55 protein-coding genes, 2 tRNA genes and 1 pseudogene (1 of these 58 running past the window's edge) are annotated in these 57,671 nt (G+C 51.5%); 26 read left to right on the top strand and 32 right to left on the bottom strand.

Translation table 11 applies throughout. The features are described 5' to 3' along the window. Window positions 1-714: the 3' portion of a hypothetical protein gene (locus C5S61_RS06540; protein ID WP_110514255.1), read on the top strand. It extends 174 nt beyond the left edge of the window; the window shows 714 of its 888 coding nt (coding positions 175-888); its start codon lies beyond the left edge, outside the window; it ends in the stop codon at window positions 712-714. A gap of 1 nt (window position 715) precedes the next feature. Here the strand turns inward: C5S61_RS06540 and C5S61_RS06535 are convergent, their stop codons facing one another. Beyond that, window positions 716-1,291: a metal-binding protein gene (locus C5S61_RS06535; protein ID WP_110514254.1), complete on the bottom strand. Its 576-nt coding sequence runs from the start codon at window positions 1,289-1,291 to the stop codon at window positions 716-718. Window positions 1,292-1,371: 80 nt separating this feature from the next. Next, window positions 1,372-1,791, bottom strand: a complete 420-nt coding sequence (locus C5S61_RS06530; protein WP_110514253.1) for a DoxX family protein — start codon at window positions 1,789-1,791, stop codon at window positions 1,372-1,374. A gap of 223 nt (window positions 1,792-2,014) precedes the next feature. Between C5S61_RS06530 and ffh the strand changes: the two genes are divergently transcribed. From ffh to C5S61_RS06500, 7 genes and pseudogenes are all read left to right on the top strand, one after another. Then, window positions 2,015-3,364 (top strand): signal recognition particle protein, encoded by a 1,350-nt coding sequence (gene ffh, locus C5S61_RS06525; RefSeq protein WP_110514252.1) that lies wholly within the window; start codon window positions 2,015-2,017, stop codon window positions 3,362-3,364. Between the two features lie 116 nt (window positions 3,365-3,480). Further along, window positions 3,481-3,747, top strand: a pseudogene (rpsP, locus tag C5S61_RS27560) (30S ribosomal protein S16); the annotation flags it as partial. A 42-nt stretch (window positions 3,748-3,789) separates the two neighbouring features. Further along, on the top strand, window positions 3,790-4,062 hold the full coding sequence (locus C5S61_RS27675; RefSeq protein WP_439109049.1) for a sunset domain-containing protein: 273 nt from the start codon (window positions 3,790-3,792) through the stop codon (window positions 4,060-4,062). Between the two features lie 61 nt (window positions 4,063-4,123). Next, entirely contained in the window at window positions 4,124-4,351 is a 228-nt protein-coding gene (locus C5S61_RS06515; RefSeq protein WP_110514250.1) for a KH domain-containing protein, read from the top strand. Beyond that, window positions 4,348-4,872, top strand: a complete 525-nt coding sequence (gene rimM / locus C5S61_RS06510) for a ribosome maturation factor RimM (protein ID WP_110514249.1) — start codon at window positions 4,348-4,350, stop codon at window positions 4,870-4,872. The genes C5S61_RS06515 and rimM overlap by 4 nt, the downstream gene beginning before the upstream one ends. Before the next feature lie 106 nt (window positions 4,873-4,978). Continuing rightward, window positions 4,979-6,091, top strand: a complete 1,113-nt coding sequence (locus C5S61_RS06505) for a L,D-transpeptidase family protein (RefSeq protein WP_110514248.1) — start codon at window positions 4,979-4,981, stop codon at window positions 6,089-6,091. A gap of 48 nt (window positions 6,092-6,139) precedes the next feature. Then, window positions 6,140-7,648, top strand: a complete 1,509-nt coding sequence (locus C5S61_RS06500; RefSeq protein WP_110514247.1) for a Ppx/GppA phosphatase family protein — start codon at window positions 6,140-6,142, stop codon at window positions 7,646-7,648. A 34-nt stretch (window positions 7,649-7,682) separates the two neighbouring features. Here the strand turns inward: C5S61_RS06500 and C5S61_RS06495 are convergent, their stop codons facing one another. The 13 genes from C5S61_RS06495 to C5S61_RS06435 all read right to left on the bottom strand — a co-directional run bounded on the left by C5S61_RS06495 (window position 7,683) and on the right by C5S61_RS06435 (window position 19,617). Beyond that, on the bottom strand, window positions 7,683-8,045 hold the full coding sequence (locus C5S61_RS06495) for a DUF192 domain-containing protein (RefSeq protein WP_054535579.1): 363 nt from the start codon (window positions 8,043-8,045) through the stop codon (window positions 7,683-7,685). Next, complete coding sequence (locus C5S61_RS06490) at window positions 8,045-8,950, bottom strand: type II secretion system F family protein (protein WP_110514246.1); 906 nt, start codon at window positions 8,948-8,950, stop codon at window positions 8,045-8,047. Before C5S61_RS06490 ends, C5S61_RS06495 begins: the two co-directional genes overlap by 1 nt. A gap of 14 nt (window positions 8,951-8,964) precedes the next feature. After that, window positions 8,965-9,954: a type II secretion system F family protein gene (locus C5S61_RS06485; RefSeq protein ID WP_110514245.1), complete on the bottom strand. Its 990-nt coding sequence runs from the start codon at window positions 9,952-9,954 to the stop codon at window positions 8,965-8,967. Window positions 9,955-9,986: 32 nt separating this feature from the next. Beyond that, window positions 9,987-11,390, bottom strand: a complete 1,404-nt coding sequence (locus C5S61_RS06480) for a TadA family conjugal transfer-associated ATPase (RefSeq protein ID WP_110514244.1) — start codon at window positions 11,388-11,390, stop codon at window positions 9,987-9,989. A gap of 18 nt (window positions 11,391-11,408) precedes the next feature. Next, window positions 11,409-12,662 (bottom strand): CpaE/TadZ family protein, encoded by a 1,254-nt coding sequence (locus C5S61_RS06475; RefSeq protein WP_110514243.1) that lies wholly within the window; start codon window positions 12,660-12,662, stop codon window positions 11,409-11,411. A 19-nt stretch (window positions 12,663-12,681) separates the two neighbouring features. Next, window positions 12,682-13,764 carry a CpaB family protein gene (locus C5S61_RS06470; protein ID WP_110514242.1) on the bottom strand — a complete coding sequence of 361 codons (1,083 nt, stop codon included), beginning with the start codon at window positions 13,762-13,764 and terminating at the stop codon, window positions 12,682-12,684. Window positions 13,765-13,958: 194 nt separating this feature from the next. Continuing rightward, a complete protein-coding gene (locus tag C5S61_RS06465) occupies window positions 13,959-15,098 on the bottom strand; it encodes an acyl-CoA dehydrogenase family protein (protein WP_110514241.1) in 1,140 nt (379 codons plus the stop codon). Between the two features lie 35 nt (window positions 15,099-15,133). Further along, entirely contained in the window at window positions 15,134-16,528 is a 1,395-nt protein-coding gene (locus tag C5S61_RS06460; protein ID WP_110514240.1) for an acyl-CoA reductase, read from the bottom strand. Further along, on the bottom strand, window positions 16,518-17,084 hold the full coding sequence (locus tag C5S61_RS06455) for a hypothetical protein (protein ID WP_110514239.1): 567 nt from the start codon (window positions 17,082-17,084) through the stop codon (window positions 16,518-16,520). The genes C5S61_RS06460 and C5S61_RS06455 overlap by 11 nt, the downstream gene beginning before the upstream one ends. Next, complete coding sequence (locus tag C5S61_RS06450; RefSeq protein ID WP_110514238.1) at window positions 17,081-17,617, bottom strand: methylated-DNA--[protein]-cysteine S-methyltransferase; 537 nt, start codon at window positions 17,615-17,617, stop codon at window positions 17,081-17,083. Before C5S61_RS06450 ends, C5S61_RS06455 begins: the two co-directional genes overlap by 4 nt. A gap of 5 nt (window positions 17,618-17,622) precedes the next feature. Further along, the gene (locus tag C5S61_RS06445; protein WP_124033394.1) at window positions 17,623-19,377 is read right to left on the bottom strand and encodes a hypothetical protein; all 1,755 of its coding nucleotides are present in this window, start codon (window positions 19,375-19,377) and stop codon (window positions 17,623-17,625) included. Window positions 19,378-19,436: 59 nt separating this feature from the next. Continuing rightward, a tRNA-Leu gene (locus C5S61_RS06440) sits at window positions 19,437-19,522 on the bottom strand. A gap of 18 nt (window positions 19,523-19,540) precedes the next feature. After that, a tRNA-Pro gene (locus C5S61_RS06435) sits at window positions 19,541-19,617 on the bottom strand. A 1,155-nt stretch (window positions 19,618-20,772) separates the two neighbouring features. Between C5S61_RS06435 and queD the strand changes: the two genes are divergently transcribed. Genes queD through C5S61_RS06415 form a run of 3 tightly spaced genes read left to right on the top strand, consistent with a single transcriptional unit; the run spans window position 20,773 to window position 23,513 of the window. Then, window positions 20,773-21,174: a 6-carboxytetrahydropterin synthase QueD gene (gene queD, locus C5S61_RS06425; protein WP_110514301.1), complete on the top strand. Its 402-nt coding sequence runs from the start codon at window positions 20,773-20,775 to the stop codon at window positions 21,172-21,174. Beyond that, a complete protein-coding gene (locus tag C5S61_RS06420; protein ID WP_110514235.1) occupies window positions 21,171-21,863 on the top strand; it encodes a 7-carboxy-7-deazaguanine synthase QueE in 693 nt (230 codons plus the stop codon). Before queD ends, C5S61_RS06420 begins: the two co-directional genes overlap by 4 nt. A 21-nt stretch (window positions 21,864-21,884) precedes the next feature. Next, the gene (locus tag C5S61_RS06415) at window positions 21,885-23,513 is read left to right on the top strand and encodes a flippase (RefSeq protein ID WP_110514234.1); all 1,629 of its coding nucleotides are present in this window, start codon (window positions 21,885-21,887) and stop codon (window positions 23,511-23,513) included. A gap of 573 nt (window positions 23,514-24,086) precedes the next feature. On the opposite strand, the gene C5S61_RS06410 is transcribed toward C5S61_RS06415, so the two are convergent. The 10 genes from C5S61_RS06410 to C5S61_RS06360 all read right to left on the bottom strand — a co-directional run bounded on the left by C5S61_RS06410 (window position 24,087) and on the right by C5S61_RS06360 (window position 34,232). Next, window positions 24,087-25,457: a peptidase MA family metallohydrolase gene (locus C5S61_RS06410; RefSeq protein ID WP_110514233.1), complete on the bottom strand. Its 1,371-nt coding sequence runs from the start codon at window positions 25,455-25,457 to the stop codon at window positions 24,087-24,089. Between the two features lie 64 nt (window positions 25,458-25,521). Continuing rightward, window positions 25,522-25,881 (bottom strand): hypothetical protein, encoded by a 360-nt coding sequence (locus tag C5S61_RS06405; protein WP_110514232.1) that lies wholly within the window; start codon window positions 25,879-25,881, stop codon window positions 25,522-25,524. A gap of 14 nt (window positions 25,882-25,895) precedes the next feature. Further along, window positions 25,896-26,135, bottom strand: coding sequence for a hypothetical protein (locus tag C5S61_RS26575; protein WP_124033393.1), 240 nt, complete (start codon window positions 26,133-26,135; stop codon window positions 25,896-25,898). Between the two features lie 245 nt (window positions 26,136-26,380). Beyond that, entirely contained in the window at window positions 26,381-26,689 is a 309-nt protein-coding gene (locus tag C5S61_RS06395) for a hypothetical protein (protein ID WP_110514230.1), read from the bottom strand. 43 nt (window positions 26,690-26,732) lie between these two features. Beyond that, complete coding sequence (locus tag C5S61_RS06390) at window positions 26,733-27,017, bottom strand: hypothetical protein (RefSeq protein WP_110514229.1); 285 nt, start codon at window positions 27,015-27,017, stop codon at window positions 26,733-26,735. 150 nt (window positions 27,018-27,167) lie between these two features. Continuing rightward, a complete protein-coding gene (gene argS / locus C5S61_RS06385) occupies window positions 27,168-28,898 on the bottom strand; it encodes an arginine--tRNA ligase (protein ID WP_110514228.1) in 1,731 nt (576 codons plus the stop codon). A 422-nt stretch (window positions 28,899-29,320) separates the two neighbouring features. Further along, a complete protein-coding gene (locus tag C5S61_RS06380; protein WP_110514227.1) occupies window positions 29,321-30,112 on the bottom strand; it encodes a class I SAM-dependent methyltransferase in 792 nt (263 codons plus the stop codon). A gap of 384 nt (window positions 30,113-30,496) precedes the next feature. Further along, a complete protein-coding gene (gene argS, locus C5S61_RS06375; RefSeq protein WP_110514226.1) occupies window positions 30,497-32,272 on the bottom strand; it encodes an arginine--tRNA ligase in 1,776 nt (591 codons plus the stop codon). Window positions 32,273-32,395: 123 nt separating this feature from the next. Beyond that, the gene (locus C5S61_RS06370; RefSeq protein ID WP_110514225.1) at window positions 32,396-33,370 is read right to left on the bottom strand and encodes a dienelactone hydrolase family protein; all 975 of its coding nucleotides are present in this window, start codon (window positions 33,368-33,370) and stop codon (window positions 32,396-32,398) included. 382 nt (window positions 33,371-33,752) lie between these two features. After that, window positions 33,753-34,232 (bottom strand): hypothetical protein, encoded by a 480-nt coding sequence (locus C5S61_RS06360; protein WP_110514223.1) that lies wholly within the window; start codon window positions 34,230-34,232, stop codon window positions 33,753-33,755. 93 nt (window positions 34,233-34,325) lie between these two features. Between C5S61_RS06360 and C5S61_RS06355 the strand changes: the two genes are divergently transcribed. From C5S61_RS06355 to C5S61_RS06310, 10 genes are all read left to right on the top strand, one after another. Then, window positions 34,326-35,672 (top strand): nickel/cobalt transporter, encoded by a 1,347-nt coding sequence (locus tag C5S61_RS06355; protein ID WP_110514222.1) that lies wholly within the window; start codon window positions 34,326-34,328, stop codon window positions 35,670-35,672. A gap of 20 nt (window positions 35,673-35,692) precedes the next feature. Continuing rightward, the gene (locus C5S61_RS06350; RefSeq protein ID WP_110514221.1) at window positions 35,693-36,547 is read left to right on the top strand and encodes an arsenate-mycothiol transferase ArsC; all 855 of its coding nucleotides are present in this window, start codon (window positions 35,693-35,695) and stop codon (window positions 36,545-36,547) included. Continuing rightward, a complete protein-coding gene (locus tag C5S61_RS06345; protein ID WP_110514220.1) occupies window positions 36,535-38,082 on the top strand; it encodes a DUF2357 domain-containing protein in 1,548 nt (515 codons plus the stop codon). The genes C5S61_RS06350 and C5S61_RS06345 overlap by 13 nt, the downstream gene beginning before the upstream one ends. Before the next feature lie 11 nt (window positions 38,083-38,093). Continuing rightward, window positions 38,094-38,471 (top strand): FmdB family zinc ribbon protein, encoded by a 378-nt coding sequence (locus tag C5S61_RS06340; protein ID WP_110514219.1) that lies wholly within the window; start codon window positions 38,094-38,096, stop codon window positions 38,469-38,471. 425 nt (window positions 38,472-38,896) lie between these two features. After that, the gene (ftsY, locus tag C5S61_RS06335) at window positions 38,897-39,862 is read left to right on the top strand and encodes a signal recognition particle-docking protein FtsY (RefSeq protein ID WP_110514218.1); all 966 of its coding nucleotides are present in this window, start codon (window positions 38,897-38,899) and stop codon (window positions 39,860-39,862) included. Between the two features lies 1 nt (window position 39,863). After that, window positions 39,864-40,055, top strand: coding sequence for a hypothetical protein (locus C5S61_RS06330; RefSeq protein WP_110514217.1), 192 nt, complete (start codon window positions 39,864-39,866; stop codon window positions 40,053-40,055). Further along, window positions 40,048-40,572, top strand: a complete 525-nt coding sequence (locus C5S61_RS06325; protein ID WP_110514216.1) for a hypothetical protein — start codon at window positions 40,048-40,050, stop codon at window positions 40,570-40,572. Before C5S61_RS06330 ends, C5S61_RS06325 begins: the two co-directional genes overlap by 8 nt. Continuing rightward, on the top strand, window positions 40,569-40,973 hold the full coding sequence (locus C5S61_RS06320; protein WP_110514215.1) for a hypothetical protein: 405 nt from the start codon (window positions 40,569-40,571) through the stop codon (window positions 40,971-40,973). Before C5S61_RS06325 ends, C5S61_RS06320 begins: the two co-directional genes overlap by 4 nt. Window positions 40,974-40,997: 24 nt before the next feature. After that, window positions 40,998-42,065, top strand: coding sequence for a glucose-1-phosphate thymidylyltransferase (locus C5S61_RS06315; RefSeq protein ID WP_110514214.1), 1,068 nt, complete (start codon window positions 40,998-41,000; stop codon window positions 42,063-42,065). Window positions 42,066-42,180: 115 nt separating this feature from the next. Next, complete coding sequence (locus tag C5S61_RS06310; RefSeq protein ID WP_110514213.1) at window positions 42,181-43,359, top strand: tetratricopeptide repeat protein; 1,179 nt, start codon at window positions 42,181-42,183, stop codon at window positions 43,357-43,359. Here C5S61_RS06310 and C5S61_RS06305 read toward each other — a convergent pair. Both C5S61_RS06305 and C5S61_RS06300 read right to left on the bottom strand, forming a co-directional pair. Beyond that, a complete protein-coding gene (locus C5S61_RS06305; protein WP_110514212.1) occupies window positions 43,343-45,052 on the bottom strand; it encodes a SpoIIE family protein phosphatase in 1,710 nt (569 codons plus the stop codon). The genes C5S61_RS06310 and C5S61_RS06305 overlap by 17 nt on opposite strands. A 595-nt stretch (window positions 45,053-45,647) precedes the next feature. Continuing rightward, a complete protein-coding gene (locus C5S61_RS06300; RefSeq protein ID WP_110514211.1) occupies window positions 45,648-46,886 on the bottom strand; it encodes a CLIPPER-2 domain-containing protein in 1,239 nt (412 codons plus the stop codon). 507 nt (window positions 46,887-47,393) lie between these two features. Here C5S61_RS06300 and mltG point away from each other — a divergent pair. The 5 genes from mltG (at window position 47,394) to C5S61_RS06275 (ending at window position 51,594) form a co-directional block, all read left to right on the top strand. Beyond that, on the top strand, window positions 47,394-48,467 hold the full coding sequence (gene mltG, locus C5S61_RS06295) for an endolytic transglycosylase MltG (protein ID WP_164689256.1): 1,074 nt from the start codon (window positions 47,394-47,396) through the stop codon (window positions 48,465-48,467). Beyond that, window positions 48,455-49,276: a shikimate dehydrogenase gene (gene aroE / locus C5S61_RS06290; RefSeq protein ID WP_205701371.1), complete on the top strand. Its 822-nt coding sequence runs from the start codon at window positions 48,455-48,457 to the stop codon at window positions 49,274-49,276. Before mltG ends, aroE begins: the two co-directional genes overlap by 13 nt. Window positions 49,277-49,283: 7 nt before the next feature. Continuing rightward, window positions 49,284-49,955, top strand: a complete 672-nt coding sequence (locus C5S61_RS06285; RefSeq protein ID WP_110514209.1) for an A24 family peptidase — start codon at window positions 49,284-49,286, stop codon at window positions 49,953-49,955. A gap of 88 nt (window positions 49,956-50,043) precedes the next feature. Continuing rightward, complete coding sequence (locus C5S61_RS06280) at window positions 50,044-50,676, top strand: cyclodeaminase/cyclohydrolase family protein (protein WP_110514208.1); 633 nt, start codon at window positions 50,044-50,046, stop codon at window positions 50,674-50,676. Between the two features lie 57 nt (window positions 50,677-50,733). Next, window positions 50,734-51,594, top strand: a complete 861-nt coding sequence (locus C5S61_RS06275) for a bifunctional 5,10-methylenetetrahydrofolate dehydrogenase/5,10-methenyltetrahydrofolate cyclohydrolase (protein ID WP_110514207.1) — start codon at window positions 50,734-50,736, stop codon at window positions 51,592-51,594. Here the strand turns inward: C5S61_RS06275 and C5S61_RS06270 are convergent. The 5 genes from C5S61_RS06270 to C5S61_RS06250 form a co-directional block, all read right to left on the bottom strand. Then, entirely contained in the window at window positions 51,591-52,184 is a 594-nt protein-coding gene (locus C5S61_RS06270; protein WP_124033392.1) for a hypothetical protein, read from the bottom strand. The genes C5S61_RS06275 and C5S61_RS06270 overlap by 4 nt on opposite strands. Before the next feature lie 95 nt (window positions 52,185-52,279). After that, window positions 52,280-54,172: a LasA N-terminal domain-containing protein gene (locus tag C5S61_RS06265; protein WP_110514205.1), complete on the bottom strand. Its 1,893-nt coding sequence runs from the start codon at window positions 54,170-54,172 to the stop codon at window positions 52,280-52,282. 293 nt (window positions 54,173-54,465) lie between these two features. Further along, a complete protein-coding gene (locus tag C5S61_RS06260; protein WP_110514204.1) occupies window positions 54,466-55,458 on the bottom strand; it encodes an aldo/keto reductase in 993 nt (330 codons plus the stop codon). 149 nt (window positions 55,459-55,607) lie between these two features. Further along, window positions 55,608-56,015 carry a cytidine deaminase gene (cdd, locus tag C5S61_RS06255; RefSeq protein WP_110514203.1) on the bottom strand — a complete coding sequence of 136 codons (408 nt, stop codon included), beginning with the start codon at window positions 56,013-56,015 and terminating at the stop codon, window positions 55,608-55,610. Next, window positions 56,005-57,288: a hemolysin family protein gene (locus tag C5S61_RS06250; protein WP_110514202.1), complete on the bottom strand. Its 1,284-nt coding sequence runs from the start codon at window positions 57,286-57,288 to the stop codon at window positions 56,005-56,007. The genes cdd and C5S61_RS06250 overlap by 11 nt, the downstream gene beginning before the upstream one ends. Between the last annotated feature and the right edge of the window lie 383 nt (window positions 57,289-57,671).

The raw sequence follows: 57,671 nt of genomic DNA, 5'->3' as shown, positions 1-57,671 counted from the left end.
ACCTTGGGGCCGTGGATGATTGCATGGGGGCCAACCGGCCAACCGCAATTGCGTCGCCCAGTTAGTGGCGCACTCAAAGCCATTCGCGAAAAAGATTTTCAAACGGTTGAAGTGCCAGAACAATTGCTGCTGGCGGTGCCATTCGTTGGCTGGCCCGTGCTGCCACATAATTTTACCCAACCGGTTAATAGCGTTGGGCTGAATATTATGGGTTCGCCTATGTTGCTTGCCTTAACTGATTCGCCGCCAACCATGGCTTGGGTTCCGGTCGTACCACGCGGCACAAATACGCTTTTTTCAATTGAGCGCAGCAAAATTGGCCTCTTGCCAACGCCACCCAAAGCAGGCCAGCAAGTGCCGATGCTTGATGCATGGCTACGTGCAGGCTATACCCTAGGCCGATTTTTGACAGTTCTCTTCAGTGGCTTTGCCTTTTTGATGTCCGTATATGTGATTATAGCGCTGCTTGTCGGCGAAGTCGATCTTGCCTCGATTCAATCGCTTTCCTTTATTCTCGCGTTTCAAAATGGAATAAGAGCGGTCTTAAGCAGCCAATATATTATTATTCCCCTGATAATCGTCTTTTCAGTCATTGGGGCCTATAAAATGAATGCGATTGCCAATTGGAATCGTTTTTGGCAACAACGCCCAACGCCACCAGAGCTGTTGCTTGGCAGTCGCGGCGATGGCAAAGTTGGCACCTGGTTGGGCTAAATTACCAACCCCAGTCATCGCGGCGGCGTTTGCGTCGCCGCTTGCGCCACGGCATTAGGAGCGATCGGTGGTATGGCTCACGGCCCTCAATCAGCCAATCGGCAATCGAATGCACTGCGCCGCCAGTGATAAAGCCAATCAAGCCATAGATAATCAATTGGCGATCGCTATACCAAAGCTGTTTGAGGTCGGCAATAAAAGCGGCGCTGATAGTGGCGGTATCAACTGGCGTGAAACTATTAATCAGGGTCATGCCGAGATAAAACGAGAGCCAGACCATCACCAAGAAATAACCAAGCCGAAAGAGCGGGCCAAACACCAGGCTATGCGAAATTCCAGCGCGATGCGGAACCAACTCGCGATAGGGCCACCAAATAAAGCGTAGTGGCCCCCAGCGGTTATACGGTTCTGAAGCCAAATCGAGGTCGGGAGAGAAGGCCATACCGGAAACCATATGGGTTCCGGCCCAAACAAACGCCGCCAATAAATCACTGTTTGGCACCAAACGCCAAATCACTGGAATCCCAACAATGCCCGTAAAAACTGTCAACATATCATGGGTTTTACCATCAGGCATTGTGCAACGCTCCTAGAAATAGCATAATGGATAGTGCAGATGTGCTATTATCTTTGATCGTTGGTTGCAATGCAAGCAGTTTAGGCTGTTTTTTTGGCTGGGGGCTTGTTCAACACCATTTCATCAACTGAATACGGGCCGCCACCATTCAAGCCAACGACGAGACAAATCGTGAGCAAGACTAAATCGTATTCCATACCCTCGGCATAATAAAAAAACTTGCCCCAATGAACTTTAATTGCCCCGAGCATGACACAACCAAGCAATAAAGCTGCCCAACGGCTATACACCCCAACGGTTAATGCCAAACCACCCAAAAATTCGACGGTAGCTACCAACCATGCCAGCACCGCCGGAATTGGTAACTGATATTGGTTGCCAAAGGTTGCGGCAATATCACCAATCATCGTTACTTTCGACCAGCCATGAACAACGAACACAACGCCAACAACGACTCGTAATAGCGTCCAAGCGATAGCACTCAGCTGTGCGCTTTTCATCGCGAACTCCTTGCGACAAATCGTAGTAAATGCCGCTATGATACACGCTAATGGGCTTTTTGTGTGCTACACTAGAGGCAGCGAGTACAAAAATACCCCCAAAGAAAGCAGTTTGACAGGCCGTGTGTAATCAACTACAATGCGACAAAATGCTGACAGGAAACTTTCCGCGCTAGGGCGTGCCGAGTTTCTGCCAGTTTTTTCTGTTGCGGTGAGGTGTATGATGTTTGAGAATCTATCCGACCGCTTAACCGATGTTTTCAACCGGTTGGGCAGCAAAGGCCGCCTAACTGAATCAGATGTTGATGCGGGCTTGCGCGAAGTGCGCTTGGCCTTGTTGGAAGCAGACGTTAACTTCAAAGTCGTCAAAGATTTTGTGGCGCGGGTCCGCGAACAAGCGATTGGCGAAGAAGTCACCAAGAGTTTGACTCCTGGTCAACAAGTGATCAAAATCGTTCACGACGAATTGGTGCACTTGCTTGGTGATGCCAATGTGCCAATCAATGAATCGAAGAACCGCGAGCAGCCGACGATTGTGATGCTGGTTGGGTTACAAGGTGCTGGTAAAACAACCATGGCCGCCAAATTGGCGCTGTATATGCGCAAAAAAGGCAAAACGCCATTGTTGGTTGCCGCCGACATCTACCGACCAGCCGCAATTAAGCAGTTGGAAACGCTCGGCAAGCAATTGAATATTCCGGTTTATAGCGAAGGTACCGAGGTTGCGCCACCTGATATTGCTGAGCACGCCTTGCGCCAAGCTCGGATCAATGGCAACAACTTTGTGATCGTCGATACCGCCGGACGCTTGCAAATCGACGAACGCCTGATGGGTGAGTTACAACAAGTCGTCGAGCGCATCGGGCCAACCGAAATTATGTTGGTCGTCGATGCCATGATTGGTCAAGAATCGGTCAAAGTTGCCGAGGCCTTCCACGCCAAAGTGCCATTGACTGGCTTGATTATGACCAAAATCGATGGCGATGCCCGTGGCGGGGCTGCGCTCTCGATGCGCGAAGTCACTGGAGTGCCAATCAAGTTCCTTGGGACGGGCGAAAAAACCGATGCCATCGAACCATTCCACCCCGATCGCTTAGCCCAACGGATTTTGGGCATGGGCGATGTGATGACCTTGATCGAGCGCGCCGAGCAAGTGTACGACAAAGACGAAGCCAAGAAAATGCAAAAGAAGATGCGCAAAGGCACCTTCGACTTTGAAGATTTCCTTGGGGCAATGAACTCGATGCGTAAACTTGGCCCATTACAACAAATCTTGGGGATGATTCCTGGGATTGGCAAACAACTGCGCCAAATGAAAGACCTTGACGAAGCGCTTGATGATCGCGAGATGAAACGCATCGAAGCGATTATTCAATCGATGACACTCAAAGAGCGCCGCAACCCCGACCTGCTGAAAGATCCCAGCCGCAAACGCCGGATCTCGCAGGGCAGTGGCACGCGTATCGAAGATGTCAACGCCTTGGTCAAACAGTTCCGTGAAATGCAACGCATGATGAAACGCTTCGGCAAGGGCGGTCAAAACCCGCGCGACCTGATGCGCATGTTCAAATAAAACCGAGGCTATAGGCTACTGTTCGTAGGCTATAGCACCTAATTAATTATTACTTAGTGGCTAGCCTATAAGCCTTGAGACTATAGCCACTCGCCACTTTTGGAGGAAACACTCGAATGGTTCGTATTCGTCTTCGCCGGATGGGCATGAAGCACAAGCCCGCATATCGTGTTGTTATTGCAGATTCGCATGCGCCACGCGATGGCAAGTTTATTGAAACGATTGGCCACTACAATCCCCAAGCCCAACCAAAAGTTGTGTTTATCAAGGAAGATCGCGCTCGCTACTGGCTGAGCGTTGGTGCCCAACCATCAGATACCGTAGTGCGCTTGTTGAAAAACTTGGGTGTGGTTGATGCTGAAGGCAAATTGATCGGCGAAGCTCCAGCTAAGGTTGAAGCTCCAGTCAAGAAGGCCAAAAAAGCCGTGACCAAAGCTGCTACCGCTGCTCCAGCAGCCGCCGTTGCCGCTCCAGTCAAGGCCGCAGCCGAAGCTGGCGAATTTGCTGGCAGCGTGCGCCCAGTGGCCGATGGTAGCGCCCCAGAAGGCTACGCCATCAAAGGCAACCAAAACTCAATGTTGTACCACGTTCCTGGCAGCCGCTACTACAATTCAACCGTGGCTGAATTGTGGTTCGACACCGTGGAAAGTGCCGAAGCCGCTGGCTTCCGCGCTCCTGGGCAAAAAAGCGCTGAGTAAGCTCGCAAATCGGGTGTGAGGCAATGGCTTCACACCCATTTCTATGCGCAAGGATGCAGCTATGGAAGATTTATTGAAATATATCGTCGAAGGCTTGATCGACACCGACGACATTAAAATTAGCAAACGCACTGGTCACCACAGCATTACCCTCGATCTGCGCATTCCCCAAAGCGAAGCAGGGAAAGTCATCGGGCGCAATGGGCGCGTGGTCAAAGCCATTCGCGACGTATTGGGCATCGTTGGCGCTCGCCAAAACAAACGGGTCCACCTAGAGGTTAATTCGTGACAGCTCCAAATATTGATGATTTCTTGTTAGTTGGCCGCATTTCTGCGGCGTTTGGTGTGCGCGGCGAGTTAAAAATCTCGATGATCTCATCGCACCCCGAACATATTCAAAAGCTCAAACACTTGTTTGTTGGCAACTTAGAGAAGCCCTTTACGATTGGTCGCTTGCACCAACACAAGGGCAGCCTATATTTGTTGCGGCTCAGCGAAGTTGATACCCGCGAAGTAGCCGAGGCTATGCAAGGTCTCGAAGCCTATATTCATCGCAGCGATGCAGCACCGCTGGCCAATGATGAATATTTCTTGCACGATTTGGTTGGCTTACAAGTGCAAACCGAAGCTGGCGATGTGATTGGCCAAGCAGCCGAAATTATTGAAACAGGCGCAAATGATGTTTTAGTCGTGCGTAAATTGGGCCAAGCAGATATTTTGGTGCCAATGGTGCGCGCGGTCGTTCGCTCAATTGATATTGCTGGCGGCACGATTACCGTAACATCGCTGGCCGATATTGTGCCCGAATAATTACCCCAAACATTCCACCAATCTGAATTGACAGCGGCTCATTGCACTGCTACGATGAAGCCGCAACATACTTTTAAGCCTCAGGCAGCACGCGGAGAATACAGCTATGCGGCGGATCATTTGGTTGAGCCTCGTTCTTGGTTTATGTTTTTGGGCCTTTCGCACTTCCCAAGCAGTGACCCCTGCCCTCACCGATAGCTATGGGTTTGCTTCGTTTTGGCAAATTAATGGCGGCGAGCAGATTTTTGGCCAACCAATTACCGATCCCTTAGAACAAGATGCACTGGTTGTGCAGTATTTTGAAAACGCACGCTTCGAGTACAATCCGCAAACTGCTAGCGTTGGCTTGGGCTTGGTTGGCCGCGAACGCACCCAATGGCGCGATTTCGGCCCGCAACCACGGCTCGCTGGCGCAAGCTTACGCCCAGAAGGCTCCAACTACGATCTCGCTGGTAGTTTCCGCACGTTTTGGGAAACCAATGGCGGGGTCGAAATTTTTGGCCTGCCAATTAGCCCAGCCCAATTCGAAGCTCGCCCAACTGGCCGCTTCAAGGTGCAATATTTTGAACGAGCTTTGTTAATTGAGCATCCCTTGTTGGCTGGTACGCCCGATGAAATTGAGCTAGCGCCGCTTGGCCAAGAAGTTGCTGCCGCCCGAGGCTTGATCGAAGGCATGAGCTACGAGCTGCCCTATTTGTTTGAATTTGATCCCGTTGCGCCAGCCCCAGTCCAAACTGCTGCCCCGCAACCAGTTGCCGAGCCGACCCAAGTGCCACCAACCGCTGCGCCTGCTCAACCAACCAATGAGCCAGTGCCAACTGCCACGCCCAAGCCCGCCAACCCCAACCTTGGCAAACGCATCGAAGTCGATATTAGCAAACAATGGCTGTATGCCTACGAAAATGGCACCGTCGTGTTTGATGCGCCAGTAGCCACCGGCAAAGATGGCTTTAACACGCCAACGGGCAGCTATGAAATTTATGCCAAAGTGCCGTTGCAAACCATGCGTGGCTCGCTTGGTGGCGAAACCTGGGTTGTGCCGAATGTGCCACACGCCATGTATTTCAATGGCAGCGTTGCCCTGCACGGCACCTATTGGCACGATTTGTTTGGCAGCGGAACCCGCATTAGCCATGGCTGTGTCAACTTACCGCTCGATGCTGCTGCTTGGCTCTACGATTGGGCAAGCGTTGGCACAACTGTCCAAGTCTATTACTAACCAGCAAGCCCGAAAACAGCATGCTAGGCGTTGTCGAGGAGAACTATAATGACCCAACACGTCGGGATTATTGACCTTGGCTCCAACACCGCTCGCATGATTGTGGTGCAATATCAGCCGCATCATTCCTTCAAATTGGTTGAAGAAGTGAAGGAAAATGTGCGGCTGGCGCATAATGTTGGCTCCGATAATCAACTCCAAGCCCAGCCAATTGCCAAAGCGATTGAAACCCTGCGCATGTTTGGCAATTTCTGCCGCGCTATGGGCGTGAACGAAGTCGTGGCAGTGGCAACCAGCGCCGTCCGCGATGCAGCCAATCAAACCAGCTTTTTAGCTCAAGTTAAAGAAGAAACCGGCCTCGATTTACGTGTGCTCAGCGGCGATGAAGAAGCCTACTACAGCTACCTCGGCATGATCAATACGCTTGGCGTAAGCAATGGCTTTATGTTTGACATTGGCGGCGGCAGCGTCGAATTGGCCTTGGTGCGCGGTCGCGGGCTAGCCAACACAACATCGTTGCCACTTGGCACGGTGCGCCTCACCGAGCAAATTCTGCGCAGCGACACCCCCAGCAAAGCAGAACTCAAAGCGCTCGATCGCCACGTCGACGAAGCCTTGGCAGGGCTGGATTGGTTTCGACCCCAAGGCAGCAAATTACCATTAATTGGCGTTGGCGGCACGGTGCGCAACCTTGCCAAACTCGAGCAACGAGCGCAGCGCTATCCGCTTGATATTGTTCATGGCTATACGATGTCGCTGCAACGGGTCGACGAATGGGCCACCCGTTTGAGCAAACTCAATCGCAACGAGCGAGAACAACTCGAAGGCTTAAATAATGATCGCGCCGATGTAATTACCGCCGGAGTGCTGTTAATTCGGGCTTTGATGCAGCGTTGTGGCGCTGATAGCTTGTGGATTTGTGGCCATGGCCTGCGTGATGGTATTTTCTACGAGCACTTTTTACGTGGCTCACAGCCCCCCTTGCTGAGCGATGTGCGCCAGTTTTCGGTGGCAAATTTAGCTCGTATTTATGGCTACAACGTGGTGCATGTGGCCAAAGTGCGCGAGTTAAGCCTGTCGCTGTTTGACCAACTGCAAAGTTTGCATGGCTATGGCGCATGGGAGCGCGAATTGCTCGAAGCAACAACCATGGTCCATGATATTGGCGTAGCGGTCAATTTCTACGATCATCACAAACATGGCCTGTATTTGATTCTCAACTCGATGCTGAATGGCTATACGCATCGCGAAATGGCGCTGATTGGCCTCTTAACCAGGCACCATCGCAAAGGTGGGGTGACTGACGCTGGGTTAGGTGGCGTGTTGGCTGATGGCGATCTTGAGCGGTTGGGCAAATTAAGTGCGCTCTTACGCATTGCCGAATACCTTGAGCGCTCAAAGAGCCAAGTAGTGCAGGCTGTGGTTTGCAAAATCGAGAAGCAGCAGGTGCGAATCAGCGTGCAAGCGGTTGGCGATGCCTCGATTGAGATTTGGGATGCAAACCGCAAGACCAATTTATTTCGCAAAGCCTATGGAGTTGAGGTAGTAATTGAATAGCCCTAGCAAAGCAGGTTGTTGCTAGGGCTATGCGCTAGAAAATAGCAGGAATAACTGCTAATTGATCGCCCAGTTGGGTCTGCGATTGTTGAATAACCCCAACCGGCAATTCGAGGGTATAGCGAGCTTTGGCAGCACCAGCAAATGGTCGCCAAGGCTTGAAGTTCTCGCGCAGCCCAACCACCTGATGTTGACGATCAACAAAAATCACATCGATGGCAAAGCGCATAAAGAACATATGAATATTGTTGTTGGGATACAGAATTAAGCCAGTGTTAGCTGGCAAATTCTTGCGCCCCATCAAGCCCATGCCACGGCTCAAAAAGCTATTCGCAAACTCAGCATATTCCACCAAGTTGCTATTGCGCGTTAGATTGCGAATGGCGTGTTGCGACACTAGAGGCCACCACCAAGCAAGCGTGGCACTGCTGGCCCCAAGATAACCACAAACATTGAAGGGAAGATCAAGAACACCAACGGAAAGAGCATTTTAATTGGTGCTTTTTGGGCTTCTTCTTCGGCGCGTTGGCGGCGGCGCAAACGCAATTGGTCGGATTGAATTTTGAGCATTTTACCCATGCTCACCCCAAGTTGGTCTGCTTGAATAACCGCTGAAACAAACGAGGTCAGGTCATCAACCCCAGTCCGAACCGTCATCGCACGGAAGGCTTCGTGGCGCTGCGTACCTAAGCGAATGTCGGAAAGTGCGCGGCGGAACTCGCGACACAACTCGTTATCCCATTTTTCAGCAACCCGTTGGAGTGCAGCATCGAAGCCCAAACCAGCGGTAACGCTAATTGAAAGCAAGTCGAGCGCATCGGGCAAGGCTTTGAGAATGGTTTTTTGGCGCTTTTTGATTTGGCGACCAAGCCACATGGCTGGCAGCAAAAAGCCTAATGCGCCGCCGACTCCCGACCATTGAAGCGTGCTGAGCGTTTCAGCATCGGCCAACATACAGACCAAGAAGATAATCCCAAACAAGGCCAGGCCCAGAAAAATCCGCATCCCGGTAAACATTGTTGGGGTCAGATTGCCAGGGTTGCCTGCGAGCATTAAGTTCGTTCGCAGTTTATCGTTACCCTTGCCAGACTGGCCAAGCTTCACAAAAACACTGTTCAGTATTGGCGTGACAATCCGTTGCATAAAGGGCAACTGCAACTCCAGATCTTCAAGATTCATGGAGCGCTCAGTAAATTGAGCAAGGCGGTTTGAGACAGTATCAGTTTGGCGGCGCTGATTGAGCACCATAAAGCCAACTGCACAGATAATGACCAGAATAACTAAGCCAATAACGAAGGGCATAGCAAGCTCCCCCTTTAGACTTCAATATTAACAATGCTTTTGATTGCAAAGAAACCTGCAATCATCATCATTGCGCTACAGACGGGCATACAGCACCATGCATCGGGTGGCATGCCAATGGTCATCAATGGGGCCATATAATCAGGGTTAAGCATGGTAATAATAATTGCAATCGAAATTGGCAACAACGTAACCACGTAGCCTGAATAGCGAGCCTGCGAGGTAAGCACCCGAATTTGGCCTTTGATCCGAACCCGTTCACGAATTGTGTGGGCAATCGTATCGAGGATCTCAGCTAAGTTGCCCCCAACTTCAGCTTGAATATTAATTGCCGAAACCATCAAATCAAGGTCTTCGCTGGGAACCCGCCGCAAGAGGTTATTCATGCCATCCTCAAGCGAAAGGCCTAAACCAACCTCTTGAACCACGCGCCGAAACTCAACCGAGATTGGTGGTGGTGCTTCGCGCGAGACCAAATCCATTGACTGGAGCAGACTATAGCCAGAGCGCAGCGAGTTGGCCAACAAACCAACTGTATCGCCTAATTGATTATTAAAGGCTTTGAGCCGTGAATTTTGCTTAAAACTCACAACTTTATCGGGGACGATAAAGCCGATAATTGCCCCAACCACCCCACAGGCCACAACTGCTAAGAAATTGGCCCGACCAAGGAACACCCCAAACAAGGCAAACACAATCACCGAGGCGAATTTCATCATAACGAATTCGGTCACGGTTAATTTAAGGTCGGCTTGGGCTAAATCGCGGGCCAAATCTGAGCCTTTTTGGCCGCGGTTGACCATCGAATCAACTCTGCTGGCCAAGGCACTCATGCCGCGTTCGTTCGTATCGTTTGGGTTGCGGCTACGCTCGGCAAACGTTGCGAGCCGGCCATCAACTGAATTGGCTTTCGTTTCCCTGAGTTTGCGATAGATAATGGCCCCAGCCACAAAGAGGACGATCGCAATTAGGGCGGGAATGCTCCATGGTGGTAAATTTTCCATGGCCCTAGTTCCTTTCTAGCGAGTAATGCCGGTTAGTAAAAGCGCTCTGAACTATTGCCAAAGACGTTGGGTGGTAGGTAAATATTCAAGGCTTCAAAGCGATCAAGGAAGCGTGGTCGAACGCCAGTTGGCCGCAACGACCCTACAATCTTACCACGTTCATCGAGACCGGTTTGCTCAAAGACAAAAATATCTTGCAGCACCACCAGATCGCCTTCCATGCCAGTTACTTCCGAAATGGCCATAACCCGCCGCGAACCATCTTTAAGCCGCGCTTGTTGCACAATTAACTCAATCGCCGAAGCAACTTGTTCGCGAATAGCTTTCAGCGGCAAATCCATCCCCGACATCAAACACATAGTTTCGATCCGCGCAATCGCGTCACGGGGCGTATTGGCGTGCAAGGTTGTCATTGAACCTTCGTGGCCAGTGTTCATGGCTTGCAACATTGCCAAGGTCTCACCGCCGCGACATTCGCCGACGATAATCCGCTCAGGCCGCATCCGCAAGCAGTTGATAATTAAATCGTTGATCGAAATTTCGCCCTTGCCTTCAATATTGGCAGTGCGCGATTCGAGCGAGATAACGTGATCTTGCTGGAGTTGCAATTCGGCAGCGTTTTCAACCGTAATCAAGCGCTCGTCTTCAGGGATAAACGAAGAAAGCACATTTAACAAGGTTGTTTTGCCCGAACCAGTACCGCCAGAGACCACAACGTTAATCCGAGCGCGAACACTTGCCGAAAGAAAATCCATCATCTCACGGCTAATTGCGCCAAACCGCACAAGGTCTTCAGGCCCAAGCGGTTTTTTGGAAAATTTACGAATGGTTATAACTGGCCCAATCAAGGAAATTGGCCGAATAACAGCGTTAACCCGCGAGCCATCTTTAAGCCGCGCATCGACCATGGGCGAGCTTTCATCGACCCGGCGGCCAAGCGGCGAAACAATCCGATACAACACCCGCATCGCATGTTCATCATCGATGAAGGTTGTGCCCGAAAGCGTCAGCTTGCCCCGTTGTTCAATGTAAATCTTATTTGGCCCGTTGACCATAATTTCCGAGATGCTATCGTCTTTGAGCAGTGAATCGAGCGGCCCCAACCCAACGATATCGGACATCAGCGATTCGACTAATTGGAGGCGTTCAACCCGACTGAGCACGATATTTTCACTATCGAGAACGGTGCTCAAGAGATCTTCGACTGTTTGGCGGATTTTGGTTTCATTCGTGCTGTTGACATCACGAACTTCTTCGGTCAAGCGGCGCTGGACTCGATGGCGAACGTCAAGCAGACGATCTTGTGAAGAAACTGCAGCAGAGCGCGGAATAGCTCCATCAGGGCGTGTGGCAGCAGCACTTGGTTGTGCTGCTGCTGTAGGTTCGGAAGCCGAGGATGGGGACGTATTTCCTGCAATACGCTTTAGGAGCGACATAAGCCACCCTCCATGCGTCTAACGTTTGGTTAATCGAGCGAAGAGACCCTTGGGTTCTTCTTTTTTCGGTTGCTGTGGGCGGGCACCTTCGCGACTGGTGCGGGTTGTGCCTGAGATCAGATAGGCGAGATTAGCAACATCAATTGAGATCTGATGGCGTGGCTGATCGATAATTAATGGTACGCCGCGGTTAATCGCGTTGACCATTTCAAAGGGTGCATTACCAATTTGGGCCGCAACCTTATGTTGAATATTCGCCTCGACTTGATCAACCCGAATGCCAAATTTAGCGTCGGCTTTGTTCAAGACCAAAACCAGCTTTTCGTCGTTGTAGCCAAGCAACTCGGCAACTTCCAGAAACTGGCGAATATTCTTAATCGACGAGAGTTCCATCGTCATCAGCAAGACAATCCGATGGGCTGCATCAAGCACCGCCATGGTTTGGTCTTGGAACGATGATTGTGTGTCGACGACCACGTAATCGTATTCGCGGCGCAAGGCCTCGAGCACTGTTCGCACATGATCAGCTGTTACCAACTCACCCATTTGCGGGTTGGCAGGAGCCAGCAGAATCTTGATTTGCGAAGCGTGGGTGGTCATCACATCATTCATTAAATCTTTATCGAGATCATCGATCCGCGAGGTAAGATCGTTAATCGTTTTGTTGCTATTGATGTTGAACATCACCGCAATATCGCCAAACAGCAAACTTGCGTCAACCAAACAAATTTTACGGTTACCAGGCAACAGCTTTAAGGCAACCGCTAAGTTGGCAGCGATTGCACTCTTGCCGGTGCCACCTTTGGGGCTATAGACAGCAATAATTTGGCCGGTTGATTGGTCAGCTTCTTCAACCTGTTGCGCCGCAACCACAAAGCGGCGTTGGGTTTGTTGCAGACGATAGACTTCGCGGATACTACCAGCAAGTTCATCGCCACCAACAGGCTTGGTAAGAAACTGACGGGCACCAGCCAACATTGCACGGCGCAGATAATCGGTTTCGCCTTGCACGCTCATCATAATAACTTGCGTGTTGGGCACCTGCGCCATGATGGCCTCAGTTGCTGCAATGCCATCCATATCGGGCATGTTAATGTCCATCAAGACAACATCGGGTTGAATTTGCTTGGCCTGCGTCACGGCCTCGCGCCCTGTTGCCGCTTTGCCAACAACTTGCATATCCTTCTCAAAAAACAATAATTTTTCGAGGTTATCACGAGTATCTGCAATATCGTCAACAATTAGTACGCGAATTTTATCGGACTCAGCCATGCAATTCTCCTTGGTTGTATTAAGGCGTTTGAGTTGGCACTGCTGTTGGCAATGGTTGTGTTTGTGGTGCGTTGGGCAATGGGAATGGAATGACAACTGGTGGTTGTTGTGGTGGCTGTGGTGGTGCAGGAGCATCCAACAGTTTCACAATCATGTTTGGTTGAGCATAGACTTGTGATACACCATATAAGCGCATCAACAGGTCCATCGTCACCCCAGTTGTTACAATTTGGTCATCTTGATCATCAGCGCGCCGCACGACTACATTTAGTGTACTACCAGTTTTGGCTTTTGTATATTCCAAAATCTCAACTTGTTGCGCCGTTAAGGCAACCACAATTTGCCATTGTGAACCTTGGTTGAAGACAGGTTCTGGGGTTGGTTGTGGCTGAGCAGGAACACCATCAACCACAACCTCAACCGTTGGTTGGGCCGCAGCTGGAGCCGCACCAGTTGGTTGACCATCAGGCGAAACTAATGGCGGTGCAACAACTTTTAGTACCCGGACGTTTTGGGCAAGCACATGGGTGCTGATGTCGAGATATTTTTCATCAACGAGGGTGATAACACCTTGGCTAGCTGCCCCGAAGCGCAAGTAGGGTTGCTCAAGGCTATAGCTGCCAACAATATCAATGCTGTTGCCTTCAGCAACAATCCCACCAATATCGCTCACAAATAAGTTATAGGCTTTGGGCGATTCGGCACCTGGTTCTGGGGTTGGCAATTTTTCGGCAATCCCTGCGTTACGGAAGGCCGATTTTTTGATCCGCTCGCCACCAAGAATGCTGGAGGTCGTTACTTTGCCTTGAACTGCGCTGAAAAATTCTGCTTCAAGCACATCATCGGGGGTAACTTCGGTGGGCTGAACTTCAACAACATTAAAATATTGCTCAAGATCGCTGCCAATTAACTTGTTAGCGTCAATATCCGTCGCCGCTTCTAAAACCCTAACGTTGGGAATAGGCAAAGCGGTTGGCTCGACTAATGAAGGATCACCTGGTTGGTTGGCCATGTCCTTGCTGAAATACACATAACCACCAGCAAGTGCTGCAATCAAAACAACGATGGCAATAATCATGCCCAGAGCTGAGTTTTGGCGCATAAAAATACGTCCTCCGAAACAATATTGGGAGCTCGTGAGGCAAGCGTGCCCCCGTTTTATGGTGAGGTTCGCGGCTATTATACACGATCGATCAACTGTTCATCACAGCTTTGCAATCAGATCAAGCAGCCAATTGATTAAAGATCGGTTAAATAAAGAACCAGCATTGGGCATGCTGGTTCTTTATCAGAAGTTTATTTGGCAATCTCACGTGAAATAACCAAGCGTTGAATTTCGCTGGTGCCTTCGTAGATTTCGGTAATCTTGGCATCGCGGAAGTAGCGCTCGACGGGATATTCTTTCGAGTAGCCATTCGAGCCGAAGATTTGCACGGCTTTGGTGGCCGTCCACATGGCAGTTTCCGAGGCATTGACTTTGGCCATCGCCGCCGCTGCAATGTAGTTTTCACCTTGGTCTTTGAGCCAGGCAGCATGATAGGTCAACATACGCGCTGCTTTGATCCGCGTCGCCATATCGGCCAAGGTAAAGCCCACCGCTTGGAAGTTGATAATCGATTGGCCAAATTGCTCGCGGACTTTGGCATAATCCAAGGCTGCTTCATAGGCTCCTTGGGCAATCCCCAACGCCTGCGAGGCAATCCCAATCCGCCCACCATTCAAGATGGTCATGGCTATTTTGAAGCCTTCGCCTGGTTGGCCAAGCATGCGGCTTTTGTGCACCCGCAGCTCATCATAGGACATTTGGGCCGATTGCGCCGAACGAATGCCCAATTTATCTTCAACTTTGAGCACCGAAACCCCAGGCTCGCTGGTGTCGACTAAAAAGGCGCTGATACCTTTTACGCCTTTTTCTGGCGCAGTCATGGCCATCAACAAAATGGTGTTGGCTTTCGAGCCATTGGTGACCCAGTTTTTGGTGCCGGTAATCACATAATAATCGCCATCTTCAACAGCGCGGGTTTTTTGGGCTGCTGCATCTGAGCCAGCGCCAGGCTCCGAGAGCGAGAACGCGCCAAGCTGTTGGCCGCTGGCCAATGGGGTCAGAATATCGCGCTTTTGTTCTTCAGTGCCAAACTTTTCAATCCCAGCGCATACTAGCGAATTATTGACCGAGGCAATCACCCCAACTGAGGCATCAACCCGCGAAAGTTCCTCGATCATAATTGCATAGGAGATGTAATCAAGGCCAGCCCCACCATAGGCTTCATCGATTGCAACGCCCATAAAACCCAACTTGCCCATCTTTTGCACAATGTCGGTCGGCCAAATTTTATGCTCATCACGCTCAGCAACTGTTGACCGAATTTCACCTTCGGCAAATTCGCGAGCTGCCTTGCGCATAAATTCCTGATCGTCCGAGAGCTTGAAATCCACGTTGATTCCTCCAAATGTGTCGAATTACTGCTTAATTATAGGTGAAGATGGCTCGATCGTTCTCCATCGATCCAACGGACTAAACTGCGTAGTGGGTCGCGCCCATCATGATGCCAGGCTGCCTGCGGAAACGCCTGTTGCCCAGCATGGCAAATCCGCACTACGCCGATGGTCGCAAGCGCTTCAGCCAATTCGGCTCGCTGCTCGCTGCTACATACCAGCGTAGCACTTTGCAAATGCTGACGCAATGGGCTTAATCGCTGCTCAAGCTCGCCAAAATCGGCGACTGGCACGAGCTTGAGCAGCCGCCCAGTCGTTGTTGGCAACGATTCGCCTTGATCCACCACCACCAGCCATGGCAACTCGGGCGCACTCAAAAGCTGAATTGGTTGGCCGCTCAGCGCTTGCCACTCATATTCATCAGCACTGCGCCGCGTAGCAGCAATGATTGAATCACTCGCCGGATAACGCTGGCTCATCGTAGCCAAGCTTTGGTTCAATAGCGCTGCAAGCTGGCTCAATTGAGCAGCATTCGGTGCTTCGACAAACAATGCTTGCGGCGAGACACAGCCTTGTTGCTCAAGCATGACACTATCGGCAGCCAAATTATCGGCAATTTCAGCCAAATCTGGCGCAGCAAACATGCTTTGGCTAAGATAACCAAATGAGTAGCGCGAGCCATAATCAAGCCAGCGAATGTGGGCTGGGCTACGCTGACGCACTGCCGCAATTGCTTCGTCGCTGGCGTTGGCAATAATTGCCTCGGTCGTGGCCAAAATTGGCGCTTCGAGCGCTTGCTCGCCGCCGCTCCACCAAAGTACCGCGATACTATCAGCAAGCTCTGGCAGTTGTTCGATCAGGCTGGTGGCAAATGCCGCTGCCCATAATGGCTCACCCCGCGCCACTTTCACCAAGCTTGGCGACTTAACCAAGAGTGCATCGATCAAGCTTTGAAGCGCAACCCCGGGCACGTTGCCAGCGCAAATATGCCAAGTTAGGCGTGGCCCAAGCACACGACTTTCGCCAACCACGCTTGGTCGCCAGCCATCGAGCAGCAACGGATCGCCAAATTGCTCATTGAGGCGTTGCCAAAGCTGCGGCGCACGCCAATCGGCCAGCATGCGGTCGAGTACAGCGCTCAGCATGGCTTGGTTGTAGCCATTAATTTGGGGCAGTTGATTGAGTAATTGCTGACGCGGCGCATAATCTGGTGCAAGCCATTGCGCTGCAGCTCGATCAATTGCCTCGACAATCTTGGCGATTGGCAGCCGTTGCAGCGTTATGGCGCTGGCACGCAAACGTTCGGCAAGTTGCAGCATTTGGCTGGGGCTTGGCTGAAGAATTGGCAAGCTCAGCGAGCCAAATTGTTGGCTGGATTGGGGCCAAGCAAATGTTGGTGGCAAACACCAAGTTGGCAATTTAACGCTCATGGGTTAGCGCGGCCATACATGCCTCGCGAATGGCCCATGCTTTGGTGAGGCTCAGACCTTGGCTGGTAGCCCATTTCAACAGAAAATTGCGATGCACCGTGCGTTTGTAATCGCCAATTTGATCGGGCGTAATTTGTTGCTCTTCAAAAAATTGCAAAATTGGTTCAGCGTTTGCAGAACGCGTTACATCGATATTCCAGCGGCCATAGCGCAAAAAACAATGCGCTTCGGGAATCGCGCTCAGTTTATTTGATTCCAAGGTTTGGCCAACCCCGGGCGTATTCTTGCCATCCATCAAATAAATGCCAAAATACAAATTAATGGGCAACGCCAATTCGCGCGCCAACTCGGCCAAGAAGGCATGTTTGGTGCTGCTTGTTCCCCGTTTTTCGCTAACAACCAAGCGCCAATCAAGCGGATTGGTGTTACGGCCAAACGGCAGGGTCGCAATCCAGCGGGCAACTGCTTGATAATGTTCTAATCCTTGGGAGATTAGGCTCGCGCTCATTGGCAAATCGGCATCGAGCGGCACATCAGGCAAGCGTCCAACAATCATGACATCATCTCCATAGAATATTTAGCAGTAACCGGAATTGCTTCACGCGCAAGCAGTTGTTGTTGGCGGCTGCGGCCCCAGCGATAGTAGCCAAGCCCATGCGGTGAACTTTTTAGCCGATGACAGGGAATTATCAAGGCCAAAGGATTGCTGCGCAGCGCTTGATTGATCGCATAGGCTGCGTGGTAGGGCCGTGGCAATAGCTCAGCCAATTGTTGATACGACCATTGTTGGCCATAGGGAATTTGGATTAACTGGTGCCAAATTGCTTGCTGTTGCGCCGAACCTTGCCACGCAATCGGCAAGCTAAATTGGCTGCGTTGGCCGGAACAATAGGCTTGATATTGTTCAATGGCCTGTTCAAGCAGCGAATTTGCGCGATAGATCAGCAAACGATCGGGGTGAGTTTCGGTTAATTCAGCCAACAACTCACTATCGTCGTCGGCAAAACTGGCCAACAACAAGCCTTCGGGCGCTGCTGCGAGGAGCAAACGCCCAAAAGTGGTGGTTTGAATAAGGTAATCGATCGCCATAGCTGCTATTTTCTAACGAGCGGCAAATAGACTGGATCAAGTTGATTCACGACCCGCAGCGTTACTTGAACCGTGCGGGGAGCCAAACCATTGCCATTAACCCGAAACTGATAGGTATAGGTTCCGCTGCTTAGGCTACCAACTTGTGCCCTGATCGTCAAATTGGTTGTGCCAACGAGGTTACCGCTGCTTGGTGTAACGCTCAGGCCAGCAGAGACATTGCTAATCGTCCAATCGAGTGCGGTTTCGCTATCGCCATTGCTGAGCGGAATATTCGCCGCTGCCTCGCCGCCGCCAACTTCAGCCAATAAATTCACTGAAGTCTGAATGTTGATACTCGCAGGCGTTTTTTGCACAATAAAAATCGGATCGTTGGTAAGCACAATGCTGGCAGTCGTGCCATTAATCGGTGGAGAGAATGTTTGATTATTGCGAGTGCGGAAAATCCACTGTTTGCCCGCAGTCAGCGGAAATTGAATCGTGGTATTCGCGCCAGGAGTCCACAGCACATCGATTTCGGTGCTGCCACGGCTATAGCGATAGGCATACACACCGCCAGTATTATTGCCATTGCCAACGTAATTGTGGGTATGTACACCAGCACGCGGCCCCAGTGGCGTAGCGGTGGTCAAAAGATAGGCCATGGTTTGGAAGGCTTTGTAAGCTTGTTTTTCTGGTTCAGGCGTATTTAAAGCATTAAGTAACTCTGAGCCGCTGAAGGGGTGGCCGCCATTGAAGGCATCTTCAAGCTGCAACCAATTAATATGTTGCACGCCCATTTGTTGGGCAATCACAAAGCTGCGAATCAGGTAGCGAGCTTGATTTTCGGCACTCACCACGGGGCAACTAGCCGAGCCAGGGCTGGTGCACCAACCAATCTCAGTGATCCAAATTGGGGCGTTGGGGCGGCCAATATCATTCGTTAGCCAATTGCGGGTGTTGAGCAAACGGCCTTCTAAAGTGACGGTTGCAAACGTGCCAATCGAATCGGGGGCGATAGTTGGCATGTAGGGGTGAATCCCCAGCACATCGAAGCTATTTTTGGCCGCAGGCACTTGGCGAAACGCACCATTTGCGCCATTGAGAAACTCAAGCCCATCGCTAAAACTATCGAACACATACACCCCGCCAGCCACAACAATCGCCGTAGGGTCAGCTTGCTTAATTGCGTTATACGAAGCAACCAAAATTTCGCCATAGCGGCGACGGCGAAAGGCTTCATTATTATTGATTGAACTCCACGTTTCGAGAAAATTCGGCTCGTTCCAAATTTGCCAAGCGGCAATGCGTGGTGAGCCAGGCGCATCGTTAAACCCATCGCCATCGTAGCGCTCGACCATCCAAGCAGCAAACTCTGCATACTGCGCGGGATCGCTTGGCGGACACCAATAGTTATTGTTGCCAGCGCACGAAGCCTCGCGCGCCCAAGCTGGCGTGGTCAGCAACATGCCGATAATCCCAAGGTTGGCATCGGCGACAGTTTTGATGCGGCTATCGTAGCTGGTGCGAAAATTGCCATTATTTGGCTCGATTTCGGCCCATGGCAATTCTTCGAGCGACCAATGCGCGCCCGATTGGGCCATTTTTTGGGCTAGCAGCGGCACATTATCGCCAGTGGTAATACGCTCGTTTTTGGTGAGGTAGCCATTAATGCCCCACGGCGTGATCGCGCTTGGCTGGGCAGTTGGGGCATCGGGAGTAGCAGGCGCAGGAGTAACGAAGCCAAACAAGAATAACAGCAATAAACCTAATTTACGCAAATTAACAACCTCGTAAACAAAAAAAATCAACTGTGTACATTATACACAGTTGATCGATTTGGTGCCGAAGGTGGGAGTCGAACCCACATGAGGTCGCCCTCAATGGTTTTTGAGACCATCGCGTCTGCCATTCCGCCACTTCGGCTTGCTTGATGTTGTTAACTGGTCGGGGCGCCGCGATTCGAACGCGGGACCTCTTGAACCCCATTCAAGTGCGCTACCGGGCTGCGCCACGCCCCGTCAAGTTCTTTGGCTCTCAGTCACGACAGCCGCATTAGATTACCACGAAAGCTGATCCTTGTCAAATTGGAGGATCGGGGGCTGGTTGTTGGGGGTTGGGGATCGGTGAGGAGGGGATTTTTTAGCCAAGAAGGGCACGAAGGCTAGAAACCGCGAAGCACGCGAAGGGGAATGGTGCTATGGGCTTTTGGCGTTTGGCTATCGGAACAATTGTTGCCATTTCAAGCAATCTCCGATAGACATCAGCCTAGAGCCATACGTTCTCTGCGCCTCTGCGTTAAGAATGTGATCTAAATCGTACGAAGGTTAAGTTGTTTTGCCACAGATTGACACAGATGAGCAGGATTATTCTGCTATGCTATTGGTTAACTATGAATCTTCAAGCTTAGCGTTTTCTATGCGCTCATTTAGAGGTATGGATGAGCTATCACGTGCCAAATAATCCACGAGGTAATAGCCGAATCAGAAAGATTATTCTGGTTGTTTACCTATGTTTATGTATAATCTCAATACCTCTAGTTTTCTTTAGTTATCAAACATCCAAAATTATTGATGATTTTTATGTTGGAGCAAACTCAAATGCTGGTGGTATTGGCTGGCAGATTTTCAGCCTATGTGGTCTGATTTGTTTAGCCTTGGCAGCATTTTTCTGGGTAGGCTCAATTAAACGCAAGTGGCCAGAATCGAAACGTAAGTATAATCTGATACTATTTTTACAGCTAGTAAGTTTAAGTTGTCTAACCCTGAGTATCTGGAATTTGCTTTATCTCATGGTCTTTTTTTAACCGCGAAGCACACGAAGCGCACGAAGGACAGATTTTTTTCGCCACGAATTGCACAAATTGCACGAATGATGTTCTGATAGCCCATAGCCGAGCGCCAAAAGCCTCATCCCTCATTTTTGACTTCTGACTTTTGACTTTTGTTTTCATCTCTCATCCTTCATCCTTCGGTTCTCTGCGCCTCTGGGTTAAAAACCTCGCCCCTAAACCCCAGCCCTTTCATAATTCATCCCTCATCCTTCATAATTCATCCTTAGGCTCCTATGTTCTATGTTCTATGCTCTATGTTCTACTTGCCGCATCCCCATGGTACAATAGCCATGTGCGTCAATCGTTGGCGCTTTTTTTGCCATTTAAACACGTAGTAGATGATATGTACGCGATTCTAACCAAACAATTTCGCTTTGAAGCAGCCCATCAACTCCCTAACCATCGCGGCAAATGTGCGCGTTTACATGGCCATTCCTATTTGCTCGAGGTCAGCGTGCGTGGGCCGATTCAGCCTGCCCGTGGCCAAAGCGACGATGGCATGGTCATCGATTTAGAACAGATTAAAGAACTGGTCAACGAAATTCTGATTGCCCGCGTTGATCACTATAATCTCAACGATCTTTTGAGTTTGCCAAGCACCGCCGAAAATATCATTCATTGGATGTGGGATGAGCTTGAACACCAAGCGCCGGAATTTGGCACGCTGCTGTGGCGCATGCGCTTGTGGGAAACCGCCAGCGGCTACGTCGAAATTAGCCGTGCTGAACGCGAGGCCCAGCCATGAATGTGATGGAAGTTTATCGTTCGGTTCAAGGCGAAGGCACCTTGATGGGCGTGCCAACGACGTTTGTGCGCTTTTTTGCCTGCAATTTGCGCTGTAGCTGGTGCGATACCAAATATTCGTGGAGCGTCAAAGAAGGCGGCAAATGGGAAAATTTGCCAATTGCCACGCTGGCCCAACGCATTGCCGAGCAAGGCGCACGCCATGTTGTGCTAACTGGCGGCGAGCCAATGTTACAACGCGAATTGCCAGCGCTCGCCCAAACCTTGCGGGCAGCAGGCCATCACCTAACCGTCGAAACCAATAGTACCATTTTCCGCCCCGAACTGATCGAGCAGATCAATCTCTGGAGCTTATCGCCAAAATTGGCTGGAGCCAACACCGGCATGCTGCGGCTCGAACCGCTGCGCCAATTTATGCAATTGCCAGCAGAACGCCAGCAATGGAAGTTTGTCATCACTGGCGAGAGCGATTTAGCCCAACTGCATCAATTTGTCAGCGAACATCAGGCGTTTGCTGAAGCCCAATTGCCAATTATTTGGCAGCCAGAAGGCCGTTGGGCTGAACGCGATTATAGCCACGCCCTCGAATGGTTGGCCGAACGCGCCCAATTGCCCGAATGGCGCGCCTTCAATGTGCGCGTGCTACCCCAAATGCATGTGCTGATCTGGGGCCAAAAACGGCTTGTCTAAGTTCTTCCAAGGGAGTTGTCTGTGGCAATACGATTGCTAAGCCAGCCAACAGTTTCAGTTAACGGTTGGATTCTGGTAGGCTTATTTAGTCTGGGTCTGATTGGCTTATTGGGCTTAACCTTGGCAGCAATTCGCCGTTGGAGCAAGCCCCGCCAAGCAACTGAAGATCATTTAAGCACCATTGGCCGTAATGCCAGCATTCCCTTTGCCCTGCAACTGACCAGTCGCATGATCGATTTGGTCTTTGCGATGATTCTGTATCGCTTTTTGGCGATTGAAACTGTGGGAGCCTACGACTTCGCGGCGATAATCGTGGTGAGCTATTTTGGCACGATTGCTGATTGGGGCTTAACTGTCCTCGCAACTCACGAGATTGTACGTCAACCAAGTCAAGCGCCCCAAACCTTTCGCACAACGCTCTGGCTACGCCTGCGCTTTGCAGTGCTCGCCCTGCCCATCGCCGTCGTTTTTGTGCTCATTTATAACGGTTTGGCTGAGGCAAAGATCACAGCGGTTGGCCTGACGCGTGAGCAAATTACGGTTGTGGCAATTTTAATGCTGACCTTGTTTCCAGCGGCAATTTCGGCCAGTGTCACGGCATGGCTGCAAGGCCACGAGCGCTTGGTCGCTGCGGCGGTCGTTAATTTGCTGACCAATATTGGCAGCGCAGCGTTTCGCCTAATTGCCTTGGTTTTGGGCTTTGGAATTATCGGGATTGCCAGTGGAGCCTTGGCTGGGGCAGTTCTCAGCGCCGTGTTATTTTGGCTGGCGATGCGCCGTTTCTTCCCTGATGTGGCATGGCGTGGCCCAACCTTGCCAGCCAAACCGCTGCTCAAAGAAGGCTATCCGCTGTTGCTCAATAGTTTGTTGATGACGATTTTCTTTCGTTTTGATACGATTTTATTGAGCGCCTTCCATGGGTTTGTCGTTACGGCAACCTATGGCGTGGCCTACAAACTGATTAATTTTACCCAAATTGTGCCGCCAATCGTGGTCAATGCAATTTTCCCCACCTTAATTCGGCGTTCTGGCGATGATCGAGCTGGCATGAGCCGCGCCTATGCAGGAACCTTGCGCATGTTGCTCAATTTGGCCTTTGGCATCGCCGTCATCGCAACAATTGTGGCCGTGCCGCTCACCACATGGCTCGCCGATAAGCCTGAATATTTGCCAGGTAGCGTCTATGCCTTGATGATTACGATTTGGTATTTGCCGGGCAGCTATCTGAATGGCCTGACGCAATATGTCATCATTGCTTTGGGCAAGAAACAGGCAATTACCAAGGCCTTTGGCTTGACCGCAATGGTCAATTTGGGCTTGAATATTTGGCTCATCCCGCAATATAGCTATTTTGCTGCTGCCACAATCACCATTATTTCCGAGTTGGTGTTGTTTGTGCCGCTGTGGTTGGTCTTGCGTCGCGAAAAAATTACGCTAAATTTGGCTGGGCTACTGTGGCGGCCAGTCCTTTCGGCGCTCGTGGCTGGTGGCGTTGGCTGGTTATTGCTGGCAATTAATGTCTATTTGGCTGGAGTGGTAACCGCATTGATCTATGCTGCTGGCTTATGGTTTAGCGGCAGCATTGGCCAAACCGAACGCGAGCTAGCCGCCCGCATGCTCAAAAAATTACGTCCCCAAGCCTCAAATTAATCCACAGGACAAATTTTAGGGGTACGGCGAAAGTAAAGCCCTGCAAGGGTAGGTTTTGAGCGATTGATGGTGGCATGGAGCGTTCCCTCACCCCCCGACCCCCTCTCCCACCAAAACGCGGGCGAGGGGGAGCACCCGTTTTCCCAATACATTGCGATAGAACCAGCATATTAAAGCCCCTCGCCCGCGCATGGGCGAGGGGTTGGGGTGCGGGGATCTTAAAACCTACCCCCGAAAGCCAACCCCCTCTCCCAATCAACGCGGGCGAGGGGGAGCACCCGTTTTCCCAATACATTGCGATAGAACCAGCATATTAAAGCCCCTCGCCCGCGCACGGGAGCGGGGTTGGGGTGAGGGGATCTTAAAACCTACCCCCGAAAGCCAACCCCCTCTCCCACGAAAATGCGGGCGAGGGGGAGCACCCATTTTCCCAATACATTGCGGTAGAACCAGCGTATTAAAGCCCCTCGCCCGCGCACGGGCGAGGGGTTGGGGTGAGGGGATCTTAAAACCCAACCTTTGAACCGCATGGATGCGACACGAAAGGGAGCCAAATCATGGTATTTATTATTCCTACAACGGCAACATTCGTTTTCGCATTGCTCTGCGGCGATCAATATTCCACGCCAAACCCAGCCCAACCAAAACAATCAGCCCAATGCCAACAATTTTTAGCCGCAGATTGAGCGATTTAAGCAATGCTTCTGCTTGGCTGCGGCCATTGCTATCGCCAAGTTGGCTAAATAAATTGGCAGCCTGCTCAATATTCTTGCGGGCGGCAACAATCCGAATGCCGTTCAAATCGCGGCGGGCGGTTTCAAGCAACTGTTGCGCTTTTAAGCCTTGTTCTGCGCGTTGCAAATAATCGTTGAGCACTTTTTGACGCTCAATTTGGGCCAAATCGGCAAATAGCGGCAAGGCTTGCTCGATTGACGTTTTGGCTTCAGCATAGCGGCCTTCCAACAGTGCCACACGGGCGGCGGCAGCTGCATCTTCAGCTTGCATACCTTTGCGGGCCTGCTCGCGCAAGGCCGCAATCGCTGGATCATCCTTGATGGTCAGGGCAGTTTCGGCCGCAGCCAAGGCTTCGCTATACTGGCCAGCAGCGATCGCCGTTTCAATACTTGCTTGATCAAAGGCCACACTCGGAGCCTGTTTCCAGCCACCATCGATCCACGTTGGCAACTGGGCTAGCCATTCGCTTTCGAGGCTTTCGGCACTGAGGCTATAGGCTTGGCTGAGCGCTGAACGATAGCCGCTGGCGGTGCGCAACGCCTCTAAAAAAGCCAAAAAGCGCGCCATGCCATAGCGCTGAATCAAAAACGAAACCATCGACCAACTTTGGGGATAGCCCAAGGCCGGGTTATCGTAGACCGCGCCTGCGCTATCCAACGATCGCCAAGGAGCTAATTGGTTATTTTCGAGCGCTTGTTTGAGCAAAGCAATTTTGTAGCCACTTTGGCTGGTTGGCACTTCAACATATTGGGCAATGCCTTCTTGCCACATGGTGCTTAAACGGCCATCGGAAAGCTCAGCGGCAATAATATGCATCAATTCATGGCGCACATTGTTGCGCAATTCTTCATCGCTCATGCCAATGGTTTGTTGCACTGCAATGCTAATTTCGCGCCGCCCAGTGTGAGCATGAGCCACGATGCCTTCGAGGTAGCGCGCCGCCGGATTGACCTGTTGATAGAGTTCTTTGGTGGGGTAAATGCGCAGGGTCAGTGGTGGCGCAGGCCGATAGCCAATTACCGCCGTCACTTCCTCGTAAATCGGATCGCTATAGCCAGCGTAGCGCTCGGCCTCGGCTTCGCTGCCTTGAGGATACAAAATTGAAATATAGGTGGTTTTGCGTTCAAGCCATTGAGGAGGATCGGTTTGGGCAAGCGCAGGTCGTGGCCAAACCAGCAGGATTAAGAGTAAACACAACAATCGGCGCATCGGTAGATCCCTTTCCTATGCGCCAATTGTACCATGGCTCAACTTGGCTTTACCACAAACCGCATCAATCAGCACTGCTTGTATCGAACAAATCAAGATCGAAGAAATCTGGATCAATCGAATTGTGCAAGACGTTTGGTAACTGAACAGCTGGATCTTGATAGGTGTTGTAGCGCCAACGCGGCTTTTTGCGCGCAATTGTCGGGTCGTGCGCGCGTCGCGGCTCCAAGCGAGCTTGCAATGAACGCGGGCGAAAAAAGATGATCCAGAGCGCATAACTCGACAAGAGCAAGCTTGGCACCGTCACAATTGCCAAAAGCAGATTCAGCATGCCAAACGGCAAAAGCAGTTGCCCAATAATCAAGGGTAATGAGCTAAGCCAAACGATGACGGTTGGTTTATGCGGAGCAAGTTTTTGCAGCATCACAATTATTCCTTTTACCACGAGCCGCTTGAATCGCCGCTGTAACTATCGGAACTAGATGAACTGCTGCTTGAATCGCTCGACCACGAGCCACCAGAATCGCCGCTCGATGATGAGCCACTATCAAAGCTCGCAGAACTGCCCGAATCGTTATTCGACCACGAACCACTATCAAAGCTAGCTGAACTGTCGTTCGACCAACCAGAATTATTGTTGGAATCCATCGATTGGGCGATATACATGCCCGTTGCCATATCAACGCCTGTATGCGAATGGTCGGAATGATTGTGGTTGTGATGGTGAAACGATGAGTTATGGTGATGCAAATGGCGACGTTGCCCATTTGAGCGATATTGCGAACTATCCCCTCTTAAGATCTTGATAAAGGTTGTTATAATAGCCAAAATCGCAAATCCAATGATAAATATTGGTATAAACGTGCCGATAGCTGAAAGCTCCATAACTTCTCCTTTATTTTAGCCCTATCAAAAGCCATGAACTAATCGCTTGAATCGCCGCCACCGCTATCCGAGGAGCCGCCAGAGTCGCCCCATGAGCCGCCCGAATCGCCGCTATAACTATCGGAACTCCAGTTTGAATCGCTGCTGGAGCTAGAACCCCAATAACTATCGGAATCATTGCTAGCACTATGACCATAGCTACCGCCCCAATAGCCTGTGTTGCTGCCAATCGATGAATGGCCATTAGAGCCAGAGCGTTTTCTAAGTGCAAAGAAAATCCAAAAGACAATCAGCACCAAGAAAGGGATACAGCAGCAAAAACTATCCATGCGAACTGAAAAATTCATAGCATGCTCCTCTCACGAAGCTTTAAAAATTATTAGCTAATTTCTAATCGTCGTCATCATCGTAATCATCATCGTGATCGTGGCGACGGCCATAGTAATGCTTTTTCTTATGTTTTGGACGATAGTGGTTGTAATCGTGGGATTGATAATAGTGATCGTTTGATCGGTAGGAATGCTTCGAGCCTTTGAAGCGATAGGCAAATTGGTTATATAGGCCTTTGAGATTGCGGGTATGGACAAACTTTTTGGCAACCAAGGCCACAATGACCAAGCCGACGATCAGCACAACGGCACAAAGTACCAATCCAAGTAACAGAACTTTGACCATGAATCACACTCCTTTGTTGGTGTGGCTCTCGTGGTTATGTACGCGGGTTTGGCGTAAACGTTGCAAACGGAGTGTGAGCGCTAAGACTGAAACTTTGAGGCAGCAGCAATGGCCAAGTGGTGAACCTGACCATTGCCAATTATGGGGAACTTACATGCGTTCAGGAGCGGCAATCGAGAGCAAACCCAAACCGTTGCGCAAGGCTTGAGCAGTGGCGGCAACCAATTGGCCACGGGCAGCGCGCAAGGCCAAGGTTTCGGCCTTCAAAACCGGGCATGCATCATAGAAAATTGCAAAGGCTTTGGCGGTGGCATACAGCCAATCGGCCACCACAGACGGCGCATAGCGCTCAGCAGCATCCACAATTACTTGGGGCAAGCGCGCTAGCTCTTTCAACAAGGCTTGCTCGGCTGGGTGGGTTAACTCGCGGCCATTGTAATTTTGTGGCAAACGCCCGAAATCGCGCAAAATCGAGCAGCAGCGGGCATGCATATATTGAATGTAGGCGGCGCTATTGCCATCAAACGCCAACATGCGATCCCAATCCACTACCACATCGTGAGCAGGGTCGTGCTGCAAATTGTGATAAATGACCGCGCCAACCCCAACTTGTTCAGCAACCTCGTTGAGCCATTCGCTGGTAAATGAAGTTTTGGCTTCGATCGCTTTTTGTTTGAGCAAGGTTTTGGCCCGCGCACAGGCTTCATCCAACAATGGCTCCAAGTAAATCGTGGTGCTAAAGCGTGGGTGAGGATTCGCGCGACCTTCCGGCCCCAAAATCATGCCACAAGCCACGTGAGCCAAATCGGCCTTGGTGTAGCCCAAGGTTTTGCTGATGGTGAAGGCTTGGCGAAAATGCAATTCTTGCGCTTGTTTGACCACATAAATAATTTTGCTTGGTTGATACAGCGCTTCGCGATATTTGATTGCCGCAATATCGCGGGTAATGTAGAGCGTGCTGCCATCGGAGCGATTGAGCAACAAGGTTGGCAAGGCCTTGCCTTGTTCATCGAGCAAATCTTTGACGATTGCCACATGGCTATCGAGCTGAGCAATCTGGTAGTGCAAGGCTTCTTTGATCACAACTTGGGCTTCGCGAGCATAGAAACTTTCGCAATGCTGCACATCGAAGGCCACGCCCAAGCGCCGATAATTGGCTTGGTTGGCGCTCAAACTCAAATCAACCAATTGTTGCAATAATGTGATTGCTTGTGGCTCGCCGCTGGCCAATTTGCTGGCCCAAGCTTGGGCCAAATCGTGCACTTGATCATCTGCTTGATATTGCTGAGCTTGTTGCTCCAACGAGGCCAACATACTTTCGCCATTGCCATTGCGATGCTGAAAATGCTGCATTGCAGCCAGCGAAATACCTAATTGCGGGTCATAATCGCCCCAGTGGTTCATCCGAATCACCTGGTAGCCCAGCGAACGATAGATATTAACAATCGCTTGGCCAATCATGGTCGAACGAATATGGTCGACGCGCATGCGTTTGGCAATGTTTGGCGACGAATAATCGACCACGACTGCTTGTTGTTGGCCACGATTGCTGCGGCCATAGGCGGCTTTTCCTTGGCCAATATCGTGCAGCACCGATTGGGCAAAGGTTATTGGGTTGAGCGAAAAGTTGACATATGCACCCAAGGCCGTGGCTTTTAATACGAGGCTTTCATGGGTAAACTTAAGCGCATTTGCTAGCGTCTGAGCAAATTGGGCTGGATTACTTCCGCGCATTTTGGCAGCCCGAAAACATGGCAAGGCCAAATCAGCCTGCACGCCCGTGGCTTTGGGAGCGACTAAATCGATCAAATCGGCAGTTATTAACGTGGTGTCAAGCAATGCATCACGAATGGCTTGCTCAAAACGAGCAAAAGTGTCCATCTCAGGCTCCAAATCAGGCTAGCAAATTTTGGTCGTATCGACTCTATATCCTAACATAATGTCAGCAATTCGTAAGTCCCAAATTGGTCGGGCAAAAGGCGGATTTATAGATAAGGATGAAGGATGAAGGATGAAGGATGAAGGATGAAGTAAGGGCAAAAATCAAAAGTCAAAAGTCAAAAATCAAAAGCCATATAGAAAAGGATGAGGGATGAAGGATGAGGGATGAAGTAAGGGCAAAAGACAGAAGGCAAAAATCGAAAGCCCATAGCCAAAAGCCGATAGCCCAATCCTAAGCATCTGTGGCCATCTGTGGCCAAAAGATACTTATTCGTGGAATTCGTGCAATTCGTGGCGAAAAAAATCTATTCTTCGTGCCCTTCGTGCGCTTCGTGGATAAATTCTTCGTAGTTTTAGCCTATTTAGCGAATGCCAATGCACACTTGATAACTGAAATACCAGGCAATTGGCTGTGTGCCAATCAGATCATGGGCCGCTTGTTTAAGCTGATCAAAGCCAAGCTCTTGCTCTGTTAGGGTGCCATTTTTAAGATGATAATTGTAGCCACTGCTCAGAATCAGGTCGATAAAGCGTTGCGCATCGCCATATTCGCAATGATGCAGCGTCAGTTCCAGCGTATGTTGAAAGAGGCCACTTGCCTGCATACGCTGCCGATGTTGCTTATCCCAGCCTGGATGGGCTGTTGGGGTGGCGCGGCTCTGAATTAAGTGCTCAAAACGCTGGTCAACCGCCTGAAAAACTTGATCAAGCTCCCAATGAATGGTTGGAGGCCAATGATAATCGTAGGCAGCAAACACACCGCCGGGCCGCAGAATGCGCGCAATTTCGGCCAAGGTTGAGCTTGGTTCCATCCAATGTAAGGCTTGGGCACAGGTAACAATATCGACAGTGCTAGCATCCAACCCTGTTTGATTGGCAACTCCAGCCTGATAGCGGATGCGCGAATCTGCTTCGAGCGTGCTGATAGCCACATTGCGCATATCAGCACTCGGCTCGATCCCGATAACCTGATCGGCATGTTCAGCCCAGATTATCGTTGAGCGGCCAGTACCACAGCCCAAATCGACCACCAACGCTGGTCGAGGCGTATGGCTGAGCTGCGTCAAAAGATCGACAAGGACAGAGGGTGCTGTCGGACGCGCTTGATCATAACGGCTAGCTTCATCGACCCAAACGACGCTCGAATCAGTCATTGAAAGCCCTCTTTGAAAATCGATCCACGAAGAGCACAAAGAGCACGAAGGTTCTACGTTATGGACTATTTCGGTCAAGCTCCCATTGCCTTTGGCCCGATTGTTAACGCAGCGGCGCAGAGAGCACAATGGCTCTAGGCTATGGGCTGTAGGCTGACGAATCATTGGCCTAGCAACGATTTTTTCGATAGCCCATAGCCTAGAGCCAATAGCCCAATCCCAACAATCTGTGGCCAAAAAACATAGCCTTCGTGCTCTTCGTGGCTCACTTCATTAACGCAGTGGCGCAGAGAACATATGGATGATGGCGATAGGCTATGGGCTATCGGGATATTGATTGAAATTCCCAATAATCTCCCATAGCCTACAGCCAATAGCCCCGTTTTACATGCGTTCGGGGGCGGCGATTGAGAGCAAACTTAGGCCGTTGCGTAAGGCTTGCGCCGTAGCTGCCACGATGTGACCACGGGCAACCCGCAATTCGGGCGTTTCTGCTTTGAGCACCGAACATGCATCGTAGAAAGCCGAGAAGGCGCGGGCTGTGGCATATAGCCAATCGGCCACCACAAATGGCGCATAGCGCGCAGCCGCTTCTTCAATAATTTGCGGCAAACGGGCCAACTCTTTGAGCAAACCAGTTTCGGCAGGGTGGCTCAGCAAGCTGCCATCGTAGTTGGCGGGCAATGCGCCAAAATCGCGCAAAATCGAGCAGCAGCGGGCATGCATATATTGCAAATAGGGCGAACTATTGCCCTCAAATGCCAACATCCGATCCCAATCGACGGTGATATTGCGCTTGGTATCTTGGTACAAATCGTTGTACATCACCGCGCCAACGCCAACTTGCTCGGCAACCTGATCGATCAAATCGGCGGTAAGTTGGGTTTTGCCTTCACTCATTTTTTGCTCAATCAGTGCCTTAGCCCGATTGCGCGCTTCATCGAGCAACGTTTCGAGATAAATCATATTGCCCTTGCGGGTTGAAAGTGGCTGGCCCTGCGCATCAAAGACCGTGCCAAACGAAATATGAATCAACTCTGCATCGGTGTAGCCCAAGGCTTTGCTAATGGCAAAGGTTTGGCGAAAGTGCAATTCTTGGGGCTGTCCCACAATGTAAATCATTGCATCGGGATTGTACGTTTGCTCGCGATATTTGATTGTGGCAATATCGCGGGTAATGTAGAGCGTGCCACCATCGGAGCGCTGAATCAAAAAGGTTGGTAATTTTTTGCCGCGATGGTCAGGCAAATCTTTGACAATAATTGCTTTGCCATCACGCTCAGCAAGCTCGCTCTCGCCTGCATCGCTGATAATTTCGCCCAGCATATCTTTGTAAAAACTTTCGCCATGCTGCACATCAAATTGCACACCCAAGCGATCATAATTGGGCTGATTGGCGGTTTTGGTTAAATCAACCATCCATTGCCACAGCTCAAATGCTTGGGGATCGCCCTGCTCTAATTTGAGTGACCATGCGCGGGCTTCATCGTCTAAATCAACCTCAGCATCGGGATCGTAATCGGCATCATCGGGATTTGCACCCTTCATCAGCAAATTGTAGCGTTTGTATTGCTCTTCAATTGCGGCCAAGACGGCTTCGCCTTCGCCTTCGGGCTTACCAAAGCGAATCGTCGCGGCAATATTGACCCCGAATTGCTTGCCGTAATCGCCCAAGTGATTATCGCGAATCACATCGTAGCCAAGCCGTTGGTAGAGATTGGCAATTGCTTGGCCGATGATGGTTGAGCGAATATGGCCAACGTGCATGCGCTTGGCGATGTTGGGCGACGAATATTCAACAATCACCTTGCGTTGATTGCCTTTGGTGCTGCTGCCATAGGTTGCGCCGCCAGCCTTAACATCGGCCAATACGGCTTTGGCAAAGGCTTGGGGGTTGAGATTAAAATTAACATACGGGCCAGAAACCGTTGCGCTAGCCACCAAACTATCGGGGGCAAATTGCAGCGCGGCGACTAATTCTTGGGCAACTTGGGCCGGATTGCTGCCACGGCTTTTGGCAGAACGGAAACATGGCAAGGCTAAATCGGCCTGCACGCCAGCAGCTTTGGGCGCGCCTAAATCAATATCGGCAGCGTTAATTAAATTGGTGGCAAGCAAGGCCTCGCGAATGGCTTGCTCGAAGCGAGCAAAGGTATACATTTTTAAAACTCCAATTGGTTAATTGCTAGCGGCAGTATAGCCGAAAAGACCTATTTTAGCCGATCAAAAAGCACCCATCGTCGTCGATGAGTGCGCGCAGAAAAAGCTGCTGGATGCTATCGACTAGACCAAATATTGCTTAAACCAAGCCAACGTTTCAGCCCACGCTGCTTGGGCAGCCTCTGCATTATACCGCTGACCTGTATCATTATGAAAAGCGTGATTGACCCCGGGATAAATTTCTTTGCGATAGACTTTATTATTCTGCTGCATTGCTGCTTCAACGTCGCCCACAGTGCTGGTAATTCGATCATCGTCTTCGGCATAAATTGCCAAGACTGGCGCATTGATTTTGGGAATTTCGCTGCTTGGCACTGGTGGGCCGTAGAATGGCACGGCAGCTTTTAATTCGGGCATGCCTGCTGCGACTAACCACGTAACCCCGCCGCCAAAGCAAAAACCAACCATGCCAACCTTGCTGGTATCGGCAACTGCTTGGGTTTTGAGATAGTCGACCCCTGCCTTGAAATCGGCTACATGGCGCTCTGGTGGCGCGCCGCTTAGCAAACCGGGCACGCTATCGGGATCAGTAATGCTAGCCGTGCCGCCTTCGCGCGAAAGTAAATCGAGCGCCAAACCAACATAGCCAGCCTTCGCGACACGTCGAGCTACATCTTGAATATGCGGCGTAAGCCCACGGTTTTCGTGGCAGACCAACACAACCGGAAATGGGCCAGCACCAACTGGCTGCGCCAAATAGGCCATTAATTGGCTATCGCCGCCAGCAAACTCGACCATTGCCGCTTTGATAGCCGGATCATTTTCGGCAATGCTGTTGGGCACGCTGCCAGCAGCGCTAGCGGTGGTTGGGGTGGCCTCAAGTGCGGTAGCGCTGGTTGCGGTTGGGGCAGCGGTGGGGTTTGGAGCGCTAGTAGCAGTGGCAGGCGTGGCGGGATCGCCACAGGCAGCCAATAATTGCGTAGCTACCACCAGCCCAGTAATGCCTGCGATCTTTTTCAAGGCCTGTCGCCGCGTCAGCAACCCTTCCTGATAATCTTCGACGAACTCATCAACCAAATACTGTTGTAAATGATTCATCGGGCATCCTCATACACTAAATGCTTGCCATATCTCAGTCTACGCTTGTTTTAGCTCAAACGGATGGCTCCAAAGATGAGGATTTATTAATTTTATTTACTATTTTAGTGGTTAGAGGTTCCCTCACCCTCCAGCCCCCGCTCCCACGAAAACGCGGGCGAGCGGGAGTCAACGCTGGTTTCCCAGCGATCTGGGTGAAAAAGCCCCTCGCCCGCGCACGGGCGAGGGGTTGGGGTGAGGGGATCTTAAAACCGACCCTTGTAAGCCAGCCCCCGCTCCCACGAAAACGCGGGCGAGCGGGAGTCAACGCTGGTTTCCCAGCGATCTGGGTGAAAAAGCCCCTCGCCCATCGGATGGGAGAGGGGTTTGGGGTGAGGGAATCTTAAATCTGGAAGGTGTTGACAAGCTCGATATTGCGTTCGCGCAGCAGCGTTTCGACGGCTCCTGCTTGGTCGGCATTATCATTATCGATTGCCAAAATTGTTTCGCCATCTTTCAGCGATTGCTCATATGAAGCAGCTAAATCGTTGCCAAGGCCAATTTGGCTGAACGCGCCAAGCACGCCGCCAGCTGCTGCACCTGCAACGGTCGAGCCAAGAATACCCGCGCCCAAGGCTGGCCCGATGCCAGGAATTGCAAATGACATTAAGCCAGCCACAACCCCAACAACGCTACCAGCAGTTACACCAGCAGCCGCTCCCGCAGCCACATCAGTACGATCTTTTTCGGCTTCGACAGTTTGCTCTGAGGCATACAACACCCCAATATCATCGGGCTTAACTTGGGCTTGTTGCAATTGGGCCATCAGACCATCAAGCGCGGTGCGATCTGTCAAAATACCCATAACGCGATAGCGGGCCATGATTTAACTCCTTGTAGTAAAAGCTAAGCTTCGTGTTGGCAAGGGCTATGCCATGGCTCAAATGAGCCTGCTTAAATTTGTTATCATGGGTTTATGAAACGTTGTTTATGCGCATGCTGGCTGCTTGTATTGCTTGCCAGCCAACCACAATCGGCTCAGGCCCACGCCCTCGATCAGCTTTTTCAGGATATGCGGGTGCAGGTTCAGCCAACCCAAATTGTGCTGACTGTTCACTTAATCGCTGGCCCATTAATTACGCCACGCTTGTGGGAACAGCTCGACGCTGATAACTCGCATACGCTTGATCAAACAGAAATTGAGCGCTGGTGTACTGAATTTAATCGCAAACTGGAGCTAGGTTTTGATCAACAGCCACTGCAATTAAGCCTTTACGAAATCAGCGAATTTCCAATTAACAAAGCCGATTTTATTGGCTCGAATGCGACGAACCTGACTTGGACAGTCCATGCGCCGCTCGGCTCAATTGCTCCCGGCGCGCATCAACTCACCCTCAAATCCAACAATTACCACGATATTAGCGTGGTCGATTGGAGCAAAACGCGGGGGCGGGCTGGGATTGTCGCCCAAGAAGCCAGCAGCATGGATTTGCACAGCGCCCAGTTTCCAATTAAATGGCCAAGCAGCTTTCGCAGCGATGGCGCAATTGCCTTGCCAAGCACCGAACCAAGCGCAGCCCAACCCCAACCAAGCTCAAGCCTTGTGGCGCGTTTGCAAACCGGCGATAACTCGTTTGGCTTGATTGCGGCGACGCTTGGGCTAGCGTTTGGCTTTGGGGCGGCCCATGCCTTGCAACCTGGCCATGGCAAAACCTTGGTTGCTGCCTATTTGGTCGGCAGTCGCGGCACAATTCGGCAAGCAACAATGCTGGGGGCAATCGTTACGCTGACGCATACAGCCAGCGTTTTTGCACTTGGTGGCTTGATGTTGCTGTTCAGTGCCTGGGTTACACCGGAACGCTTTGTGCCAATTCTCACCTTGATCTCTGGTGTTTTAGTCGCAGGCTTGGGAGTGCGGATGCTCTGGGAGCGGGTGCAAGCCCTGCGTTCTGGCAACCAAGGCCATGCCCATGGCGGACTTTTTCACAGCCATGCAGATGGCGCAGCAGGCCATAGCCATGTGAGCAACCGCAAATTGTTGGGCTTGGGCATTTCGGGCGGTTTAGTGCCATGCCCCGAAGCCTTGGTGATTATGATTGTCGCGGCGACGCTTGGCCGCATTGGCTTGGGCTTCGCGATGATTATTGCCTTTAGTGCAGGCTTGGCAGCAGTATTAATTGGGATTGGGATTGTGTTGGTGACGCTTGGCTCACGGCTGATCAAGCTGAGCCAGCCAGAAGCGCGCTGGGTACGTTGGCTACCAATCGCCAGCGCTGGCGTGGTGACATTGCTTGGGATTGGGCTTATGCTACAAACATTCTAAATTTCTAGCAGGAGCATTGTATGGCGTTGATTGTTGTGGTTGGGGGAGCCGATACTGGGCGCGCTCCGATGGGTGCTGTCTTGTTGCGCCGTTTGTTGCTTGAAACGCACCCAACATGGCAAATTGAATCAGCAGGGGTTTTGGGCCACGATGGCGATACCTGGCAGCCAGAGGCGCGCATGGCCTTAGAGCACCTCAGTGCCACGCCACCAGCTCATACCGCGCGCTCGCTCAGCCCAGCACTTGCAATGCAGGCCGATTTGTTGCTGGCAGTTGATCGCGGGGTTGGGCGTGCTTTGGAGTTGCAATACCCAGATGGGCGTTGGCAAGTGCTGCCCGATTTGGCCGAATCGGCGCGCGAGGTGCTTGATCCATTTCGCATGACGCTTGATGCCTGGCTGATTTATGGCCGTGAGCTTGAGCATCAATTAAAAGTTTCGTTGGCTAAAGTTATTGCCTATTGCCAAGGCGAAACGCTTACACCAACCGTCGTTGCGAGCAAGGTTGAAGCAGCGTCGCAGCCAGTTGCTAGCCTGGTGGAGCTTGGCTCCGAGGTGCATCCGGCCTATCGGCGCTTGCATATTTTGGCCTTTGGCATTGCTGGCATTCCCGAAGTGGTCGATTGGGGCAAGGCGCGGAGTAGTTTACGCGAGGCCATGCAAAGTTTTGCCAATCATATCGCTGCCAGTGCAGGCCCAAGCGATTTTCGGCCTGCGGCGTTGGCGATGCTGGGAGGCGTACTTGGCGCTGGCAGCGATCCACTTAACAGCAATCAACTGACGATTCTACGCGAAATTGTTGGTCGCGTGGCGCAAACCCTCGATCCGCAAGATTTGGCTGGTCTAGCAGGAGCAATTGGGCGGTGGCAGAGCTAGTTCCGCTAACAATTAATGGCATCGATAGCCAAGCCAGTGTGCAATTAACCGCTACCAATTGGAACGAATGGGCAGTGGTCAATTTGGCGTGTCCTGCGCAAGCCAATGTGCGCCATGCTTCGCTATCGATTGGTAGCGAAAATTTGGGCGTGCCCAATGCTAGCCCATTCGACCCAACTTGGCGCTGGACGTGGCAGCCACGTGGGCAGGCAGGCACAGTGTATGGCAGCCTGCAGATTGAGTTCGCTGATGGCTCGGTTCAACAGCAAGCATTGCAATTTGAGTTGCGCCCGCATTTGCTTGATATTGAATTGTGGCAAGCCTTATTGCACGATCTCAGCCAAGTAGCCCGCTCATTGGCGCTGCGGATTGGCAGCCCCAGTTTTGCCCAAGCGGTGATTGTGCCGCTGCTGCCGCATGATCCCAGCCCATTTTTAGAAGCGCTGCATTTAATTAACCAAAGCAGCCAGCAAGCAAACCAGATTGTGCGCAATTTGCAACACCACGCCAAATCGACGCTTGAGCAGCACCAGCAAGCCAGCGATTTGGGGGCGGCCCAGCAGTTTAAGCTGGATCAATTGGCCCAGCCCAGCGCGAATTATCACGTGCTCGAACCCTATGGCCCGCTGCCAGCGCAGGTACAGGCTGAGCATGCTCGCGCCTCATTCGATTTGCCTGAACACCGCTGGTTGGTCGGCTTGATCGCACAAATTGAGCGTCGTTTGCGCCATTTGCGTCGCCTCGCCGCCGAGCAACGCCAAATTGACTTGAGTTCGCTGCAAACGACAATTGAACAGCGGCTTACGAGCTTGCGTCAATTACGTCAAGCAGCACCGTTGGCAGGCTTGAAAGCGCGCCAGCAGCCAGTTCAAAGCCAATTAATCAATCGCGATTCGCGCTATCGGCCCATTCGCCAATTGGCCCGCAGCTTGCACGAACAACCCTTGCTCACCTTAGAAGTTGGCAGTTTGGCGCTGCCCGTGGCCGATGTGCCAAGTTTATATGAACAATGGTGTGCATTGCAGGTCGCGCAGTTACTGGCCCAATTCGGCACAATTGAAGCCCAACAATTGCTCAACGAGGATTCGCAACGCGAACGCTGGGTGCTGGGGCTGAATTCGACCACGCCATTGCTCAGCGTGCTGATTGGCCAGCAACTTTGGCATTTGCGCTATCAAGCCCGTTTCACCGCCCAGCCCAATCGCGATGGGTTATATAGCCTTGATCGCTATCTGCGGATTCCCGATTTGGTGCTGCAAACCACAACCGCGCGCGGCCAACAGCTATTGGTGCTTGATGCCAAATATCGGCGTGCGCCCGACCAGCGCGTGCCGCAAAGTGCGCTCGATGATGTGTATGCCTATCGCGGCAGCCTTGGCTATGCAGGCCAGCCGTGTGTCCTTGCCGCCGCAGTGCTCTATCCGCAACAAACGAGCGAAGAATTTGGCCCGATTGCGGCGCTTGGCCTCACGCCCAATAATACTGATGGTTTATCGCGCTGGTTAGAGCATTGGCTCAATCAGCTGCATCAATAAAGGAATTCATCATGCCAGTTTATGAATATGTGTGTTCACAATGCCAAGGGCGTTTTGCTCGCCTCGTGCGGGGTTTTAGCGATCCCAGCGATTTGCAATGCCCGCGTTGTGCGAGCAAAGCGGTCAGTCGGGCAATCTCGCGGGTATCGGTGGTACGCAGCGAAGATGCCCGTTTGGATGCAATGGCAGATTCGTCGATGTTCAACGATCTTGATGAAAACGACCCGCGCTCAGTTGCGCGTTGGGCCAAGAAAATGGGTCGCGAGCTTGGCGACGATCTCGGCGGCGATTGGAACGAAATGGTCGATCAGATGATCGACGAAGAAATGGGCGGCGAAGGCGATGGCAAATCTGGCGGCGCTGACAGCAACGATTTGGGCTGGGGCTAGGATTGAGACCCCCTCACCCCTAGCCCTACAAGGCGTAGGTTTTTAGGGATTGGTCTGCTGTGGAGCGTTCCCTCACCCCCCAACACCCTCTCCCACGAAAACGCGGGCGAGGGGGAGCAGCGCGTTTTCATCACGATTACGGCGAAAACCACCAAACCAAAAAGCCCCTCGCCCGCGTCACGGGAGAGGGGTTGAGGTGAGGGGATCTTCAAAACCTACCCTTGAAAGCTCGCCCACACAACGCGATCGAAGGAGTTGAGGTGGGGGAACTTCCTCAACTTATTGGCTTTTGGCAACGTCTAAATCGCCATGGCAACCTGTGTACATTCCCCCTTCTGGGCTAAGCATGGTATTATTGCCTGAGGATTGGCGACAGTGCATTGGGCAGTGTTTCGCCTACAATTACATGACAAGTTAGGTGCTATATGTTTCGACGACTCTTCGGTGGTGAAGAACGCTCCGAACAAGAAATTAAACAAGAAGAAAAAAAGATTGAACAAAGTGTTCAAAAGACCAAGAGTGGCTTTTTTGGTCGCATTACAGCCATATTCCGCAGCGAAGATCCCATTACCGACGAGCTGTGGGACGAGCTAGAGGAACTGTTGATTGCTGGCGATGTCGGGGCTGAAAACGCCTTGAAAATCGTCGAACGCGTGCGTGAACGCTGCGAAAAGAAGGGCTTGAAGTTTGCTAGCGAAGCCCGTTCGTTGCTCAAAAGCGAGTTGGTCAACCGCCTCGACGTTGATACACCGCAATACTCCGAGCGCTCAACTAAGCCATATGTGATTTTGGTGGTTGGGGTCAATGGGGTTGGCAAAACTACCTTGATTGCCAAGTTATCGAATCGCTATAAGGCGATGGGCAAAAATGTTATTTTGGCTGCTGCTGATACCTTCCGCGCTGCCGCAATCGACCAATTACAACATTGGGCCGATCGAGTTGGCGTGCCGATGATTAGCCAACAACCAGGCGCAGACCCGGGCGCAGTTGCTTACGATGCCACCCAAGCCACCTACAATCAACAAGCAGATGTCTTGATTATTGATACTGCTGGGCGGTTGCAAAGCAAGCACAACTTGATGAAAGAGCTTGAAAAAATTTCGAACGTGGTCAAAAAGCGCTGGCAATATGCGCCTCACGAGGTGCTGTTGGTGCTCGATGCCACGACCGGCCAAAACGGCTTGATTCAGGCCCGCGCCTTCACTCAAGCTGCTCAAGTGACCCACTTGGCCTTGACCAAGCTTGATGGCACAGCCAAGGGCGGCATCGCCTTCGCAATTGTGCAAGAAATCGAGCGCCCAATTAAATACATCGGCACTGGCGAAACGATCAACGATTTAGCCTTATTCGATGGTGAATCATTCGTTAATGCGCTCTTCGAGGAGGAATAACATGGCAAAATTGTTATGCCCCGCGTGTAAAAAAGCCCTCAAACTCAGCCCTGTGATGCGGGTTGGCGCACAAGTTGGCTGTGTCAACTGCGATAACGTGCTCAAGATCGTCAGTCGTAATCCCGATAAGATTGAGGTCGTTGCTGAATCGGCAACCCACAATCCTGATAGCAAACCAGAATCCTATGCCTAAATGGACATTGACTCACATTCGGCAAATGCTCCTGATCGGCCTGTTAGCGCCATTGCTAACAGGCTGTTTGCTGATGGCCGGGCGCAATGAGCAAGCGACGATCACCGCCGATCTCGGCTCGCAAAATGTTGAGTTTGTCAGCAGCGATACCAACGGCGAGGCGGTGCTGCAAGCGCTCGATATTGGCTCGCAGCCAATGTTGCTCGATGTTACGTTCAATGCGCAAGTGGCGAGCGGCGAATTGGTGATCGAGGTCTTGAGCGGCGAACAGGCCAATGTGGCGTTTACGCTGGTGGCTTCAGCAGAGGGCAGCAGCCAGCGCGGCATTGTGATGAGCAATGATGTTGGCGATTTGCAATACCGCGTGAAGTCGACAAACGCGCGTAATGGCAGCTATCGAATCAGCTATCAGCCGCCACCAACGCCGACTTTTACGCCAACGCCATCGCCAACATTGACAGCCACGCCAAGCGAAACGCCCGTGCCGCCAACTGTGGAGGTCACCGCTACGCCATGATTGCCAATTCACGGATTAAATTAATTGGCTTGGTGGCCTTGGGAGCGTTAATCGGCGCGATTGGGGCATTTATGGCATATCAATCGCGGGCAATTGCGCCCAGCCCTGAGCAACTTAAGCCCTATGTTTGGGCGGTGGTGGCCGTGCCGCTTGGCAGCTTTCTTGGCAGTTTGCTCGGTCAATGGCGTTTGTATCGGCCTTTTGCTGGCTGGTTGGTGCTGACCTATGTGCTCAGTTTGTTTGCTGCCGCCCGCCTCGAACGGATATTTGTTGGCCAAGAGGCTGCCGTAGCCAATGGCCATGCGAGCTATTTAATTTTAGCGATTATCTTGCAAAGTTTCGGTGCATTGCTGGTAGCATGGCGGTTAAGCGCTGTTGCTCCTGCTGCACCAACTGCTTAGCGCCCTAAGGAGGCGATGAATTCCATGAAAGGTTTAGTTCTGAGTGGTGGTAAAGGCACACGCCTCCGCCCAATCACCTATACCAGCGCCAAGCAATTAGTGCCGGTTGCCAACAAGCCCGTGCTTTTTCGGGTTATCGAAGCGCTGCGCGATGCCAATATCGATGAAATTGGGATTGTGATTGGCGATACTGGCAATGAAGTGCGCAACGCGGTGGGCGATGGCTCACGCTGGGGCGTAAAGATCGAATATATTCCCCAAGAAGCGCCGCTCGGCTTGGCCCATGCGGTCAAAATTAGCCGCCCGTTTATTGGCGACGATAAATTTGCGCTCTTTTTGGGCGATAACTGCATCGAGGGCGGAGTCAGTTCGTTGGTTTCTGGCTTTGCAACCGCCGATTACAATTCGCAAATTGTGCTCAAGCAAGTGGCTAACCCACAGCAATATGGCGTGGCCGAATTGCGCCACGATGGCTCGATTGAGCGCTTGACCGAAAAACCCCGCCAACCACGCTCAGACCTTGCTTTGGTCGGCATTTATATGTTCGATCAGCATATTTGGGAAGCGGTCGAGGCGATTAAGCCTTCGTGGCGCGGCGAGCTTGAAATTACCGATGCGATTCAATGGCTGATCGAGCATGATTACCATGTGCATGCTCACATTCATCAAGGCTGGTGGATCGATACTGGCAAGCGCGCTGATATGCTCGATGCGAATCGCTTGATTCTTGAAGAAATCACGCCGCATGTCTCTGGCTTTGTCGATCGCGATTCGCAATTGGTTGGCAAGGTGACGATTGAAAAAGGCGCGCAAATTATCAATAGCGTGATTCGTGGCCCAGCGATTATTGGCGAAGATACACGGGTTGTAAACTCATACGTTGGACCGTTTACCTCAATCTATCATCATTGTACGATTGAGGAAAGCGAAATTGAGCACTCGATTGTGTTGGAAAATAGCGAAATTATTCGCCTGCCCAACCGCATCGAAGATAGCTTGATTGGGCGCAACGTAAAGCTGCATACCTCGCCAATGAAGCCCAAAGCCTACCGCCTCATGCTCGGCGATAACTCCGACGTGGGACTTTTGTAGAATTATGAAGGATGAATTATGAGGGATGAATTAATTATGAAAGATGAATTATGAGGGATGAAAATCTACAATCACTATTTCATAATTCATAATTCATCCTTCATAATTGAAAACTATGGCTGATAAATTCCGACAAGCAGAATTACATTATCGACGTGGATTATCACTTGAACATGCGGGGCGCATTGCTGAGGCTGTCGAAGAATATCGCCAGGCTTTGCAAGAAAATCCGCAGCTTCGAGCTGCCCATGTGGCCTTGGCAAAATATTATTTGCGCAATGGATTGATGGCTAAAGCCGCCGATGCATGGCACGCAGTCGTGGCTATCGAGCCAGATTACGAAGCATTAACCAATTATTCGACGGTCTTAATCGAATTGAAGCATTATCACGAAGCACGGCGCATTTTGCGCTTGTGCGTCGATCTGTTTCCGCTTGATACCTTTGTAACCTATGAATTGGCCTATATTGATTTTGCTGAGGGTTTATATCAACAAGCACTTGATCAATTGCTCGATGTGCGGCCAATTTATAACGATGAATGGGAATTTCACGAATTAATCGGGCGTTGCCAAATCAAGTTGCAGCTGTATGATGCAGCCTTAGCCAGCTTTGGCCGCGCCATTCTCTTGGTCGAGGATGATGAACAAATCGAACAGTTGCAAGATTTGGGCAGCGTTGCCCGCCGCCATCAAGAATTTGCCATGGTCAGCAACGAAAAAGATGCTTGGTATGCAACTCACGGGCTGATTTGTTTGGGCAGCAGCATTGATGATGGCCTGAATATCAAGCCGCAAATCCAATTTGCTTGGTCGTTCGAGGCAATTGCCACAACTTTGCAGCGAGCCGCCGCCTTGGCCGAAGGTCATATTTGGCGCTGCGATCAAGTCTTGGCCCTTGATAGCCAAAGCAAACCACTGGCTCAAGCCTTGGCTCAGCTTTTACAACGCCCATATATTCAAAAAATTAGCGACCCTGAAAAAAATACCTTGGTGGTGATGACGGAATTTAACCAAAGCGCCATGCTCGAGGCAATCGCCGAGCAAATAGATGGGCCGCATAGCATTTTTGCCCTGAGCATGAGCAGCACCCCCGAATTGCTCGATGACGTGCCCGATTTGATTGGGCTACCGATTCAAAAACCAAGCTTGCCATGGCCCAGCCAAGCAGCAGCAGTCGCAAACGCAAGCAAAGAACTGCTCGCGGCTCTCGCCCAAACCCAGCCAGAGCCGAATCGCGAACAGCAAGTTGAGTATTATCACGAGCACCACCGCCTGATTAGCCTGAACGACTAACCGTCAGCAAGGTTATGTCGTCTGCTTGCTCGGCATCGCCCACGAATGCTTCAATCGCTTGCCAAACACAGGTCAGCAAGGATTGAGCATCGTGGAAATCGCCAGTTTTGAGCACCTTGGTCAACGCTGCATCATCAAAAACCTCGCCCGCCAAATTAAAGGCCTCAGTCGCGCCATCGGTAAAGCCCAAGAAATATTCATCGGCAGCAAGGATGGTGCTCTTGGCTTTGTATGGCAGATCTTCCATAATCCCCAAGGGCAAGCCAGTGCCTTCCAAATAGCGCAACGTACGGCTGGTACGATTAATAATGATTGGCGGATTGTGACCTGCATTCACATAAGCCAATTCGCCAGTATGGGGGTCGAACGAGGCAAAAAACAGCGTTGTAAACATATTGCTTGCGCCATGTTCGCGTGAAATGTAGTTGTTGGTCACGTTGATTGCAGCAATCAACAAGGCCAACGAATCGGGAGCAATCTCGGGTCGCGCCGCTAAGGCTTGGGCGTTCGAGTGCAACAACGAGCGAGTAAGCGCCACGAAGAGCGCTGCTGGCACGCCCTTACCACAGGCATCAGCGACCACCAAGCCAATTTTATCGCCGCCAAGCTTGATCACATCGTAAAAATCGCCGCCAACCTCTAAAGCTCCTTGATTGAAAGCCACAATTTGCCAATTTTCTGGTTGGGGAATGCTCGGCGGCAAGAAGAAGCGCTGAATATCGCGGGCAATCGCCAACTCGCGCTCAATCCGTTCGAGGCGTAAAAGCTCTTGCTGTGCCGATTTGAGTTCTTCGTAGGCGCTGGCTAGCTCGATATTTTTCTTTTCTAGCCCGCCAAGCATTTGGGCGTTGGCTTGGCGCAGGCGGCTGGTGCCACCTCGCAGCAAGGCCATGGCGGTGGTTGGGTTGGCGTGCATCAAGGTCACAAACTCGGCCTCGGTGATGCGCAGCAAAGTTGCGGCGGTTCGGGCGCGCACACTCGCCGCGCGAGGGCTATTATCGATCAAGGCCATTTCGCCCAAAATCGCCCCAGGCCGACAGCGTTCGAGCAAAATGGTTTCGGTCGCCAGCGCCTTAATCACATCCACATCGCCAGCCATCACAATATAGCAATCGTCGCCGCTATCGCCTTCGCTAAACAAGGTCTCGCCAGGCGCTAAACGCACATGCTCGGCACTTTGGACTAAATTGTGAATGGTGGCTTGATTGACCTCGTGAAATAAGGGCAATTGTTCCAAAAATTCTACCAACGGCGCGATACTCGCTTCGGTTGAAGCTTTTTTGGTTACGATCAGGGTATTCCAACCAGTCGCAAGATCGTGCTGGTAGGTGATTGAATCGGCCATTTCGCGCACCAAAAACACGCCCAAACCACCAACTTGGCGATCGTGAATGTTGGCAAACAAATCAGGCGGATCAGCATCATCAGGATCGAAGGGCTGGCCACGATCAAGAATTCGAATCGCTAGCTCGCCATTTTCGAGGGTGCTGTGCAATTGCAAGGGGCCGCCTTGCTCAGCATAACTGTATTTGATGATATTGGTGACAATTTCTTCAATCACTAAGCCGAGCACAAAGGCTTGTTCGCTCGTGAGGGCAAAGTCGGTTTCGATCTCGGTGGTGTAATCGGTGAGGGCTGCGAGGTTTTCCCAACGGGCATCAATCTCAATGCTGCGCGCTTCAGATATAGCCATAGACACACCTTGGATAGCTATCAGCAATAGGCTATCAGCTAAAAAACAGGCCCATACCTGCTGGGGTACATCCAACAGGTATGGCGATTATCGCCCGATGCTGGGCTTTTAGCAAGCAGAGTTTTGGTCAGCAAGCTTTATTCAGCCTTCGCGGTTGCGTGAGGAGGGGTCAGAACATAGAACATAGGGGTTGGGGATCAGTGGGCAGGGGGTAGAACATAGAACATAGAGCATAGAGCATAGGGGTTGGGGATCAGTGGGCAGGGTCGGGGTCGGGGGATCGGGATTCCAGTCTGTGCCAACCGCATCTGCCAATCCCATGTATGTTCCGATAGCCAATAGCCTATAGCCTATCACCCTCTCTGTGCCTCTGCGTTAAAACGCATCATCGCAGTTACGAGAGGCTAGGGGTCAGGGCTGGAGATCGGAAAGTTTGGCTATCGGAGATTGCTTGCAATGGCAATAATTGTTCCGATAGCCAAAAGCCAACAGCCTATAGCCTCATCTTAGTGATCTTCGCGTCCTTCGCGGTTCGCGGAACCTGATCCCTAATCTCTGATCCCCGATCCCCAATCCCCAACAACCGATCCCCAAATTATTGATCAAAATCTGGATTATAAATATGCTCAGTCGTGTTGCTCCACTGCTGGCCAGTTTCGTTGCTCGAGAAGCTCGCATTATTGATAATTTGGGTATAGGTTCCGCGAATCGATTCTTTGACGATCACTTGGAAGGTTGCATTAATTCGTTGATTTGGTTGCAAGACTGGAATTCGCCAGCCAATCGGGCCTGCACCATTAGGGCTTGGCTGAATTTGCGGGGCTGGCCAACTTAGCCCACTAAAACTAGTAGCAGTTGAGAAGGGATCGACAATTTCAACATTGCTCAAGGGCATGTTGCCAGTATTTTGGATGGCGAGGGTATACGAAATTGTATCGCCAGGCCGCACAAAACCATCAAAATTATGCAACTGATCGCCACGATTAACATCCCAAATAACCAACGAATTCAGCACAATCCGCGCCCGATAAACTGGCACTGGCGTAGGCGTTGGTGATGGCGTTGGCGTTGGCTGCGGTGCACTCGCGACTTTAAATTGAATCGTTTTGCTATCGCAGCGCACGCCTTGGTTGGCCATATACGAAGCTTTGAGCGTGTAATCGCCAGCAGGCACCGTGTTTAAATTCCACGTATTGCCAGTGAACAGATACGGATCGATCTGCTCGATGTGGGTTTTGGTCAGCGGGCCGGTCAGGCGAAATTCAATTTGCCATGGTGGCGCGCCAGTGATTTTCATGCCGATTCTGGCTGAATGTTGTAAGACGGCGTTTTGGCTCACCCCAACCCAGCCCAATAAACGGCCCGAATCGCAGTTGCGCAAACAATAATTGGTGCCACCATAATGATTGGATGCTAACAACCGTTCGTGGTAGCGCTGGTTCATCAGGTTTGGCAAAGCCGGCCCGAAGAAGGCACTCATTTGGCCAGCGCAGGTGGTTAAGGTTTGGCGATACGTGCGTTGAGTATTGGGAGGTAATTGGTCGCTTTGCGAGGCAAATAGCACCTGATGATCGGTAACGGCATCAAATTTTTGATACACAGCCGTACCAACTTCATAGGTACAAACACTCGAACGATTGATAATAACAACTTCGTTTTCGGCGCTGAACCAAGCGCCAAGATCGCCCAAACCAGGGCAATCGGGGGGCGAACCTTCGCTATCCTGAGCGAAACTAGCGTGCGGTTGACGAGCCATGAGCGCAAATAAACCAGCGATCATGAACGTCAATAGAGCAGGAATGCAGAGCGAACGTAGCCGCATGCTCCATTGCATAAAACACCATCCTGCGATGATTGGTTGGTATGTCGGTAGAACTATTATGACTCAGGCCTTAAGTCATGTCAATGTGTAGCTAGCTATTTAAGCAACTCACAAGCTGATCGAATCACTAGCAAGCATTAATCTGAGCCTAAACTCAATCATGGAATATATCTTGATAAGGCGTACCAACCAGCCAAACGCAATTCAACTGGCCACAAGCCAGCAAAGAATCCAAAAAGAATACTAGCTAGTATAGCAACACTTGGAGTTGTTGTGCAGTCTTATAAACGAGCGTCAGTCCCGTTCGTTAAGACGACTTATATCTCACCCCTAGAGGTGATGCTCTTGCAGATTGCTTGCCTAAGGTTTTAGCTCATTAGGATGGTGTGAAAGATTGTTAAGAAAGGAGGAGTTGTTGTCAAATAGATAACGCAAGGCTATAATAGCCAAGGTTTTGCCGTTTGCGATCGACCGATTGTTGGTGCATGCCAACGCTACCATAGATAATAAGGGATGCTTGTGAGACGTTTAATTCGAGCTTTGTTGATTGTTGCCACCATTGGCGCACTCGTGGTTGCTTGTGTTGCAACATTGTTCCTGCGTGAATTAACCACGCCTGCTGGCGATAGCAATATTGCCCAAAATTTTACGATTGCCCAAAACGACAGTTTGGCTGTGATTAGCAGCAATCTAGAATCCGAAGGCTTGGTTCGCCGCGCAATTGTCTTCCGGGTTTTCGCCGATGTGCGCAACGCCGAAACAGAATTGTACCCGGGCACCTACAAAATCAGCCCCAACATGACCATCAACCAAATTTTGGACATGTTTCGGGTTGCACCTGAAGTTCGCACGGCGGTGCGCTTTACCGTGCCCGAAGGCTTGCGCATTGAAGAAATTGCCAACGTCATCGAATCAACGGGCGTGGTTAGTGCCGATGATTTCTTGAGCGTGGCCCGCAATGGCTCGCAGTTCAAGGCCGATTATAGCTTTTTGGCCAGTTTGCCCGATAGCGCCAGCTTAGAAGGCTATCTCTTCCCCGATACCTATGACATTTTCTCCGACGCAAGCAGCGAAGATATTGTGCGCAAAATGCTCGATACCTTCGCAATTCGCTGGGCCGATTCGCCATTGAGCAGCGCCACCACTGGCCGCTCTGTCCACGAAGTGCTAACAGTAGCCTCGATTGTGCAGCGCGAAGCGAGCAACAACGAAGAAATGCCGCGGATTGCTGCCGCCTTCTGGAATCGTTTGAAGCCAGAGTTTGCAGGCAATCAACTTGGCGCAGATCCCACGGTTCAATATATCTTGGGTGAGCCAGGCAACTGGTGGCCAAAACTCGATCAGTTGACGGTTGAACAAATTAATAGTGCCGCAGGCCCCTACAACACACGGGTCAACCCTGGCCTACCACCAGGCCCAATTAGTGCGCCTGGATTGTTTGCTTTGCAAGCAGCCGCTGCCCCAGCAGATGAGGATGTGACCTATTTTGTGGCCAAATGTGTTGCCGCAGGTGAACGCCCAACCCACGCTTTTACCAACGACTACATTGAATTTAGCCGCTTACAAGATGAGTATTTGGCGTGTCCAAAATAGCTGCCCTTGGCATCATTGGCGATCCGGTCGCCCATAGCCTTTCGCCTGCAATGCACAATGCTGCATTGCAGGCGCTTGCTATTAATCAACAATATGAACGTTGGCATACGCCTGCCGCCGAGTTACCTACCCGCGTGCAAAGCCTACGCGCAGAGGGCATGCTGGGCACAAATGTAACCTTGCCGCATAAAGTCGCAATCGCCCCCTTGCTTGATCGCACGGTTGCAATCGCCCAGGAACTGGGGGCGGTCAACACCATCGTGCGCGAAGCAGATGGCAGTTTGACAGGCCATAATACCGATGCGCCTGCCCTCCAAGCCTCGCTCCAAGCCGCTGGAATCGATTTAGCCAGCCAACGGGCAGTGATTTTGGGCGCTGGTGGGGCGGCGCGGGCAGCACTTTGGGCCTTGCGCAACGCTGGTTGTCAACAGATTAGCTTAATCAATCGCACGCTCAGCAGTGCCCAAGCCTTGGTTTTGCCCCATGAACAAGCGCTAGCAGCCAGCGATTCTCACGTTGCAGCCTGTATTGCCAATGCGAGCCTGTTGATCAATGTAACCTCGCTTGGTTGGAAGGATACTGATCCTGCACCGCTTGATTTAGGCCTATTACATGCCAAACTTATGGTGTACGATACTGTCTATCGCCAAACGCCCTTGCTTAGAGCGGCAGCGGCATGTGGCGCGACCCATTGCGATGGGCTTGATATGTTGGTTCGCCAAGCTGGCCTAGCATTTAGCCTCTGGTTTAATCAGCCTGCACCGCTAGTTGTCATGCGTACAGCTGCCCTAGCGGCCCTACAAGGATAATCAGCCTATGTTGTTAGCAATTGTGATTGTGGTTGGGCTTGCGATTGGCTTTGGATTAAACCCTTGGATTACCCAAATTGCCACTGACCCCAAAGCTGCAAACCCTTTGCCAACGCCGCGCCACCCCTTGCTTGGCGGGCCAACATGGGTTGGGTTGTTGGTTGCGGCCATGAGTGGACTGATGGCATGGATTTGTTATCGCGATTATGGGCTTTCGCTGCGTGGCCTTTATTGGTATGCAATCAGCCTCGTTTTTATTGTGATTGGGGCTGTCGATTGGAAAGTGCGCCTGATTGATGTGCTGTTGGTGCTGATTGCAACCATCGCAGCGTTAATTGGCTCGGCCTTTTTAACGATTGGTTTCAAAGCTTCGCTGGTAGGGGCGTTGATAGCGGGGCTGTTGTTTTTGCTCTTTTTTGCTGGCTCGATTGTGCTTTATCCTGATACCGATGCACCATTTGGTTTAGGCGATGTGTATTTGGCCTTTTTGATTGGTGCAACGGTTGGTTGGGGCTATCTTGGCACAGTGCTTATGTATGGCATGGGCTTGGCAGGCATCGCCTCACTTGGGATTTTGGTGGTACGCCAAATCAGAGGCGAAGGCACGCTCTATATCGCCTATGGCACCTATTTATGCCTTGGAGTATTGCTCTATCTGATCAAGTTTGGGCCACTTTAGGCGGCTAATAGCGTGGCTGCAAGCAACCGCACAGCTACCGAGATGTGGTACGATCAGCATGACTTGATTCAACACCAAGGAGGTCATTATGACCCTATTACAGGTGCCAATCACCGAATTTTTGGATCAGCTTGCAACCAAAGAGCCAGTGCCAGGTGGCGGGAGCGTTGCAGCCGTGTCTGGGGCAATGGCCGCAGGCTTGATTTCAATGGTTTGTTCACTGACCCTTGGCAAGAAGAAATATGCCGAGGTCGAGGATGAAATTCGCGGCTTGATGGATCGCTCAGAATCGTTGCGCCGTGAGTTGCAAGAGCTGGCCGAGGCTGATGTTGAGGCATTTCGCCGCTTGAGTGTGGCCTATAAATTGCCGCGTGAAACCAGCGCCGATATTGCGATTCGCCGCGATGCGATTCAAGCAGCAACCAGAATTGCTACCGATGTGCCATTGCGCACCGCCCAAGCTGCGGCTGCAATTTTGCCGTTGTGTAGCCCAGCCGCTCAAAAAGGCAATTCGGCTGCGGTAAGTGATGTTGGCGTGGCCGTGCTCTTAGCCCAAGCTGCGGTGCGTAGCGCCTTGCTCAATGTTGAAATCAACCTGAATTCGCTCGAAGATCAGTTTTATGTGCGCGAAACGCGGGCCGAAGTTGCCAAACTCACCGCCACCCTGCCTGAGGATACCGAGGCGATAATGGCCTTAGTCAATCAACAACTTCAAGCCTAAAAATTGTTTTCCAACGCTGGCGGAGCAAAAGCTCCGCTTTTTTATGTAAAGGATGTTATGACAGCGCTTTTGCTTGATGGTCGCGTGTTAGCGAAAGAATTGAAGGCTCAAATCAGTCAGCAAGCGGCTGAATTCAAAGCTCGCACTGGCTATGTGCCCCAATTGGTCGTGGTTCAAGTGGCTGGTAATGCTGCTTCCGATTGGTATGTGCGTTCAATTCGCCGCTCGTGTGAAGGAGTTGGCTTTGGCTTTGCGCTCCAACTGCTGCCCGAAACCTGCGATCAAGCGACCTTAGAAGCGGCAATTCAGCAAGCCAGCAACGATTCCAGCATCCATGGCATCATTATTCAAATGCCGTTGCCCAACCAGCTCTCTGCTGATGGAGCCGTGGCCGCGCTCAATCCGCAAAAGGATGTTGATGGCTTGCACCCAACCAACGCTGGCCGCTTAGCCCAAGGCCTGGCTGCTTTGGTGCCAAATACGCCTGCTGGCGGCATGGCCTTGCTCGATCGCTATCAAATTAGTTTGGCTGGCAAGCATGCGGTTGTGGTTGGCCGCTCGAATGTGGTGGGCAAACCGCTCGCCCAATTGTTGCTGGTGCGCCATGCCACCGTAACGATTTGCCACTCGCGCACTGCCAATTTGGCCGAAGTTATTAGCCAAGGCGATATTGTGGCGGCAGCGGTTGGCAAGGCTGGCTTGGTAACCGGTGCAATGCTCAAACCAGGCGCGGTAGTGCTCGATTTTGGCATCAACGAGGTGGCCGAAGGTCAAGTGGTTGGCGATGTCGATTGGGAAAGTGCCAGCAAGGTTGCTAGCGCAATTACCCCAGTGCCCGGCGGCACAGGCCCAGTCACCAATATGATGTTGCTGCAAAATACCTTACAAGCAGCCCAATGGTTAGCCGAACAAGCCTAAGCTATAACGAGGCTTGACGTTGCTTGGCTGGCAACAATTAACTCGTGGAGTTGTTGCCAGCGCTCAGCCATCTCGTGGGCTGGCAAGGCGCGTTTGTTCCAATCAGCAAGACAATCTTGGCGATACTTTAATCCAGCATGGGCAAAAACCCACTGCTCATAGCTGGCAATCCAAGTGCAACAATGGCACAGCAGGCTAGTCATACGCAGCCATTCGTTGAAATCGGCAGGCATGCGCACCGGTGGCACTGCACTCAGCGACCAAACATTGCACAGCGGCGCAGCCCGATCGATCAAGCCAATTTGGAGCTTGTCGCGGCGCAAAAACAGGCTTCCTGCATAGCCATCGCCATACCACAAGCCCCAACCCCACAAATCGAGCGTCGCCCCATTGCCAAGTTGAAAGCGATAGTTGCTGCTGCCCCGCTGCTCAGCAGGCATCCGGCTGCGCTCAGCACCATATTCCAGCAGCAAATTGCCTGCACCGCGGCGCACATCGTGGCCCCAACACCAACATTGCTGCTCGAATAATGGTCGTCCTGCGTGCTGCACAGCCTTGGGTAAGCCATAATTTGGCATTATTGTTTGCATATTGATACTGTATATCATTATAAAATAAGCAAAAAAGTGGCCGCGCTTAGCACGACCAATTTATTAATATACAGTATCATTAATGAATTATATTGTCAATCGGCTGGCAACCAGACCGTTGTGCCAACCCAAATGCCTTGGTCGGCCATGGTGGTTTCGTTGCTCAGCTCGACTTTGGCTGGTTTGCTTGGATCAAAGGTATACGTCCCAAGATCGGCCCATTCATTGGCAAAAACATACTGATTGATCACCACATCGCTGCGGCCCTCTGCATGCTCGACCACATAATGCGCCGTTACTGCATCGTCGTGGCCGTTGTAGTAGTAGGGAATGTAGGTTAGCACGCGATAACGGCCAGCGCTTGGCAGGCTGGTTTGCCAGGTAGCCGTGCTTGGCGGTTGGTTCGGCGTGGGTTGCGGGGTCGCCACGCCAGTTAAATCCGAGATTGTGTCGGTCAGCGTGTCGGTATTGATCACCGGAATTTGCGAGGTAATCCAGAGCGTTTCTGCGCCAGCACCAATTGGCGCTGTTTGCCAATTGCCTTCAGTGCGGCTAAAACCTGCGTCGGTTGGCCGCACCGCAATCGTTTGGCCCAAATCGCATGGATTGGGGCGATCGGCCCACAGCCAGCGTGAGGCAGTACCAACCGGATAGCTACTCCATGGGTCGGGTTCGCTGCCACACCAGCCATAGGGGTCAGTATTGCGGCCAAGATATTGGGTTTGGAAGTGTAAGTGTGGGCCAATTGCACAGCCAGTTGAGCCAACGATGCCCAATTGCTCGCCGCTTTTAATTGCTTGGCCAACTTCGACCGAAATTTCGCTGAGATGCCAATAGAGCGTGCGATAGCCATTGCCATGATCGATGACCACGCCTTTGGCAGGCACGCCACAGCCATCATCGGAATTGCTGGCCCAAACAATCGTGCCATCGGCGGCAGCAACCACGGCCTCTGGCGGTCGTGCGCCATAATCCCAGCCATCGTGGCCATCGTAGGAAATTTGGGTTTCACGGCGGCCCCACCAACTAACCAACGATTGGTTGGGCGTTAAAAAGGGATACTCGTGATCAAAAAACGAGGTGATGTAGGTGACATTACGCAGCGGCCAGCGCAAAAATGGCGTGGCTGGCGCAGGCACTTGGCCCAACGTTTGGCGCGGATCTTCAAAAAACTTGCTATAGGTTGAAACAAAACTGCCATCGCTGAGCACTTTAGCCAATTCTTCAGGTGTCATGGTTTGGGCGAGCAAACGCACAACTGCATACGAACTGGGATTTAAGCCAGCGGGAATCGGGCCTTTCACATCTTTATCGCGATATTGCAATTCGGTCACATAGGCAAAATCACGCACCCCACGCCGCAATTCACGGGCAGCCCAGCGAATTTGGCCATGCAAACCGCGCCATTTTTCATCTTCGCCCTGATATTTCATGGCCCAATCGAGTTGATCGGGGTTGGGAGTTGGATTGGTCAACAAGCCTTGTTGAAACTCCAGCAACGCCAACAATAATTTGGGATTCAAACTATACAGATACGATTGGCCAACCACGACCTCAGCCAAGGATAAATTGCGATCGCCAACTGTCAGCAGGGCAGCTTTGAGCGTGCCAGGTTGCGCATCCAAGAGCGTCTGAATATTCTCAACGGTCAGATTTTGCTCTGATGTAAACCGAATATCGTCGATTAATGTTGGCGGCTCGGCGGCACGAGGCAAAATCGAACTTGCTTCGACTGCATTTTGCGGCTCGACGGCTGGGGGCAAGGTTGGTGGCGGTTGTTGTGCTTGGTTGAGGTCGTCCTCGGAGACCGAATCAACAGGCCGAAAAATCAGCTGGCCGGTTTTCGTGGGAGACGGGGCAATCCGCAGCACCAGCGTGGTTAGGCACAAACTGACGATTAATGTGCTGAACAAAGCCCAGAGGCGTTGTTGATCGCTTTGCAGGCGATTGCGTAAATCAAAATAGCGTTTGGGGTTAAAGCGTTGCATAATCCTCACCAAGCATTCGCCTTGTCAGTATAGCAGATGTGGAATGGTTGGGGTGCAGAATGAGCGCAACGTAGGAGAGATTGGCGAGGATCTGAAGGACGAGGTTGTTACCCACGAAGAACACGAGGCTGCACAGGCTATAGGCTATAGGCTATGGGCTTTTGGCTATCGGAAAATTTAGAGGTAGCCCAATAATTCCGATAGCCAAGACTTCCATTGCTGATACCTGACCCCTCACTCCTTCGTGCTCTTCGTGCTCTTCGCGGTTTCAAACAGCGCTTTGGGAATCAAATTTAGCGTTGCAAAATGCTATCGATTTGTTGCATTTGACTGGAGGTTAATGGGCCAAATTGCAGTGCTTTGGCATTTTCGCTCGCTTGGGCTACGGTGCGGAAGCCTGGAATCGGCAAGGTTTGGCTGCTGCGGCCCCACAACCATGCCAATGCGCCTTGGGTTAGCGTGCGGCCTTCGCTGGTAAGCACTTCGCGCAGAGCTTCAAGCTTTTTGAGCCATTCTGGGTTGGGTTTGCCGGCCTGAAAACCTTCGAACCATTCGACTTTGCTGCGCACATCGTCGCTGCTAAAGCTGGTGCTTGGTGTAAATTTACCAGTCAGCAAGCCCATAGCCAACGGTGCACGATTGATGCTGGCCAAATTGTGAGCTTCGCAAAAGGCAATAATCGCATCGCTCTCGCCAGTACTATGGCCATGCAGTAAATTCAATTGCTGCTGCACGGCGATACAATGTGGGCCTTCAGCAAAGAGCTTGACGGCTTCAAGTCGATCGGTGCTCCAGCCATAGCCACGAATCTTGCCCTCGCTGACCAAGCTTTCGAGCGTATCGCGCACTGCGGCAGCATCGTCGATCGGATAGCCCCACAAGTGAAGTTGCAACAAATCCACATAATCGGTATTGAGCCGTTTGAGGCTTGCGTCAAGTTGTTGGCGAATTTCTGCAGGGCTAATCGGCATTTGTTCAAAGGCATCGTTGCTGCCCTCGGCCCAGCTATTGCCAAATTTGGTTGCCAAAACGAGTTGATCGCGGCGGCCTGCGATTGCTTGGGCAATCACTTGCTCGCTGTGGCCACAACCATAGACGTTTGCTGTATCGAGAAAATTGACCCCAAGCTCAAGCGCTGCATGAATTGCCCGAATCGATTCTGCATCGTCGACTTGACCCCAGCCAGCAGGATTGCCATTGTGGTTGAAGGGGCCGCCGATTGCCCAACAGCCCAAACCCAAAGCGCTGACTTCAATGCCACTTTTGCCGATAGTTCGCTTTAACATTGCGGGTGTCTCCTTGCTAAATATTCTCGTTGCCAGCATTCTAAACATTTGCGCGCGCTCTAAGTCAATACCCCAATTTTGGGCCATGCAAAAGCCCCTGTTTTTATATTCAACAGGGGCTGCTTCAGACATTATTTTTGAAAATCTGCTTAATCGTTTGCGGTTAGACTTTCGCGTGAAAAGCCGCCGGGCAACAACTCGCGTGGCGTGGTTGGCTGGGTTTGATCGGCCAAGTTTGCCAATAGTACTGGCATATCGGGGGCAAGCTCAAACATAAATTGGCGGCACATGCCGCAGGGCGCGACTGGCCCAGGCGTATCGGCTACCACAGCGATGGCCACAAATTCGGTTTCGCCAGCGCTCCAAGCGGCAGCAAGCGCCGAGCGTTCAGCACACAAACAGACAGGATAGGCAGCATTTTCGATATTACAGCCATGGAAAATGCGTCCGCTGGCTGTCAGCACTGCCGCGCCAACTTTGAAACGTGAGTATGGAGTATAAGCTCGTTCGCGGGCGCTCTTGGCGTTCTCCAAGAGCATTTGGTAGTCAACCATCATCGGTATTACTCCCAACCTCGGCTAACTCTGGTTCGGCAGTGGCTAAGCTTAAGTGCAGGCGTTGGGGTCGCAAGCCTTGAATCGTCACAACTTCAATCGTTGTGTCATCGACATGCACCACATCGCCGACCTTGGGCATCGAGCCAAGCAGGGCCAAAACGAAGCCACCGAGGCTATCTACATCGTCATTGATTAGGGTTAAGCCTGTAGCATCGTTGACTTCATCAATCGAGACCCGACTATCGAACAGCCATTCATTCGGGCTAAGCTGTTGAATTGGCGCTTCTTCGCGATCGAACTCATCCTGAATTTCGCCAACAATCTCTTCCAGCAAATCCTCAATTGTAACCAAGCCCGCTGTGCTGCCATATTCATCGACAATAATGGCCATATGCACTTTGCGGCTTTGCAAAGCCCGCATCAAATCGTCGACCTTCAGTGATTCGGGCACAAAATAGGGCTGGCGTACCAATGAGCGCAAAGGAACATCACGGTGTCCATCGCGCAACAGCGGAAACAGATCTTTAGCGTACAACACTCCGAGCACTTGGTCAATTGAATCATCGTAGATGGGCAAGCGCGAATGGCCAGCGCTAATAAACAAATTGAGCGCTTCTTCCATGCTGGCGCTGGCTGCCAAACCTACAATATCGATCCGTGGCACCATCACTTCGCGCACCGAGGTATCGCTAAATTCAAAAATGCCCGCAATCATATCGCGTTCTTCAGCTTCGATCACGCCTTCTTCTTCGCCGACGTTGACCATTAATTTAAGTTCTTCTTCGGTGACGAGGTTGGCGTTTTGGCCAGTGACGAGGCCAATGGGGCGGGCAATTTGGCGCAGCAACCATTGCATAGGTGCGACGAGCCAGAGCAAAATTCGCAATGGACGCACCGTCCAAAGCACCATGCTATCGGGGTAGGCAGTGGCAAGAGTTTTGGGCAAGGTTGTACCAATCGTGAGCCACACCAACAGAAAGCCCAAGAGAAACGAGGCTTGCTGCCAGCCAGTGCGATTGGCGACAAAGGTCAAGAGCAACGCGGTTGCGCCGATTGTGCCAACCGTGCTCAGCAAGAGCGTGCCTATGCGCAGATGATAGGGGTCTTCCAACAGGCGCATGGCCACGTTGGCCCGGCGTTCGCCGTTTTCCAACAGCGTATTCATTCGATGGCGTGAGATAGTAGAGAGCGCTGCTTCGGCTGCTGAGGCGACACTCACAATAATGAGACACATCGCCAGCCCAAGCAGCTCCAAACTAGATGCAGGGTCCATGGGTTCTATCGGCTTCAATCGGGCCTTGCGGCGCTACTATTGCAGGCTGGTGATCGACGCAGCAGCAATAATCCAAATTGTCGCCTTCGTCCTCCTCGAACTAGAGTAGATTTATATTTCGGTACTATGCAGTATGCGGCATATCGCAGGTGATTGCAAGAGGCCAAGCGTTAACGTTTTCAGGCTTTTAATCACGAAGGCCAGAAACCGCGAAGACCGCGAAGATCACGAAGGCTATAGGCGTTTCGTTTGGCTATCGGCTTTTAGGATTCAAATTTCATCCCTCATACTTCATACTTCATCCTTTCCGTTTGCCACAGATTGGCACAGATTTTTAGGATTATGCTTCTTTCAGCCCAAAGCCCATAGCCCGACCCCTGGCC

Origin of the sequence: Herpetosiphon llansteffanensis, from assembly GCF_003205875.1 — a bacterium.
GTDB classification, from domain to species: domain Bacteria; phylum Chloroflexota; class Chloroflexia; order Chloroflexales; family Herpetosiphonaceae; genus Herpetosiphon; species Herpetosiphon llansteffanensis.
The sequence above is the reverse complement of the archived record's forward strand: the minus strand, read 5'-3'. Positions and strand labels throughout refer to the sequence as shown.

What these genes read in the sequence shown, in the direction of transcription:
- C5S61_RS06530 (WP_110514253.1), bottom strand. Translation starts at nt 1,791, where the DNA reads ATGAAAAGCGCACAGCTGAGTGCTATCGCTTGGACGCTATTACGAGTC.
- C5S61_RS06380 (WP_110514227.1), bottom strand. Translation starts at nt 30,112, where the DNA reads ATGACTGATTCGAGCGTCGTTTGGGTCGATGAAGCTAGCCGTTATGAT.
- C5S61_RS06535 (WP_110514254.1), bottom strand. Translation starts at nt 1,291, where the DNA reads ATGCCTGATGGTAAAACCCATGATATGTTGACAGTTTTTACGGGCATT.
- C5S61_RS06395 (WP_110514230.1), bottom strand. Translation starts at nt 26,689, where the DNA reads ATGAATTTTTCAGTTCGCATGGATAGTTTTTGCTGCTGTATCCCTTTC.
- C5S61_RS06320 (WP_110514215.1), top strand. Translation starts at nt 40,569, where the DNA reads ATGATTGCCAATTCACGGATTAAATTAATTGGCTTGGTGGCCTTGGGA.
- C5S61_RS06340 (WP_110514219.1), top strand. Translation starts at nt 38,094, where the DNA reads ATGCCAGTTTATGAATATGTGTGTTCACAATGCCAAGGGCGTTTTGCT.
- C5S61_RS06390 (WP_110514229.1), bottom strand. Translation starts at nt 27,017, where the DNA reads ATGGTCAAAGTTCTGTTACTTGGATTGGTACTTTGTGCCGTTGTGCTG.
- ffh (WP_110514252.1), top strand. Translation starts at nt 2,015, where the DNA reads ATGTTTGAGAATCTATCCGACCGCTTAACCGATGTTTTCAACCGGTTG.
- C5S61_RS06515 (WP_110514250.1), top strand. Translation starts at nt 4,124, where the DNA reads ATGGAAGATTTATTGAAATATATCGTCGAAGGCTTGATCGACACCGAC.
- C5S61_RS06330 (WP_110514217.1), top strand. Translation starts at nt 39,864, where the DNA reads ATGGCAAAATTGTTATGCCCCGCGTGTAAAAAAGCCCTCAAACTCAGC.
- C5S61_RS06485 (WP_110514245.1), bottom strand. Translation starts at nt 9,954, where the DNA reads ATGGAAAATTTACCACCATGGAGCATTCCCGCCCTAATTGCGATCGTC.
- C5S61_RS06285 (WP_110514209.1), top strand. Translation starts at nt 49,284, where the DNA reads ATGTTGTTAGCAATTGTGATTGTGGTTGGGCTTGCGATTGGCTTTGGA.
- ftsY (WP_110514218.1), top strand. Translation starts at nt 38,897, where the DNA reads ATGTTTCGACGACTCTTCGGTGGTGAAGAACGCTCCGAACAAGAAATT.
- C5S61_RS06250 (WP_110514202.1), bottom strand. Translation starts at nt 57,288, where the DNA reads ATGGACCCTGCATCTAGTTTGGAGCTGCTTGGGCTGGCGATGTGTCTC.
- argS (WP_110514226.1), bottom strand. Translation starts at nt 32,272, where the DNA reads ATGTATACCTTTGCTCGCTTCGAGCAAGCCATTCGCGAGGCCTTGCTT.
- C5S61_RS06470 (WP_110514242.1), bottom strand. Translation starts at nt 13,764, where the DNA reads ATGCGCCAAAACTCAGCTCTGGGCATGATTATTGCCATCGTTGTTTTG.
- C5S61_RS06405 (WP_110514232.1), bottom strand. Translation starts at nt 25,881, where the DNA reads ATGCTGCAAAAACTTGCTCCGCATAAACCAACCGTCATCGTTTGGCTT.
- C5S61_RS06280 (WP_110514208.1), top strand. Translation starts at nt 50,044, where the DNA reads ATGACCCTATTACAGGTGCCAATCACCGAATTTTTGGATCAGCTTGCA.
- C5S61_RS06260 (WP_110514204.1), bottom strand. Translation starts at nt 55,458, where the DNA reads ATGTTAAAGCGAACTATCGGCAAAAGTGGCATTGAAGTCAGCGCTTTG.
- C5S61_RS06275 (WP_110514207.1), top strand. Translation starts at nt 50,734, where the DNA reads ATGACAGCGCTTTTGCTTGATGGTCGCGTGTTAGCGAAAGAATTGAAG.
- C5S61_RS06490 (WP_110514246.1), bottom strand. Translation starts at nt 8,950, where the DNA reads ATGCCCTTCGTTATTGGCTTAGTTATTCTGGTCATTATCTGTGCAGTT.
- C5S61_RS06475 (WP_110514243.1), bottom strand. Translation starts at nt 12,662, where the DNA reads ATGGCTGAGTCCGATAAAATTCGCGTACTAATTGTTGACGATATTGCA.
- C5S61_RS06315 (WP_110514214.1), top strand. Translation starts at nt 40,998, where the DNA reads ATGAAAGGTTTAGTTCTGAGTGGTGGTAAAGGCACACGCCTCCGCCCA.
- C5S61_RS06270 (WP_124033392.1), bottom strand. Translation starts at nt 52,184, where the DNA reads ATGCAAACAATAATGCCAAATTATGGCTTACCCAAGGCTGTGCAGCAC.
- C5S61_RS06265 (WP_110514205.1), bottom strand. Translation starts at nt 54,172, where the DNA reads ATGCAACGCTTTAACCCCAAACGCTATTTTGATTTACGCAATCGCCTG.
- C5S61_RS06505 (WP_110514248.1), top strand. Translation starts at nt 4,979, where the DNA reads ATGCGGCGGATCATTTGGTTGAGCCTCGTTCTTGGTTTATGTTTTTGG.
- C5S61_RS06310 (WP_110514213.1), top strand. Translation starts at nt 42,181, where the DNA reads ATGGCTGATAAATTCCGACAAGCAGAATTACATTATCGACGTGGATTA.
- C5S61_RS06410 (WP_110514233.1), bottom strand. Translation starts at nt 25,457, where the DNA reads ATGCGCCGATTGTTGTGTTTACTCTTAATCCTGCTGGTTTGGCCACGA.
- C5S61_RS06420 (WP_110514235.1), top strand. Translation starts at nt 21,171, where the DNA reads ATGAATGTGATGGAAGTTTATCGTTCGGTTCAAGGCGAAGGCACCTTG.
- C5S61_RS26575 (WP_124033393.1), bottom strand. Translation starts at nt 26,135, where the DNA reads ATGGCAACGGGCATGTATATCGCCCAATCGATGGATTCCAACAATAAT.
- C5S61_RS06480 (WP_110514244.1), bottom strand. Translation starts at nt 11,390, where the DNA reads ATGTCGCTCCTAAAGCGTATTGCAGGAAATACGTCCCCATCCTCGGCT.
- C5S61_RS06305 (WP_110514212.1), bottom strand. Translation starts at nt 45,052, where the DNA reads ATGGCTATATCTGAAGCGCGCAGCATTGAGATTGATGCCCGTTGGGAA.
- argS (WP_110514228.1), bottom strand. Translation starts at nt 28,898, where the DNA reads ATGGACACTTTTGCTCGTTTTGAGCAAGCCATTCGTGATGCATTGCTT.
- C5S61_RS06355 (WP_110514222.1), top strand. Translation starts at nt 34,326, where the DNA reads ATGAAACGTTGTTTATGCGCATGCTGGCTGCTTGTATTGCTTGCCAGC.
- C5S61_RS06350 (WP_110514221.1), top strand. Translation starts at nt 35,693, where the DNA reads ATGGCGTTGATTGTTGTGGTTGGGGGAGCCGATACTGGGCGCGCTCCG.
- queD (WP_110514301.1), top strand. Translation starts at nt 20,773, where the DNA reads ATGTACGCGATTCTAACCAAACAATTTCGCTTTGAAGCAGCCCATCAA.
- C5S61_RS06300 (WP_110514211.1), bottom strand. Translation starts at nt 46,886, where the DNA reads ATGCAATGGAGCATGCGGCTACGTTCGCTCTGCATTCCTGCTCTATTG.
- C5S61_RS06450 (WP_110514238.1), bottom strand. Translation starts at nt 17,617, where the DNA reads ATGGCGATCGATTACCTTATTCAAACCACCACTTTTGGGCGTTTGCTC.
- C5S61_RS06455 (WP_110514239.1), bottom strand. Translation starts at nt 17,084, where the DNA reads ATGATTGTTGGACGCTTGCCTGATGTGCCGCTCGATGCCGATTTGCCA.
- C5S61_RS06370 (WP_110514225.1), bottom strand. Translation starts at nt 33,370, where the DNA reads ATGAATCATTTACAACAGTATTTGGTTGATGAGTTCGTCGAAGATTAT.
- cdd (WP_110514203.1), bottom strand. Translation starts at nt 56,015, where the DNA reads ATGATGGTTGACTACCAAATGCTCTTGGAGAACGCCAAGAGCGCCCGC.
- C5S61_RS06360 (WP_110514223.1), bottom strand. Translation starts at nt 34,232, where the DNA reads ATGGCCCGCTATCGCGTTATGGGTATTTTGACAGATCGCACCGCGCTT.
- C5S61_RS06325 (WP_110514216.1), top strand. Translation starts at nt 40,048, where the DNA reads ATGCCTAAATGGACATTGACTCACATTCGGCAAATGCTCCTGATCGGC.
- C5S61_RS06500 (WP_110514247.1), top strand. Translation starts at nt 6,140, where the DNA reads ATGACCCAACACGTCGGGATTATTGACCTTGGCTCCAACACCGCTCGC.
- C5S61_RS06460 (WP_110514240.1), bottom strand. Translation starts at nt 16,528, where the DNA reads ATGAGCGTTAAATTGCCAACTTGGTGTTTGCCACCAACATTTGCTTGG.